Source organism: Photobacterium makurazakiensis, assembly GCF_050336715.1.
Classification (GTDB): domain Bacteria; phylum Pseudomonadota; class Gammaproteobacteria; order Enterobacterales; family Vibrionaceae; genus Photobacterium; species Photobacterium makurazakiensis.
Window position 1 is genome coordinate 1 of sequence record NZ_JAKJSJ010000058.1, and the last position, 40883, is coordinate 40883.

Consider the following 40883-nt stretch of genomic DNA (forward strand, 5'->3'; position numbering starts at 1 on the left):
AACAGTTTTCTGGCTTTTAAAGCCAAACAATTAGCAACACCCCGTGGAGGGGTTCCCGAGTGGCCAAAGGGATCAGACTGTAAATCTGACGGCTCCGCCTTCGATGGTTCGAATCCATCTCCCTCCACCATCATTTTGAAAATTGTTTTACTCGYAAGAGTGGCCAAACAGTTTTCTGGCTTTTAAAGCCAAACAATTAGCAACACCCCGTGGAGGGGTTCCCGAGTGGCCAAAGGGATCAGACTGTAAATCTGACGGCTCYGCCTTCGATGGTTCGAATCCATCTCCCTCCACCATCATTTTGRAAATTGTTTTACTCGTAAGAGTGGCCAAACAGTTTTCTGGCTTTTAAAGCCAAACAATTAGCAACACCCCGTGGAGGGGTTCCCGAGTGGCCAAAGGGATCAGACTGTAAATCTGACGGCTCTGCCTTCGATGGTTCGAATCCATCTCCCTCCACCATCATTCAAGCCAGTAGCGCAAGCTACTGGCTTTTTTTCGTCTATAATTTATTCACTTATCACTATTTCATCTCCCCTCTACCACCGAGGAAGAACAAATTAACATTAATATCAATAAGATCCGTAATTTGGGCGTTCATTGTGTAATAGGAAAGTGTTCTCTTCACTATTCATAGAATTGGATTTGTCTAGTTTCATTAATGCCAACTAGAATACAACTAGATGCATAACAAGTTGGAATAAGGACATGCCTACAAAACCGAATTTTTCTGCAAATGAAAGCTGTATAGAACTCCAACCAATTAAGGTACTGGTCGTTGATGATCAGCGTGCTGCTGCTGCATTGATCAAGGGAGTTCTACAACATATCGGTTTGAAAGACATCGACATTTCGCTTGATCACCACAATGCCATCGAAAGCTGTAAAAAAAACTGCTACGACATTCTTTTCGTTGACTATCACCTTGATGGGGCACTTAACGGCAGTGAATTAGTCAATCTGCTGCGCAGGCGAAAGTACATTACCTCACACTGCGGCCTGATCATGATTTCAGGCGACAACTCAGCAGAAGTGATCCTGACCAGTATGGCTGTCGAGCCTGATAGCTTCATGACAAAGCCGATAACCACCCAAACCATTAAGAAAAAGTTATTAACGACTCTTAATGACTGTGCTCGGCGCCAACCGATTTATGAGGCGATTGAATCTGATGGGCTAGACACTGCCATTGAGCTATGTTGCAAACAGCTGCAACAATATGGCTACAACCATAAGCTAGAAGGCTTATTGCTTGATATGATGGTCACTAACGGCCAGTGGGAGCAAGTCGAACGCTATACCCATATATTGCTCAAAAATAATCCGTCACCAAAACTTTCTCTGATTGAAGTCAAAGTACTCCACCATCAAGGTAAATTGCAGCAGGTGATAAAAAAACTGGAGCAATTAATTGCCCGCTCCCCTCTTAATATTGAGCTATATGATTACCTAGCTACATACCAAGCTGAAGGCAAACTTTATTACGAGGCGCTCGAAACCGCAGAAAAGGCATTAAAGCTAACCCCAACTATCAGCCACCGTGCCCTCAAGGTTGCTCAGCTCGCTGCGAGCTTAGAACGTATGGAGCAACTCACGAATTCAGGTAAAACACTTGCAAGCCATTTACCCATCATTGATGTTGAATGGATCATTTGTTTTGCCGAATACACCGCTATCTTTGAACAAGCTTACTATGGCCATTCATCAAAAAGTCTAAAACATGAGCTGAAGACTGCACTCAAAGGCATTATTCGACGAGCCCACTCACGCGTATTACCTATCCAGCAGCCTTTTTTAACCAGTTTCAGCCATATTATACAAGCGCGCTTGGCGCTTGCTAATGATCAGCCCCTTAAAGCCAAGCGGAGGATCCTAGTCGGACTTTCAACTTACTTTAACAAAATCACCAAGCTGCCATCAGTCATGATTGCCGATGCACTGCCAGTGTTACTTCATTTCGGTGAAACCCAGCTGATTGCCGAATTAAATAATGCCCTATCACTTCGTGATCGTTTTGATGGGCATAGCAAAATCAGACTGAATGAAATCAAACAGAACAAGCCGCTACTGGCGGAAATAAAGGTACTAGAAACCAAGCTTTCACAAGCTAACCAGCTACGTGAGGGCGACACAAGTACTGCTCTCAACCTCTATGAACAAATCCTCCATAATTACCCACTTTGTAGCGAAGCACATTTAGGCAGACTAGATTGCCTTAGCAGGCTGTGCACTGACGATACCGTAAAAATTAAAGCTAGCTTAAAGGCCATTACTTCGATGCCACTACCCGATGGGTTAGAGCAATGGCGCAAGCAACTATTCGAAGATATGCAGACATTAAAAGCCCCACCGCACCAAGCCAAAATAGTTCGGACTTACCAAGCCCGAACCCATCAGTTTCTATTAAATGCGAGCTAGTCACGCCCGTGGGGGGATAACAAATCTAATGTCGGACCACGCGGCACGATCCCTGTTGGGTTGATCATGTCATGGCTGAAGTAATAGTGTCTCTTTATGTGATAGAAATCGACAGTATCAGCCACATTGGCGTATTGATATAGCTCCTTCAGGTATCCCTGAAGGTTCGGATACTCAGCAATACGTTGTTTATTACATTTAAAATGCCCAACATATACGGCATCAAATCGAATCAACGTCGTAAATAGCCGCCAATCCGCTTCAGTGATTTGGTTTCCCGCTAAGTAACGCTGTGATCCTAAATGCTGATCAACTTTATCTAATGCCATGAACAAGTTGTCATAGGCTTCATCATACGCTTCTTGTGTAGTCGCGAAGCCACACCGGTATACACCATTGTTGATATTTGGATAAATAAAGTCATTCCAATGTTCAATATCCGCCCGTAATGCTTCTGGATAGAAATCTTGCTCGTCGCCCGTTAACTGATTAAAGGCGCTATTGAACATCCGAATAATTTCTGAGGACTCATTACTCACGATGGTGTGTGTTTGCTTATCCCAAAGCACAGGAACAGTTACCCTACCGGTATAGTCAGGCTTAGCTTTGCTATACAGCTGATGTACGCAGGTAAAGTCATACAGGGGTTCCGGTTGGTCAAACTCCCAACCTTTAGTGCGCATATCCGGGCTCACCACTGTAACACCAATATGTTCAGCCAAACCTTTTAGCTGGCGAAAGATCAATGTGCGATGTGCCCACGGGCAAGCAAGCGATACATACAAATGATAACGGCCTGACTCAGCTTTAAAACCTCGCTGACCATCCGGACCAGCCCCCCCATCCGTAGTAAGCCAGCCACGAAAGCCTGCATCTTCTCGCACAAAGTTACCATTACTATCTTTGGTGTCATACCAGACATCTTGCCAAACACCCTGTACCAACTTACCCATCGTCATCTTCCTTATCTCGGTCCGCGAGCATCCCCACGTTGATTGTGTACTGAGTATAGAAAGTGGCTTCTTAAAAGTCGTTAAGCCGCAACTGTTGAAGATAATCAATAAATTCTAACAAGATAGTCATGCCTTATAAGCAGGGAGGTACGACCTGCGAAAGCTATGGTTATATTTATTATGCAACTATGTACAATACAAATACCCGCAGGGTATTTATTATATAAATCAACTATATATAAACTAAAAAAAGGCAAGTAAAGTTATGACTCAAGTTACTTTTCAAGGAAATGCTGTAAACGTCGCCGGTACTTTCGCAGCTGTAGGTAGCCAAGCACCAGCTTTCACACTGTGTGGGGCTGATCTATCTGATGTTCAGCTTACCGATTTTGCAGGGAAGAAAGTGGTTTTAAATATCTTCCCAAGTATCGACACACCTGTATGTGCTACCAGCGTACGTGCGTTCAATGAAAAAGCAGCAAGCCAAGAAAATACCGTTGTACTATGCATTTCTGCTGACTTACCTTTTGCAACGGGTCGCTTCTGTGAAACTGAAGGTTTGAAAAACGTGCAAACCGCTTCTTTCTTCCGTGCACCTACTTTCACCCAGGATTATGGTGTTAACCTAGATGAAGGTGCACTACGTGGCCTAGCTGCACGTGCCGTTATTTGCCTAAATGAAGAAGGTCTAATTGTTCACAGCGAGCTAGTTAGCGAGATCACCGAAGAGCCAAACTACGAAGCCGCACTGGCAGCATTGTAAGTCATATTCCAATTCTTCTGATGCTTAAAAACAGCAGGAGCACCAATGCCATTAGCAGCAGCTGATGGCATTCCTTGAATACCATAACTTCATGACTCTCTACTTCGTTGCGTCAATCGTTCTATGTTAGTATCGAAAAATACCTCCTTCAAAATACGATAAAAACAATGAAAGTAATCTCATTTAACATCAATGGCCTTCGTGCCCGCCTTCACCAGCTGCAAGCCCTGATCGACAAACATCAACCTGATGTTATTGGCCTCCAAGAAATCAAAGTGCACGATGAAGCATTCCCATTAGAAGCCGTCGAAGCCATGGGTTATAAGGTTTACCACCATGGTCAGAAAGCACACTACGGCGTGGCAATGCTGTGTAAGCAAGAACCCGTTGAAGTACGTAAAGGCTTCCCGACGGACGATGACGATGCTCAGCGCCGAATGATCATGGCAACGTTTGAGCAAGATAATGGAAAAAAAGTCACCGTACTCAATGGTTATTTTCCACAAGGCGATAACGTTAACCATGAAACTAAGTTTCCAGCAAAAGAAAAGTTTTATGCTGACTTAATGAACTACCTGAACAACCACCATAACAACGATGAAGAAATCATCGTTATGGGTGATATTAATATTAGCTCGATTGACTTAGATATCGGTATAGGGCCAGCCAATGCTAAACGTTGGCTAAAAACTGGGAAATGCTCTTTCCAACCGATTGAACGTGAATGGCTGAAAACCCTACTTGATTGGGGCTTTATTGATACTTTCCGTCAGCTACACCCAGAAACTGACGACCAGTTCTCGTGGTTTGACTATCGCTCTAAAGGCTTTGTCGATAACCGTGGCCTGCGCATTGATGTTGTACTTGCAACCCCATCGTTAGCCGAGCGTTGTACAGAAGCGGGGATCGATTATGAGCTTCGTGGTATCGAAAAGCCTTCTGATCATGCTCCTATTTGGTCAACATTTAGCTAAAACGTTATTTAGGGCGTGCAGCTTTCCACTGGGTACGCGCCCTACTACTTGGGATATTACGACAAGGAATAAAAATGAAACTGTTTGTTTTTGATCATTGCCCTTTTTGTATCAAGGCAATGATGGTCGCAGGCTTGAAGGAAGCCGATATCGAGTTAATCTACCTGCAAAACCATGATATCGATGCTCGCATCGAAAAAGTGGGGGCAAACTTGGTACCTATCCTTCAAAAAGAAGATGCTAGCTACATGGCAGAAAGCTTAGATATTGCAGCTTATATTGATGCACTGGATGGTAAGCCTGTACTTACAGCAAGTCGCAATGAAGGCAATATTGCAGCCTGGTCTGAGGTTGCCCGTCCATTCAGCAGTCGCCTGCTATATCCACGCTGGATGAAAGTCGAACTTCCTGAGTTTGGCAGCCAAGCCGCAAAAGCATGGTTTACCAAAAATAAAACCGCCATGATCGAGCAAGACTTCGATGATGCGTTTGCAAAATCTGACGAATACCTTGCTGGGCTCAATGCATCCTTTGATGCACTTGATTGGCTGGTATTACCATCAGAGCGTGATAACCGACTGAGCTACGATGATGTGAACCTATTCCCGTCACTGCGTAATTTAACCGTGGTTAAAGGTATTAAATTCCCAGCGAAAGTACGTCAGTATATTGATGAAGTAGCAGCCCTGACGGCAACCATACTTTATGACGACATTGCCGTTTAAAACCAAGTCGCCCTAGCGTTTATGTCAAAAAAGCCCAGCAATTAGATTGCTGGGCTTTTTATTGATAAAACGAAGACTAAGACAGAGGACGGAGATGACGCATCCAGCGCCCTTCTAGACGACGGAAGCCCCATAGAATGATAAACGTGAGCAGCATATAGAATAAGCCAGCAAACAAATATGACTCAAAAGGCGCGTAATAGCGTGAATTAACAATCTTAGCTGCCCCGGTCAAATCGACAATCGTAACGATACCTGCCACAGCTGAGCCATGAAGCATAAAAATCACCTCATTACTGTAGGCGGGTAATGCTCGGCGCAGCGCGCTCGGTAAAATGATGCGACGGAACGCTTGCGCATCGCTCATTCCATACGCTTTAGCCGCTTCAATCTCACCTTTTGGCATGCTATTAATTGAGCCTCGAACTATCTCTGCAGTATACGCCGATGTATTAAGCACAAAGGCGACCAATGCGCAAAACCATGCTTCTTGCCACATCGTACCTTGCACTTCAATCAATTGACTTAAACCATAATAAATAAGGTACAGCTGGATCAATAACGGGGTGCCGCGGAAAAAATAGATAAATGCCCAAGCTGGGAGAAAAATAATGGGTGATTTACTATTACGGGCAACGCCAATTGGCACGGCCACGATTAAACCAACAATGAGCGCAACGGCTACCATCCATACCGTGGTATATAACCCCTGCCAATAGATAGGCCATGAGTCGGTTAAAATACTAAAATCCATAACTTACCTCGTATGAATACTGAATTTACGCTCGACCCATTTCAGGCCTGTCGTTGATAAAGTAGTAAACAACAAAAAGATAACCGCAATGCTCATATAGAAAGTGAAAGGCATTTGTGTTGTGCCTGCGGCTAACGCCCCTTTTCGTACCATGTCATCAAGTCCAATCACAGACACTAGCGCAGTGGTTTTCAAGAGAACGAGCCAGTTATTACCAAATCCAGGTAAGGCATGACGGATCATTTGAGGAAGTAGGATACGGCGGAAAGACAGAAAGCCACTCATCCCATAAGCTTTACCAGCCTCAAGTTCACCTTTATCGACAGAGAGAATAGCGCCACGAAATGTCTCAGCCATATATGCACCAAAAATAAAACCTATGGTCATAATACCCGCGACAAACGGGCTGATTTCAACATAATCAGGTAAATACGATGTCCATTCATGGTTAGGATCTGAAGCAAAATATGCATTTAATGCTTCATTCGCTCGGTAAAGGCTATCGTTTAACAACATTTGCCCACCAAAGAAGATCAGCATCATTAGCACTAAATCAGGAATACCACGGATCACCGTAGTATAAAACGTGGCTATTGCTCTCGCCCATCGGTAAGGAGATAGCTTCGCTAGCGCTCCAAACATACCCAGGATCATGGCGAGTAATAGTGATAATAGAGCCACCTGCAGGGTAATCCATGCCCCTTCAATCAGTGACCATTCGTAACCTTTCAAATCAATCAAAAGGAAGCTCCTTATTACGACTTAGGAGAGAGATGCCAACCTAAAAACAAGACAGGGCTATTTAGCCTTCGCTAACTAGCCCTTGTAAACGCTTAAATTTTCGTGTTACTTACCGTATACATCATAAGCAAAGTACTTCGCAGCAATATCTTGATAGATACCTTTTTCACGAAGTGATGTAATGGCTTCATCAAGTTGCTTAGTTAAATCTTTATCTTGCTTACGTACCGCAATACCAAAGCCGTCACCGAACCATTTTGGATCCGTCAACGATGGGCCAATAAATTCATAGCCATCACCGCCATCTCGATTAAGTAAACCTTCTTCCAATGCAGAAGCGTCACCTAATACAGTTGCGATTCGGCCAGCTTTCAAGTCAAGGTAGGCATCATCAAATGAACCATAACGCACAATTTCAACCGAGCCTGGGTAGTTATCCGTTAGATATTTGTCATGCGTTGTTGCACGCTGAACGCCAACTTTTACCCCTTTTAGGCCTTCTTTGGTAAAGTCGAGTTCTGTGCCTTTTTTGGCAACAAATTTATTAGGGATAAGGGCATATTTGCCAGTAAAGTCGACTCTTTTCTTACGTTCTTCAGTGATAGACATAGCAGCAATAATGGCGTCATATTTACGTGCTAATAATGACGGAATAATACCGTCCCAGTCTTGAGCGACAACCTTACATTTAACCTGCATTTCTTCACACAATGCATTCGCCATATCAACATCAAAACCTTTTAGCTCGCCACTTGGCTCGGTCCAGCTAAAAGGAGGATACGCACCTTCAATACCAAAGCGGACAGTTTTCCACTCTTTTGCCTGTAATGATGTTGCGCCTAAGGCTGAAACAACGGCAGCAGCCAAAATCCATTTTTTCATGTTCTACTCCTGATATAATTGCTGTCTGTGTAAACAATATGGTGAAGCATGCTCACGAAGAGAAGTCACATTCTCTATTGATGCTTGTCACAATAAAAATTAATAAATTGATGAAATAAATTGTTGTAAGCGTTCTGATTCTGGGTTGGTGAATAATTTAGCAGGGTCACCTTGCTCTTCTACTCGCCCCTGATGTAAAAACATGACTTGGTTAGATACATCGCGAGCAAATGCCATTTCATGCGTAACCACCAACATGGTACGTCCTTCCTGAGCCAGATCTTGCATAACCCCAAGTACCTCGCCGACCAATTCCGGATCAAGCGCTGAGGTCGGTTCATCAAACAGCATCACTTCAGGATCGACCGCTAACGCCCTAGCAATCGCCGCACGTTGCTGCTGGCCACCAGAAAGGTGTCCAGGGTAATAATTACGGCGGTCATATAAGCCGACTTTTTTCAAAATGGCTTCTGCGCGCTCAATAGCTTCTGCTTTTGGAATACCTAAGACATGCACGGGTGCTTCAATCACATTGCCAAGCACTGTCATGTGCGACCACAAGTTAAACCCTTGAAACACCATCGCAAGGCGTGAACGGATGCGTTGCACCTGCTTTTCATCAACTGGCAAAAATTCACCCTGCCGGTTGTTTTTCATTTTAATTAATTCACCCTTTACCCAAATTTCACCCTGCGTAGGGGTCTCGAGTAAATTAATACAACGTAAAAATGTACTCTTCCCTGAACCGGAAGAGCCAATAATTGAAATAACATCACCACGGTGGGCCGTTAATGAAATGCCTTTTAAGACTTCATTTTGGCCAAAAGACTTATGTAAATCCTTTACATCAAGCGCCACTTCACTTGCCATGTGCGCCTACTCCTGTATCGCCGCGAACTACCAATTTCAAGAAAATCTGCTATCTACCTATTTCCTAATTTATGCATGATTAGGCATTAGAGTGATTGACTGTTTTCCGATTACTTCATCGAAGGTATCACCACAAATCGCAATAAGCAACATTTTGTTAACCTTAAACCAATGAGAATCAATAGTTAAATAGTGTGCATAGTTACTCATTGTTGCTTAACTTTCGCCATTTGATCATCCCGTAAACATCCTGTAGGTTAACGCCATAAAATTGCCCTTAAGCTAGCGATATGGAGCGAATTCATGCTTAGCTGTTTTTTTAGCAGAATAATTAACCAAGGAACCTTATCATTACTCCTTGTTTCTGTTTTATTTTCTTCTTTCTGCTTCGCATTACCAGAAAACACTAAAACAACATCTGTTCTTACGGTTGTACCGGAATATAAAGATAAAGTGAGCGCAAACTTTAACCCTTTTTCCAAATCCAGTATGCCTACAACGCATGAGTTTATTTTTGAGCCACTCATCGTCTTCAACACATTACAAAACAACAAGCCTGAGTACCGCCTTGCAACGCATTATCGCCTCGACAGTAATTTAAAAGGGATCAGTTTTACGCTTCGTGAAGGTGTTCTCTGGTCTGATGGAAAACCATTCACTGCGGATGATGTGGTTTTTTCATTTTCTATTGCGCAAAAATACCCAGAACTTGACTCACATGGCATAAATCCATGGGTTGAATACATTGAAAAACGTTCCGATCACGAAGTGTACTTCAAACTCAAAAAACCAAATGCACTGGTCGCCTATACACTTGTCTTATTGCCTATCGTTCCTCAGCACCAGTGGCAAGACGTAAAAGATTATATGCAATTCGCCAATGCTGAGCCCGTCGGTACAGGCCCCTTCACCGAAATTTCATCTTTGAATGAAGATGGGTATTTACAGTGTGCTAACCCTAATTACTGGCAGGCTGAAGCTCGACATATTGACTGTTTACGTTATCCCAAAGTCACCAACAACGATGACTTTATCTCACGTATTTCAACCGGTGAATTTGATTGGACAGGTAGCTTTATTCCCGATATCGAACGTCATTACGCGTCTTACTCGCCTGATTACCAATATTGGTTACCCCCGACCAGTACGATTAGTTTGATGTTTAACTTTGAAGCCAAAGATCCTGAAGTACGCGACTTGTTTCAACATGTCGAATTTCGTCGCGCCGTCTCGATGTCAATTCAACGCCAACTGTTAATAAACATTGCTGCATTTGGACAAGGAGAGCCTTCGATCTTCGCATCAGGTATGAGTCAGCGCTTTAACAGCTGGGCTGATCCGATCGTAACCGAGCGGTATCTTCCTTACATGTCATATAATGCCAACCTCGCAAAAGATTGGTTAGATGTATTAGATGTTACCGATAAAAATGGGGATGGTTGGCGACAGTTACCATCAGGTAAGCCTTTGCAGCTAACTGTATTATCGCCGAATGGCTGGTCAGATTTTAATACGACGGCGTTACTTATTGCTGAAATGATGGAGCAAATTGGTATTAAGGTAACCCCTATTCAAAAAGATTTTACTCCTTTTGTTGAACGGCTAACGCTTGGGGATTATCAAATGGCATTAACAAATTACCCACAGGGCCCAACGCCATTTAAGTATTTTGACAGTGCCTTCAACAGCACCTACCAATCACCACAATACCCACGCTATGCAATGCATTTCTACAAGAACACACGTGTTGATGAACTACTTACACAGTTTCCTATCGCCTCAAGTGCCCTACAACGACTCGCGATCATTCAGGAGCTCAATCAAATCATTGCTAGCGAGCAAGTAACTGTACCGCTGTACAATACCGTTCAATTCTATCAGTACAATACTGAGCGCTTTGAAGGATGGTTTAATGAAAATAATCCGGTCGCAAGTCCATTGGTATGGCCACAGAGACCTGAACGGCTCATACACGTATTATCACTTAGACCCAAAAGCCGATAAACCTATATTCCATCTAGTATGAAAGAAAAAGCGAGCGCTTTACAGCCCTCGCTTTTTACCATCACTATTTCGCTAATGTCGCAGCGGTACAACATTCATCTTGTAAAAAGCCAATCACACCTTCTAAGACATCATATTGCGGAACACAATACAGCGTTCTTCCATCACGCTTCTGGGTAATAAGCCCAGCTGATACTAGCCCAGAGATATGATGAGACAATGTCGAACCTGGGATCCCAAGCTCTTCCTGAAGCTTTCCGACTGGTAATCCATCGTGGCCTGCTTTCACTAAATGTTTATATACACACAAACGAGTAGGATGACCCAACTCTTTTAATGCCTTGGCTACCGCATCCAGTTCCATGCTTGATCTCCAACATAATTCATATTTCGATAGTAGCAGAAATAAATAACAAAAGGCGAGTATGCAAACCATACTCGCCCTTTCTCCACACTCTATCGTTAAACGAAATGTTTTTGATTACATCAATGCGGCGCCTGCAAACAAGATCACAATTGTCACCACCAATACCATGACCACAAATGGCATTACCCACTTAAGGAATCGCTCATAAGGGATCTTAGCCAAGGCTAAACCTGCGACCAAGTGGCCTGCTGTTGGTGCGAAAATATTAATCCAGCCACTTGCAGACTGGTAAGCTGTGATAATTAAATCGCGGCCAATACCAGAGAAGTCAGCCAACGGTGCCATTAATGGCATCGACACTGTCGCCAAGCCCGATGTTGATGGAATAAAGAAGCTCAATACTATGTGTACGAAGTAAGTCACCACAACAAACACACCAGAAGATAAGCCGGTAACCATACCTTCTGCCCAGTTGAGAATAGTATCGATGATCACCCCGTTTTCCATCACCACGTAAATACCACGAGCAACAGCAACCACCAGCGCAACCCCGATTAAGTCTTTCGCCCCTTCTAAGAAAGTACGGATGAAATCGCCTTCCGACATCCGGTTAATAACCGCAATCAAGATGGCCGAAGCTAAAAACAGAGTCGATAATTCATCAAACCACCACCAAAGCGTCGGTATTGCCGTAATGCCCATGTCTTCCCATGGGATCACGCCGTAAATCATCACCAAGAAAGCGCCAAAAAAGATCCCCATGGTCCACTTTTGCTTGGGCGTAAACTCACCGTTATCATCTTTAACGTGAGAGAACTCATCGTTGAATTCAATATCTGCCAATACTGAGTTTGCTTTATCGGCTTTTACTTTTGAGGCATACCGCATTACATACCACGATGCCAATACAATCAGCACCGTAAGCTGGATAACTCGTAAGACAATACCGTCACCAATTGGCAGCCCAGCAAAACCAGAGGCAATACCGGTTGCGAACGGGTTTACCGTTGAAGCTAAAACCCCAACCCCAGAACCCAACAAGATAATACCTGCTGCAACCATACGGTCGTAGCCGGCAACGGCCATAACAGGCAAAATCACCGCCCAAAACGCCACGGTTTCTTCAGCCATACCATAGGTTGAGCCACCCAGAGCAAACAGCGTGATCAGCACAGGGATCATCATTTGTTCGCGCCCGCGGAATTTACGAACAATCGCCGCCACACCGGAATCCATCGCCCCAGTGCGCATAGTGACCGCAAGGAAACCACCAATCACCAACACGAACAATGCAACATCGACCGCTTTATGGAAGCCTTTGATCGGTGCCATCAAGACATCAATCACACCTTGAGGAGAAGACTCAATTTCTTGGTAAGATCCAGGCACCGGTAATAGCCGCTCTCCACCGTCATAGTCCAGCACTTCCGCCGCAGGAATAATCTGATCGGTACCGTTGATCATGTAATCATACTTTCCTGCTGGTAGGATCCAAGTCAGTAACGCTACCAGCGCAATGATGATAAATAGGATGGTATAAACCGTTGGCATCTTGAACGTTCGTTTCACTTTGCCAGCCTCAGTCGTGGTTGTCATAGCTCTACTCCCTGCAATTGATAAATCGCGTTGGCATACACATTCATCGCTTTGAGCATGTCATCAATAATTAGATATTCGTTCGGCATGTGTTCCACCTTGTCGCGGCCTGGGAAAATCGCCCCATAAGCCACACAATTAGGAATAGCTCGAGCATAAGTCGCCCCACCAGAGGTCATTGGCTCACTATCAATATCACCACTCACTTCTTGATAGGCTCTCATGAGTGTTTTTATCACTGGACTATCTGACGGCATATATAACGAAGGCAGCACATCAAACTCTTCATAGCACAGCCCATACTGCTCGGCGACGGCCAGCATATCGTTGTCAAAGCTCTCTTTACTGAACGTCACTGGCACCCGGATATCGAGTCCAAGCTTACTGTGCTCGGCATTCACCATTAGCTGAGCCACATTAAACGTTAATCGTCCGCTGACATCTTCAACTGGGCCAAAAATCTCTTTGGCATTCGCATCTTGACCTATCTGTTCAGCAACAAAACAAATCGCTGGGTGAGTAACGCCGATTTGGCGTAAAGCCATACACAAACGCGAGATAGCATTCACGCCTTTACTGTCAGCGGCAGCTGAGTGAGCAGCTTTACCAAACACCACGACTTCTGCGTCATCGGCAGTAAAGTCGAACCCAAGCTCATCCAGTTTTGCAGCTAACTCCTCCCACAGCGGCCCTTCATATTTAGCCAACTCCGGTACGGCGTTGAGTGCACCGCCACAATCAAGGGCGATCAAATCATCCCCCTTACCGTGTAACCATGATTGGATCAGCATTTTTTCCGCATGGATCAACGGAAACGCTGAATCTGGCGTGAAGCCGCATTGTGGCACTTCTTCTTTTTCTAAATAGCGGTCGATACAGCGCCAAAGGGTTTCTTCGTCTGTACCAAAGATAAATCTCACTCGCTTATTGAGCGTTACTCCACTGTCGAGCAATGCTTTTACCGCAAAGATAGCAGCCAAGGTTGGCCCTTTATCATCCTGCGTGCCTCGGCCATATAACCGTCCATCACGAATATCTGGGGTAAATGGATCAGAATGCCAGACTGACAGCTCACCGGTAGGAACCACATCCAAGTGGCCCAACACACCGATCATCTGTTCGCCATCACCGATCTCAGCATAGCCGTAGTAGCCTTTATGATCTTTGTATATTGCAAAACCAAGCTCATGGCAGAGCTTCAATGTCTCGTTCAGGCAGTCGTCTATTGGTTTGCCAAATGGCATACCGCTATCATCCTCCTGATAAACACTTGGTATTGCGATTATTCGCTTCACTGCGGCAATATAGTCATCGCGCAGTGCGTCAATGTTTGATGCTATTGTTGCGTTCATCGTATCCCTCTTTTTTCACCTACTTTAATCTACCTTTAAAATAATAGGCCGACAAAAATGGTGATTTATTGTATGTAGCTAGAATTATCATGCGGTCAATCCGCAGATGGCCAACCTATTCTGCTACAAGGGGTAGCAACGAACTGTGACTACTTTCACTCGTCCTCAAGACAAGATGAGATGAAGGTCAAAAAACCAACAATCTATTACTAACTGTTACTAAAGCACTATTTAGCAAATACATCTCACTTAGGTTAATCGCATATAATTGGATATAATTCGCGCCACTCAACACTCTCTATGAGAACCACAATGAAAACATTTACTCAGGGTAACGATGCCACGCTTGACGGATCTATTGCGCTTTTCCAAGCTAAGCTCAGGCAATTAGGCTTAAATATCGAAGAAGCCTCTTGGTTCAACCCAGTACCAAATGTTTGGTCTGTATGCGTTCGTGATGTTGATGCACCAATGAACATCGTCAATGGTAGCGACACAACAAAAGAAGCCGCGCTAGCTTCTGCACTGGGGGAGTACTTCAAGTGCTTGTCGATGAACGATTTCTACACCAATTACTACCTTGGCGAAGAGATCGCAAACAGTGAGTTCGTGCACTACCCCAATGAAAAATGGTTCCCGCTTGATTTAGAGGACAACCTACCACCGGAAGGCATTCTGGATGAGTACCTGATCCAGTTCTATGATCCGACACTTGAGTTACTGGGGACTGACTTGATTGACCTACAATCGAGTAATATGGAGCGTGGTGTGTGTACCTTGCCTTTTGAACGCCAGCGAGGCAAAGAAACAGTCTATATTCCCGTGAATATTATCGGTAACCTGTATGCCTCTAACGGTACCTCTGTCGGGAATACCAAAGCCGAAGCCCGTACGCACGGACTGTCAGGGATTATCGAACAAGCGATCAAAAAACGCATTCTGACAGAACGTATCAGCCTACCTGAGATTCCCGCCTCTGTTATTGAACGCTTCCCAACAATCAAAGAGTCGCTCAATGCACTAGAAGCCGAAGGATTTCCGGTTTCTTGCTATGACGCATCACTAGGGGGTAAGTACCCCGTTATTTGCATCACACTACTGAACCCTGAAAGCAGAACTCACTTTGCAGCCTTCGGGGCGCACCCACAATTTGAACAAGCACTTGAACGTGCTGTTGTAGCATTACTTCCTAAATCCACGGTTGATAATGAAGGTGTCAGCGAACAACCTGACTTAAAAACGCATTTCACTGATGCATCAGGTTTGATGACTTGGGAACAATTCCAAGCGGATGCCAATTACGACTTTGTCGATTGGAATTTTAACGGCAATGCTGAAGAGCGTTTCAACCACCTGATGAATATTTTCACTGCAGAAAGAGCAGACGTTTATATTGCAGACTACAGCCACCTCGGCGTAGCAAGCTGCCGTATTATCGTACCGGGTTGGTCAGAAGTTTACCCTATTGAAATGCTCATTGAAGCCAACAACAATGTCGCTATGGAGCTACGCGAAACCTTCTTGGCACTACCCAATGTAGACTGGGAAGCCGAACAATACGCTGAAATGTATTCCATCTTAGAAGAAGAAGGGTTTGATGACTCATGCCTACTGCATGAAATCATTGGTCTAGCGCCACAGGTTGGTAGTGCTTGGGAGACCTTACGCATCGGCGAACTCAAATGTTTGCTCGCACTAGCAGGTGGTGATCTTGAACTCGCGCTTGAGTTTGCAAGCCAATGTACCGATAGCAATACCGCAAACTACAGTCCTGAACGTACTCATTTCTTTCACTGCTTAGTTGCCAGCTTAAATTTGGCTCTTGATGAAGAGCGCGACCCTTTACTGTTGAAAGCCGAATTCGAGTCCAAATACGGTAATGACATTGTTACAGCAGCATGGGGATCGATAGAAGGCACTGTGCGTTTTCATGGTTTAAATGCTGGTGATTTGGGGATGAAGCAGTTTCCTACCCATCAAAAGCTGCTGGCTTCATATCATAAGTTACAGGCTGCTAAAAAAGCCCAAATAGTGTAACTTTTTTACTTTTCTTGCCCAAAAATGCCAGCTTTGTGCTGGCATTTCTTTCTTTTAAGCCATACTTTTCACCAATCCACTCAAAAAAAGTTGAAACATCTGGATAGGTTTTAATCATCAAGATGCTACTTTATTGGTATTACCACCAAAGTACGCATTAAATGTGCCACAATTACTTATTTCAATATCAAACAATCACTTAAGTACGAACAACCACAAAATAAGCATTGTATTGCTTTTATTTTTATTGTAAAAATTCTTTCACAATTGATAACAATTACACTTTGCGCTCAAATATTTTTGGTTATTTTCTTACAATTTTTTAGCCAAAGTGATCGAGATCAATTCAAATTCACTAGGCAGACGGTAAACTGCGACCAAATTGGTGAAAAATAATTACACTTAATATCAGATTGAATTTGAGAAAGAACAGTTCAAATCAACGATAATTAAAAACCAAAAAAATAATATCTTTTAAACGTAGAATGTAGAACGAGGCACTTATGTCATCACAAGAAAGAAGCTATCAGGAGCTACATCGCCCTGCATCAGACTTCGCTAGTCGTTCAGACTATCTTGATCATGAGCTAAAAATCATGAAGCCACGTCGTTGGAAACTAAACCTTCCAGGCCGTGACTTCCGTTTTGAGCTCGAAGATTTAGTTCCAGCACTCGCTGGTACTATTGCGATTATCGCGATGTACTCTTCTGTTGCAATGTCTTGGGCTGATGGCCTTACTGCAGCATGGGATCATGTCGAACTAGGTAAAAGCTTCGCTATTGAAGTTGCTCGAATTGAAATGCTTATTCCAGCACTTCTGTTCTGTATTCTTGCCTCTGGTTTTTTAAACCCGAGAGCGAACTTGGCAGGTAACCACGGCCCAATGATCCCGTTAATCGGTACCATTGCTCTGGCTGGCGCGCACCCTCTTGCTCTTGCTATTTTGCTTGGCGTTTTTGGCTTACTGTTAAGTTATTTCAAAGGTGGCTCCAAACTGGTTAATCTCACCAGTGAAGGGGTTGCTGGTGGTCTACTTATTTTCCTCGGCTTTACTGGGGCAATGAGTCAGATTGGTGATATTCAATCTTGGGCTGTTGGTCTTCAAAGTGCTGATGTTGCTCAAGGTAGCCTTGGTTATATCGGCTTAGCGGTACTGGCTGTAAACATCATCCTGTACGCTTTTCTTGCCAAAATTAACAAACGCTGGCTTGCGATCCCTGCTTGTGCTGCTGCTGGTTTGTTTGTGGCACTTGCACTTGGTGCTGGCTTTGACCTAGTATTCGAAACCGAAACAGGCTTGCCGAACCTTAACCCAGCTTACTGGTGGGGTAGCACAGAGCAAGGTTGGATGCTTGGTCTTCCAAACCTAGAGCACTTCATTGCATCACTACCGTTTGCCATTCTAGCGGTTGCTATGTGGTCACCTGATTTCCTTGGCCACCGTATTTTCCAAGAACTAAACTACCCTCGTGGCAGTGAAAAAGTTCTGATGGATGTTGATGATACAATGACAACCTGTTCTCTACGTCAAATCGTAGGTACAGCGGTAGGTGGTGGTAACATTACATCATCTTGGGGTACATACATTATCCCAGCAGGTATCGCGAAGCGTCCTATCCCAGCAGGTGCAATCTTGCTTGGTGTGATGTGTATTGTTGTTGCAATCCTTGGTTTCCCAATGGATGTTGCGGTATGGCCACCAGTAATGCGTATCGCGCTACTAGTTGGTGTATTCCTACCGTTGCTTGAAGCGGGTGTTCAAATGGTTAAAGACACCAAAGACTCACAAGCAGCAGGTATTTGTATCTTCGCAGCACTAGTGGCTAACCCAGTATTGGCTTGGGCACTAACAATGCTACTCGATAACAACGGCCTAATTGGTAACAAAGAGCGTGCAGCTAAGCTTTCAGTAGTTGATAAAATCATTATCCCTGCTGGTGCATTAATTATCTGTTTTGTTGCTATGTTGGCAGTCGGTATGTTTGAAGGCCAGTACGGCATTCCAGCATTACTATAGTAAAGTTGATGGGCAGTGTTCGCACTGCCCTCTATTAACGGTGTATTTAGCACTAATACGAATAGTTAAATTGGTACAGTTACTCATTCGACTATCCGTATTATTGTTAATGAAAGTGTGCTGTTCACCTTCGGGTGAGGCTGGCTCAACAGTCAACGCAGTACGTATTTTTTCTACGAAAAAGGTAGGTATGTCATGGCAGAGCAATTTGCTAAAGCTTGGGAAGGTTTCGCTGCTGGCGAATGGCAGAACGATGTAAACGTTCGCGACTTCATCCAAAAAAACTACACACCATATGAAGGTGATGAGTCTTTCCTAGTTTCTGAAGGTACTGAAGCGACTAACAAGCTTTGGGATCAGGTTATGGAAGGTATCAAACAGGAGAACAGCACTCACGCTCCTGTTGATTTCGATACTTCTGTTATCTCTACCATCACTTCTCATGATGCTGGTTACATCAACAAAGATCTTGAAACGATTGTTGGTCTTCAAACTGAAGCGCCACTAAAGCGTGCAATCATGCCAAACGGCGGCGTGCGCATGATCGAAGGTTCTTGTAAAGCATACGGCCGTACGCTTGATTCACAAGTATCTAAAATCTATTCTGAGTACCGTAAAACGCACAACCAAGGCGTTTTCGACGTTTACTCTCCAGACATCCTTAAATGTCGTAAGTCAGGCGTTCTAACTGGTCTTCCAGATGCATACGGCCGTGGTCGTATCATTGGTGACTACCGTCGTGTAGCGCTATACGGTGTAGATTTCCTAATCAAAGACAAAGTAGCTCAGTTCCACTCAACTCAAGGGCAACTAGAGTCTGGTGAAGATCTACAAATGACGATGCAGCTTCGTGAAGAGATTCAAGAGCAGCACCGTGCACTAGGTCAACTTAAAGAGATGGCTGCGTCTTACGGCTTTGATATCTCTGGTCCTGCAACATCTGCACAAGAAGCTATCCAGTGGACTTACTTCGGCTACCTAGCTGCTGTTAAATCACAGAACGGTGCTGCAATGTCTCTAGGTCGTACTTCTACGTTCCTAGATGTGTACATTGAACGTGATATCGCTGCTGGCGTAATCACTGAAGTACAAGCTCAAGAAATGATCGACCACTTCGTAATGAAGCTTCGTATGGTTCGTTTCCTACGTACGCCTGAGTACGATGAGTTGTTCTCTGGTGACCCAATCTGGGCTACAGAATCAATGGGTGGTATGGGTGTTGATGGTCGTACACTAGTTACGCGTTCTAACTTCCGTTTCCTAAACACGCTATACACTATGGGTCCTTCTCCAGAGCCGAACATCACTGTTCTATGGTCTGAGCAGCTACCTGACGGCTTCAAGCGTTTCTGTGCGAAAGTATCTATCGATACTTCTTCTATCCAGTACGAAAACGATGATCTAATGCGTCCAGATTTCGACAACGATGACTATGCTATCGCTTGTTGTGTATCGCCAATGGTTATCGGTAAGCACATGCAGTTCTTCGGCGCTCGTGCAAACCTTGCTAAAACACTACTTTACGTTATCAACGGTGGTGTGGATGAGAAACTTAAGATCCAAGTTGGTCCTAAGCAAGACGCAATGACTGACGAAGTTCTAGACTTCGACAAAGTATGGTCTGGCCTAGACAACCTAATGGATTGGCTAGCAACTCAGTACGTCACTGCACTGAACGCTATCCACTACTCTCACGACAAGTACAGCTACGAAGCTGCGCTGATGGCACTTCACGATCGTGACGTTCACCGTACAATGGCTTGTGGTATCGCAGGTCTATCTGTTGCGGCTGACTCACTGTCTGCTATCAAGCATGCTAAAGTTAAGCCAGTACGTGACGAAGACGGTATCGCAATCGACTTCGAAATCGAAGGTGATTACCCTAAATTCGGTAACAACGACTCACGCGTTGATGACATGGCAGTTGAACTTGTTTCATCTTTCATGGAGAAAATTCGTAAGCTTAAGACTTACCGTAATGCAGTTCCTACTCAGTCTATCCTTACTATCACGTCTAACGTGGTATACGGTAAGAAAACTGGTACAACTCCAGATGGTCGTCAAGCTGGTGCTCCGTTTGCTCCTGGCGCAAACCCAATGCACGGCCGTGATGAGAAAGGTGCTGTAGCATCGCTAACTTCAGTAGGTAAACTACCGTTTGCTGATGCTAAAGATGGTATCTCTTACACATTCTCTATCGTGCCTAACGCACTAGGTAAAGAGCAAGACACTCAACGTGCTAACCTTGCTGGTCTAATGGATGGTTACTTCCACCATGAAACTGGTATTGAAGGCGGTCAGCACCTGAACGTTAACGTTCTTAACCGTGAAACGCTAGAAGATGCTGTTAAGCACCCTGAGAACTACCCACAGCTAACTATCCGTGTATCGGGTTACGCTGTGCGTTTCAACTCTCTAACCGTTGAACAGCAGAAAGACGTTATCGCACGTACTTTCACTGAGTCTCTATAATTGAGCATTCAGTAATATCACATGCCATGCATCGTATGGCGTGTGGATAAATGAAAAAGCCGCTAACTTGGTTAGCGGCTTTTTTGTCTCTGGCAGTCAGCACATCCCACCTGAGTAATGACGCGTATTTCCACTCATCACCATAAAAAACATTCCATTTCCAAATATTCCCCACCTCAATAGAATATCACCAGAATAAGATACTACGCTGAGTCTCTTTTTTATCGTTATCACACACCTTATTCGGAATGTCGTTCTGTATATTGAAATGTATGTGATACTCCTCTAACATCTGTATAACGCTTACTCCAAGATAGAAACATTCCCCGAGAGAATGAACTAAGACAATACGTTTAAGTGAAGTCAGGGTTACCTCAAGGTCAAGGGAAGACCGAGTTTTGAAAGGCCAGCAGACTCAATGTACATGTTGAAAGAAAAGTCAGTACTCGTGGTAGACGATAGTCCTATCATCCAGCAAACCACAAAAGCCGTACTGCAAAAGTGTGGTTTTCAGAACACCAATTTATACAGCGTCAGCAACGCCGTCGACGCCCTTCAAGTCTGCCGCAGTATGGCGTTTGATATTCTGTTGCTTGACTTCAATTTAGGCAATGGCCGCTCGGGGCTGCAATTGCTTGAGCAGCTTCATCATCTAGATTTGCTCACTCATAACCCGCTCGTGTTAATCATCACAGCCGATGACTCTCTGCCTATCGTCATGGCATTCGCAGAATTTGAGCCGGACGATTATCTGGTAAAACCGTTAAGGCCTAATAACTTACAAAAAAGGTTAGTGGCAAACCTTAGCCAGCAGCAGCTTAATGAGTCTATCTGGCAGGCATTCAACCTTACTGGCGTTACTGGGGCTCGCAAGGCATTACAACAGGCGCAGAATGAGAAAAGCTTTAAGCTGGCGATTACCCAGCTTTGCAAGCGTTTAGCTAAACACCAGCAATTGCCCACAGCCATTGCCTTGCTGAAAAGTTTCATTACCCAGCATGACTACCTGCCTGCGAAACTGCTTCTTATTGAGTTACTGTTAAGGTGTAATAGCCTAGAACAAGCCACCAAAAATACCGCCGAAGTGCAAACTGCTTTTCCCCAGCATATAAAAGTGCTCGATTTATCTGCCCGTATTTATCTAAAGAATAACGATCTACAGCAAGGCTACCTGCTATGGCTTAAAGCCCACCAGCTTAGCCACTATAATCTTGAGCGCCTATTAGGATTGATACTGATTGAAAATACCTTGCTGTCTAAGAGGGGCTACTCAGAAAAGCTACTCAAGGATGCGAATCGCCTCCTTCAAGGTTCGATTTGGGATAGCCGAGATATGCGCTGCCTGCTTAGCTGGGGGCTACTGCAAAATACGCAGAAAAGTGTCTCAAGCATAGAACGGCTGTGGTGCTCTATCAGCAGAGAAGATCAGACGACGGCCGCTGAACGCCCTTATTTACAAATTCTCCAGGCATGGCAGAGCGCCCAACAAGATAGAAAGTTATTGGCTTTCAAGCAAGTGCAGCAAATTTCAGTGAATAACGAAACCAAAAATAGTTACGTCTTCCAGCTACTCTCATACCGACTATACCAATTACTTAATATGCGCTCTGCGATGCAAAAATGTATCTCGCAAATAGCCCTGCTGTGCACCTTAGATAAATGCGACAGCCATAAAGTGATCAAGTATCAGTGGTTAGCAAAAAACAAATCCATTCTGACACCTGACGAAAATTATTACCAAGCCCTTGAGCTGTATCAGCGCTCCCCTGCCTTAGCCGCAAAAGCTATTTTCGCCGCCTGGGAGAATAATCGCTTTGATGACGAGCTGGCCCAGAGTTTGATTCATGTGTATTGCAACGATCAGATTGAACATACACCAACTACACGTGAAAGTTTCATTCAGGCACGCTGGGTCTTTGAATCTCAATCGACCCCTCCTAAATGGTACTCCGCACTTCAGGCCTGTAATTCGATCTTGCAAACCCCCGTTGAAGTGATGACCCGTAAAGCTGCTGGAGCCATCGCGGCATGATAAGAACATTGTTATTGTTACTATTACTGCTGCCAGCCGCAGTATTAGCATCAGAGGATAAACCCACTCTGCGTATCGGTTACCCGGCTTTCGACTGGGCACCGTTTACTTTCGTCTCACAGAAAGGTCGCGTCTCAGGGCTACTGCCTTCTCTCGTGCACGAGCTTACCCATACCAGCGGGTATAACACCAAAACCACGCTTTACCCTACCTTTGCCGATGTACTTCACGCATTCAACAACAACGAGATTGATATTCTTGTGGGCGTATCATCAACCTATGAACGCCAGAAATATATGCATTTCAGTAAGCCTTTAGTTGTCATACCTATGGCTGCGATTAGCCAAACAGATAACATTCAAAGCATTAACCAGCTGAAAGACAAACTCATCGCGGTAGAGCAAGGCTTCGCCATCCGCGAGCAACTACAACAACTCTCGGCCAACCCACTTCAACTGGTATCATTTCCAACCAGTGAACAGGCTTTTATGGCCGTACAACAGGGAACAACCAAAGCTTATATTGGTAACGCCATCACATTAGATGTCATGCAAAACCACTATAGTACGGTTGATCAACTACCACTCAGCCAGCTTGAAGACGTACCTTATGAAAGGCTTTACCTTGCAGCCCATAAATCTAACCGCGAGATCATCGACAAGCTTAACAGCGGCTTGGATAAAATTAGTCAGCACCGCCTTAACAACATCTACGACACATGGCTAACAACATCCCAGCAGCAATATTTATCGCATAAGAACTACCTTAATCTCAATGAAGATGAAGCGCGTTGGCTTGATCAGCGCAGCACACTGAAAATTGCTTATCACCCCAACGATTTCCCCTACCAATTCACCGACAAGTCGGGGTTAATGGCGGGAATGGGGGCAGATGTATTAAGTTTATTAGCCAGGCAACTCAACACTAGCTTGGTACCGTTACCTGAAACTAGCTTTACCAAGATCACCGACATGCTCAACGAGGGGACGATCGATGCCGTAGCCGCTGTAACTTGTACCCCCGAGCGCTTGCAAACACTCAATTGCACCCAACCCTATAGCGAAGAGCGTTGGGTCATGGTGACTTCGGTGACGAACAAACGTGAATATATTGACCGCCAAACAACCATTGGGGTCGTCAAGAACCGTTTTGGTGAGGTGCTGAGTAAACAACTTTATGATGATAACCCGGTCATTCTCTACCAAGACAATAAACCTTTATTGCAAGCGGTACTGGCTGGCGAGATCAATACAGCGGTGATCTCCTTATCAAGTGCTTCCACTCTTTTGCAGAGCAACTACCTAGGCAGATTGAGAGTTTTAGCCTCAAAGCTAGACTCACAGGGGCGCCCTATCGGTATCGCCATGGCCAAAAACAACCCTATCCTGAGGGATATCATGAACAAGGCAATGGCGGCACTTCCCCCAAGTAAGTTCACCGATGTCAAAAACAAGTGGAATACCGTAACCTTAAAAAGTGGAGTGTCAGCCAATAAAATCGTGCTTTGGACACTCGTGATTTTAGCGGTCGTGGCGGTGGCTCTCTGCTCCTTCGCCTACTGGAACCGTAAGCTAAGCAATGAAATCCGCCAACGTAAAAATGCGGAAAATAAGCTCACTTACCTCACCAATAACTTTGATGGTGTGTTACTACAACACTTGCAGCGCAGTGACGATCCCAGCGACATTGAACTGCTGTTTATCAGCGAAAAGATACAAGATCTTATCGGGATCCCAAGCAGTGCATTTTATGCTCAGCCTCAACGGCTGATCGAACTGCTTCAGCAACGTAACGACAACGTCTATTTATTCAATGCAATAAGTGAAGCGGTATCACGCGGGTACTGGCAAACCGAACTTCAGCTGCAATCAGCTGGCGGCGCCAAACGCTGGGTAGAAATACGCAGTCAGGTCTTCCCTGTTGAGCAAGGTTGGCAATGGAACAGTATCTTGATTGATATCAGCCAAGCTAAACAGCAGCAGATTGATTTGGAGTGGGCACGACAACAAGCCGAAAGTGCGACCGAAGCTAAGTCTCGCTTCCTCGCAATGATGAGCCATGAAATTCGCACGCCGATTAGTGGAATATTAAGCTTATTAGAACTGATGGAGCCTTTCTCCAACCGACATAAAGAGACTAAGGGGCTACACAAAAGCCTGGATCAATCAGCACACAATCTATTGAATATAGTGAATGATGTACTCGACTTTTCAAAAATAGAAGCGGGAAAACTCAAGCTATCACCCGCCCCCTGCTATGTGTCAGAGTTACTGAATATGCTGGTTCAACCACACATAATGCATGCAAAACAAAAGGGATTAGGCTTCTCACTTTGGGTCGATCCAGCACTCGCAAACCAACTATTGATCGACGAACTACGGCTAAAGCAGGTTTTAAATAACCTTTTAAATAACGCGACTAAATTTACCGAACAAGGTCAGGTTTCCCTATATATTGATATCATTGATCAAACCATCCATGCACAAACCCTAAAAGTGTCCGTCAAAGATACCGGTATTGGGATCAGCCCCGACGATACCAGCAAATTATTTCAGCCCTTTGAACAAGCTGATGTCAGCACTGAACGCCGTTTCTGTGGTACTGGACTTGGTTTATCGATATGCCGCCAAATTGTCAATTTGATGGGGGGTAATATAGAAGTGGACAGCCAACTCGGTGAGGGAACGACCTTTAGCTTCACCTTTAAGTCTGAGGTATGTGAAAGCGTACCGACTTCCCCTCTTAACCTCCGTTGCGGTTTGATTGGTACAAGCTTGCATGATCACGTAACGCTGCCGCATTACCTAAACTTCTGGCAATGTGAAACCGTTCCTATCAAGCCAAGTGATCACGACCAATTAATGGCAATGGTTGACAAGTACCAGCTCAATACCCTGCTAATCGCGCAATCATGGGCAGTTGATAACCTCAGCACGGAGTGGGTAAATAAACTACCCCGCTCAGTGGCTATCCTGACCTTTTCTGATGTCGCAATGCTATCACCCGAGCCCGATGATCATGGCTGGTTAATATCCCATACTCCATTGCTGCCCGAACACCTTCGCCATGCACTGCTAAACCCAGTGACAACTTTCGACGCCTTAAATAATGACGGTTCAGGCTTTGATGCCCCCCCTATTACCAGAGAGCAAGCAATATTAGAAAACAAGCTACTACTTGTGGCTGAAGATCATCCGATAAACCAACAGATCATCGCTCAACAACTCAGCCATATCGGCTACTACGCTGACATCGCTGACAATGGTAAGCAGGCACTTGAAGCACTGAGTAAATACACGTACCCATTATTGCTGACAGACTGCCATATGCCCGAGTTAGATGGCTATGGCCTAGTAAAAGCCATCCGACAACAAAACATGGCACTACCCGTTGTGGCACTAACAGCAAACACCGCCAGCCATCATATTGAAGAGGCTGGCTTTAACGCCTTTTTGGCAAAACCTGTCTCTCTCACAGTATTGGCTGAAACCTTAGCACAATGGATAACGCCCTTACATCAGACCACAGCAGAGCAACTAACGCATGACGATGAATGGGATCTAGGTAGTTTCAAACAACAAAATAAACCTAAGGAGCCATGCCTAACAAAGGACAATAATCGCTCCCTCAAATCAACAACAGGGAATCAAGAAAGCCCGATCAGCCTAACGCAGCTAGAAAGTATTTTTGGCGAACGTTCGCTCTGTATCAACTTCATGCATCAATATCTCGAGGCCTGTATTACTGACTGTGCTGACTTAAAACACGCAATAACACAGCGCAATCACCAGAGCGCGAAACTCATCTGCCACAGAATGAAAGGGGCGGCGCGGATGATGGAGTTTGAACAAATGGCGGATCAATGCCAACAACTGGAACAACATGCCGCAACTGAAACCATTACCGAGGCGGCACTCGCACCTGTTCGCCACCTAATCCACAAACTAGAACAACAAGTGGAGCAGCTTAAATGAACATATTGCTTGTCGAGGATCACCCCTTTCAGCAGCAAGTTTTGCTGAATCAACTCAGGCAAGTATCTGAGCGTAACTGTAAATTCGCCACAGCCAGTACAGGACGAGAAGCGCTAAACGCCATGCTAACATTCAAACCGGATGTACTTGTTTGTGATCTCAACATGCCAGAAATGGATGGTATTACTTTTCTAGGCCACCTTGCAGAGCAAGGCTTCTCAGGCTGCATTATTATAACCAGTGCGGCCAGCAGTGACGTGATCCGCTCCGTCAGTAAAATGTGCCAGAATTACAAGCTTCACCTCATTGGTAGCCTAAACAAGCCAGCAACCAACTATTTGCTGCACCAATACCTCAGCCAAGCACAAGAATATATTGTGACTGCCCAGCCTCATTCTCAACCACAGTATTCAGTCCATTTAGCAGAGCAGGATATTCAATATGCTTTGGAAGCAGGCTGGCTACTTCCCTATTTTCAACCTATTGTCGATATTGCAACAGGCCAATGGGTAAGCTGTGAGGCACTCATACGTATGCGCCACCCCAAGTTTGGGGTGCTCTCTCCTGCCAGCTTCTTACCTCAGCTTTCTGCCATGCGCAAAGATGCTGATTTAGCGCTGAATAGCATCCACTTTATCCTCAAACATCACGACGAGCTGCAACAAAGAAAAGTCGCGGTAAATATCACCCCCCATACCCTGATTTCAAATGGGTTCGTCGATAAAGTAATTGCCATTAGCGAACACTACCCAATGCTCCCCAAAATCATCTATTTTGAAATCACCGAATCAGATGCCCTCGAAAATGCCGGGAGGAGCCTTGAAGCCGCTGCTCGTTTAGGCATGCATGGGTTTAAATTATCAATTGATGATTTTGGTACCGGTTATTCATCATTGAAGCAACTTGACCTGCTGCCCTTTACCTCGCTAAAAATCGACATGAGCTTTGTACAGGCCTTACCCACCAGCCGCACAGCAAACGCTATCATTGAAGCAAGCCTATTGCTTGCCGAACGGCTCGAGTTAGACACCATTGCCGAGGGCATAGAGGACGTTGCCTTATGGCAATCATTACGCAAAATGGGCTGTAAATTGGCTCAAGGCTATTATATCGCTCGGCCAATGCCGATTAACCATTTAGAGAGCTGGCACCAACAATGGTTGCATCGTTTTCCCGTAGAAGGTATTCAAGATGTACGCCCACTAGCAGCCTCCAACCCATAAAAACAACACGACCGATTACCCTTACACTTAAAGTGAGTTTATGACTACTTTAGCAACAGGTTTTGTAATAAAATAACAATAAAATACGCACTCATGCGGGGAAGTTAAGTAATGTCAGTAAAAGGTCGTATCCATTCTTTTGAATCTTGCGGAACTGTTGATGGTCCGGGTATTCGTTTCATTGTCTTTTTGCAAGGTTGCCTTATGCGCTGCCAGTATTGCCATAACCGCGATACTTGGGATCTTGACGATGGCAAGGAAATCACCGTCGATGAGCTGATTAAAGAAGCCACCTCTTATCGCCACTTTATGAACGCTTCTGGCGGTGGGGTTACCGCGTCTGGCGGTGAAGCCATGCTACAGCCTGAATTTGTGCGAGACTTTTTCCGTAAAGCGCAAGCGCAAGGTATCCACACCTGTCTCGATACCAATGGCTATGTTCGCAAACACACTGATGTCATTGATGAAGTACTTGATGCAACTGATCTTGTCATGCTTGATTTGAAGCAGCTTGATGACACTATCCACCAAAACCTTGTTGGCGTACCGAATAAGCGCGTAATTGATTTTGCCCGCTACCTACAACAGCGTGGGCAAAAAACGTGGATCCGCTACGTGATTGTTCCGGGCTATACCGACGACGAAAAGTCAGCCCACCTTTTGGGTGACTTTATTAAAGACATGGATAACATCGAGAAAGTTGAGCTGCTGCCCTATCACCAGCTTGGTGAACACAAATGGGAAGCAATGGGCTATAACTACCCATTAACAGGCGTAAGTCCACCGTCTAAAGAAACCATGGAAAACATTAAGTCGATTATTAGCAGCTACACCAAAGCTAACGTAATGTATTAGTATCATTTTTTCTGATGCAACAAAAAAGGAGAGCTATTGCTCTCCTTTTTTCTCATCTGTAACCACGATCTTTTTTTAATCTGTTGAGCAGCATGTGTATCAATGGGTAGACATCGCTAAGAAAATCTTCTAATCAAAAATATTGATACTGAGCTAGACCGCTAACACCACCTCTAACAATAAAGACTCACAGCTATTTCATATTTATTATTTTAGAGCTTTATGGGTTTTCATCATTCTGTGTCCTTCGCGCTTAATACACTCAAGCAGCGGATGATCGTCCATCTCCTTGCGCCAAATAAACGAAATTGAACGGTCCATGATAAGTTCAGGTACATTCAGTACCGTTAACTCGCCGCGTTCAATGTGCGGTGCTACATCCAAATAAGGCAGACAGGTTAGGTATTGACTATTAGCAACCATTTTGAGGATCACCGGCACGTGCGAGTATTCACGCCAGACATCTAAATCAGGGATCAACGGAACCATCGCACTTTCAAAAATAGCACGAGTACCTGCACCACCCTCACGCAGTACCCACTGGGCTTGCTCTAATTGCGAAAGGCTTACTCGGTGATGTTTTGCATACGGATGACGAGCAGAGCACACGACCACTAAATGGTCTCGGCACCACTCTTCCTGATGAGTACGGTTATCATCACAGCGACCTTCAATAATACCGAGATCATATTTATAGCTAAGTACACCTTCAATAATAGCTTGGCTACTTCTTACTTCGAGTCCAGTTCTAACTTCTGGGAAGTCAGTATCAATTTTACTGATAAGGTCTGGTATCAAATGTTCCGCAGGTGTTTGACTCGCGCCAATAGTGATACTACCGCTGAAAAGGTGCTGATCTTGGAAGCCGATTTCAATCTGCTCAGCATCTTGCAATAAACGTTTGGCTCTTGGTCTCAGCCAATTTCCCCAATGGCTAAGACGCATATCTTTACCTTGGCGAACGAAAAGATCTTTTCCCAACAATTTTTCTAATTGGCTTAAAGACATGCTCGCTGCGGACTGAGTAACCCCTAACTTTTCAGCAGCTTGGCTGACACTCCCTAGCTCAGCTACCGAATTAAATACTGCTAACTGTTTCAACGAATAACGCACTTTTACTCCTACATTTACACGAGGTGGGATCAACGCCGATAGTTATACTTCAGTTCACCAGTCGGTAAGCCTGACTTTGATATTAGCTTTGTTGATTATACCAAGTTTTATATGCTGGGTAACGTAACCATATTCGCATTGGCTTAGCATTAGCCTTGCTTTTTCCGTTGTTTCTAGAAGGCTATATCACACAACCCATTGATAAAGTTATATTTCATCAGGCTCACTATTAGCTATGTACTGACGATTTTAACTTTTCACCAGTTCCGCTCCTATCAAGCTTTGTGATGAACGTCTACCCCAATGTATGCATAGGTATTACGTAGTTAACTTACTACTTTATCAACTAAATTCACGAAATACCCCAGCCAATAGCCACTATCACTATCTTTGATGAAACTCTGCAAAAGCGCTTTCCTGAAATATTTCCACACAATATATAAGAGAAATTGAATCATAGACTAAGTAAAATCAATTTTACTAATACAACCGTGCTGAGTAATATTCTCATCAACAGCTCAACAGAGCCCGCTTTACCAATGAATTTGAATGAATAATTACCACATTGTTGGTTTAACCCAGGAGATTATTATGAGTGCGTTACTTACAGTTAAGGATATTGTTAACACAAAAAGCCCGACGTTGAGTGCTGAAGCAACTTTGCCATCCGCTATCGACGTGTTGTCTAATAATCACATTAACGGTGCGCCAGTCTGCGACACTAACGGCGGTCTAATCGGCTTCTTATCAACTCACGATATAATGGTAGAAATGTGGTGCCAAGACTACCTGCCAGACCATGATGTTCGAGTAAAAGACCTGATGAAAACAGATCTTGTTTCATTGGATATCAATGATCGCCTTACAGACGTTATCGATTTCTTAGCTTTAGACAAAGAGCAGCTTTATCCAACAAGTGCAATGGGCTACGCAACGCAGCTAAATACGTTGTCACTTGAAGAGCGTGCGAAGTCTATGAGAGTTAACAAACCACAAATATTACCTGTCATTCAAGATGGTAAATATGTCGGAGTAGTATCCCGCCAAGAGGTATTAAAAGCCCTTCGCACACTATTTAACGATGCTAAAGCGCCTGTGGCTGAAGATATTGCCCCAGCCGTTGTCACCTAATCAAATACAAATCATTCACTCATTGCGCACTCTAAACGGAACTTAGAAACTGCATGTACATTCAAATGTACTGGCGAATGCAGCGGTGAGTAGGTCGTAACACGTTTTTTGGAGTTAAAATGGAACAAGTTTCCCACCTTTATGCTTTTAATCATTTCGTTATAGCGATGGCTGCTTTAATAATAATGGTATTGGTTGCCCGCACTATCGTTGCAGGTACAAAATATTCATCACTATTAGTAATCGTCGTTTTTGGTCTAGCCCTAGGCTCACTACTTGTAAAGAGTGGTATGGCAACGCCTGGGCTTGCTGAGTTCCCCGTTGTGGCACTCATCGGCCAGACGACAGTAATAGCATTGATCGCCTCATTCTTTGTTGGCGGCCAAGAAATTAAGCGTTTGCTATCCAAGCAAGATATTGAAGAAAGCGGTGAATTTTTTACCCCTTCAATTCGAGAAGTTGTATTGGGAACAAGCTCTACACAATTAACATTTATTGTGCGCGCTTTTCTATTACTAATTGGTATTCAAACTGCCGACGTTTTGATTTCAGGCCGAGCTGTTAACTCTATTCTCGGTGACTCTTACCTGCTCCTGTCTTACATCTGCCTAGCGATAGCGTTTATTTTAATTGACCGCAGAGCTGTCATCGCAAATAAGGCGCAATATATTCGCAAAGGTCTACTTGAAGTTGTCGCGATTATTCTTGTATTGAACATATCGCTATGGCTAGCCAATGCAATATCGTCAATTATCGGCTTACCGCAAATCTTCTTTGCCATGATTTTGTCTTCAGGTTTGGGCGCAATGCTACCGAAATGGAAGCATGGTCCAACAATGAATGCATTGTTATTTGCCGGTATTCCACTCGTGTTAGCGGGTAGCTTCATCGTGGGTGGCTCTCACATGATTGAAGCCTTCGGGATCCCAGGTCTTCAGAGTGTTATCGTGTACGGTTTCTCTGGTCAGATTTTCTGGATGTTCGGCGGTCTTGCGCTGCTAATATTTGTCGGTAAGTCGAACCATTTACGTAACTTGGCACCAGGTTTAGCCGGTGGCTTATCTCACTCTGGTCTAACGGGTGCATGTACCGCTGGTGACTTTGGCCGCACGGCCGCTTCTCGTGCACCCATCATGATAAACATTCCATTTGCGGGGCATATCTTCGTATTCACGATTTTGGCAGCAAGTGCTGAACGCGGCTCGCTAATGGTTGGCTGGACATTACCGCTGATTTTGATTGGCGCAGCATTTGTTTTCCTTTCACTGAAAAGCCTGCGTTCGGCTCAGGGTTGTGAAAAAACAGAAGTAAAAGGCCTAATGTTATTCTCACTTGGCTGGCAGATCATGGCCGTTTTCGGTAGCTTCACGTTGCTAAGCGTAGCCGGTATGTCACTTGAACATGCTTCTATGTCTGCAGCTTCTGGCCTTTCTCACTTTGGTCTGTTTGCAGCAGTACAAGAAGGAATGTTTGGTGCTACTGCAGCAAGCCTTATCACTTTTACCTTTGCAATGACTTTCCTCGTGCACCCGTTTGTATTCGCGATGTTCGGTAAAGCAGCTGAAAATAACGGTAAAATGGCAGAAAAAGCCGTAATGGTACTGGCGAGCATTGGCTTGATCGGTGTTATTTCTTCGACCTTAATGATTTAATGACGACAGTTAAACCTTAAAATATAGGGGATGATGTAAATCATCCCCTATCTATTTTAGAACTAGACAGATAAACAATGATCACCCTATGGGTTGATTGTCATACGCTGCTTGTTTAGCTGCCTCTAATGATGAATGGGATGCATCACGACCAAATAGTTGCTGAAGTTGCTCTTCTGCATCCGACGTTAATACTAAGATTTCAATACGTCGATTAAGATGGCTCAATGGTGATGATTCATCTAATAGCATGGTGTCTGACATGGCTGAAACTTGCGCCGTTCGAGTACTCGGCATTCCACCATACTCCAGCACTTCTCTTGCCCGCTGCGCCCGCTGACCAGATAACACCCAGTTATTACCAGAAGAGCGGCTATTAAACGAGCTTGCGTCAGCATGACCTGAAATCATAATTGAGTTATCGATAACAGAAAAAGTGGGGGCAATCGCCAACAATAAATCTTCAAAGAAATGTGTTAACTCAGCACCGCCCAATTTAAACATCGGCTTGTCGTTGTCATCATTCACCAAGATCCGTAACCCTTGAGGTACAGCTTCAACGCTTAAGTGATTACTGGCCGATAGAAATTCACTAGTTTGCTTTAAATGGCGGCCTAAAACCACCATCTGCTCATGTGTTTCATAGCGACCCGGCTCTAATGAGGCACCCTCTTCACCTAAGCCACCAAAGTTATTACCGTCACCGTCAACAACATTGATCGTCAAGGAGTTACCTAAGTTTCGAGGGTTACTCGGTTGCTTACTTTGCAAGCCTGGCAGGGCTTTCCCACCCAGATCAACAGCGTACGGGCTGTTATCCGTGAAAAGATCATCATATGGCAACAATTGCTGCTGACCGCTTAATCGGCCAACGATACGCTGCTTCTCATCTTCCGTTGTCACCTGTAACACCCACATCACCATAAAAAAAGCCATCATCGCCAAGGTAAAATCGGCAAAGGCGACTTTCCAAGCACCACCGTGAGACTTTTCTTTCCCTCGGCGGCGGCGTTTTTTTATGATGATTTGATTAGGTTGTGATCGCATCATTGAAATACCTGCTTCGTCACCCAACCTTCCATCTCTGCAAATGTTGGCTTCACGTCAAGCAAAATCAATTTACGACCTGAATCTGCCGCAACCAGTGCAGGCTTACCTGCGGTATAGCTCACCATCATCGCTTTTACACACTCAAAGGCTGATAGCTCACGCTTTACTTGGTTTGCCATTGCAGCACTAAGTGGGTCAAAGACACAGTAACAAAAGAAAATACCTAAGAATGTACCCACTAAAGCATGCGCGACACTGATCCCTATTTGCGCCATATCACCATCGATATTAGTCATGGTGATCACAATACCCATTACCGCCGCCAAAATACCAAATCCAGGCATAGCCTCTGCGGTACTGTGCATAGCATGTGAAGGGTGCATCATGTCTTCTTGAATGGCTTCTAGCTCTTGCTCAAGCATGCTTTCAAGTTCATGCGCATTTATTTTACCCATCGCCATCAAGCGGAAGTTATCGGTAATAAATGTAACGAGCTTCGGGTACTCCAACACTTCTGGATAACTAAGAAATAAACTACTTTGATGAGGCTCTTCAATATGCTCATCAAGTACGCGCATCCCGTTTTGACGTACCTGCTCCAACAGGTGGTACATCAATGACAACAGTTCACGGTATAACTTCCGCTCGTCACGCTTAACGATAACGCCACGTGCTTGATGCCACATTTCCGCGATAACATAATTAGGGTTACCAATAGCTAAAGCGCCAGCGCCCGCTCCTAAAATAATCATCAATTCGGCAGGCTGCCACATGGTTCCTAGGTAACCACCTGCCATGACAAAACCACCAAATACACAGACAATGATGATCAACACACCAATAATTTTTTGCATAACCTTTTCTCCTACAGCTGACTCTTAATCATCATGTTCATTTGTTTAAGAGCCTGCTTATGCAGCTGGCAAATCCGAGCTTCACTGAGGCCAATAACAATCGCAATTTCTTTTAAACTCAGTTCTTTTTGATAATAAAAATCTAAAATCAACTGCTCTCGCTTTGGCAGTTGTGATAACACATTTTTTAGCAAATCATCATCAATTAAGCGCTGAATCGCAGAGTCATTTGATTCGATATCAAAGCTCGAATTCTCGTTTTCAAATAGCTGCTCTAAACTATAAAGCTCTTCAGCTTGAGCGGCATAAAGCAAGCGATTACAGGCTTCTTGGCTAATTTTTAATGTGGCAGCCAATTCATATTCTGTCGGCTGTCTTTTTAACTGCTTGGTTAATTGTTTCGAGACTTTATTGAGCTCATGCACTTGCTGACGCAATTGACGAGGCCGCCAATCACGTCGGCGAAGTTCATCAAGGATCGCACCACGGATACGACGAGATGCAAAAAAACGGAAATTATCATCCATCGCACCATAACGACGAACCGCTTCCAGTAACCCCACTAAACCGATTTGCTCCATATCATCAAGGCCAATACAACCTGAAGCATGGTGGTGTAATTGCCTAACGATTCGCTTCACCATACCAAGGTGTTGTCTCAAGATTTGATCTTCATTCTTTTGAGAAGGTTGAAGCTGCCATTGGGAGTATTCATCTTCCAACGGGGTTTGCATTGCCTCTAATGTCATTGCCATAGCCTTATTGAAGAACCAACTTAGTAAACAACACTTCTTCTATCTGATAAGAGTAACCGTTTAGCATCAGAACCTTACGAAGCTGTGCAAGCACATCTAATTGCAACCGTTCAATTTCATTCATCTGGCGCAGTTCTTCAAAAGTACTTTGGCTAAACATTTTAAGAAGAACGTTGCGTGCTAACGGTTTAAATTCAATCAGCTGATCGTGGGCTTTCGACGAGTTAGTTTTCAGCGCCAGCTCAAGCATTAAATAATGTGTGCGCTCTTCACCATCAATGGTGATAACGAACTTATCAAGGTTCATAAAGTGCGCTCGATTTTCAGATTCTTTATTATTAAAAATGCTGAACTCAGACGACTTATCATTCGCGATAAATGAGTAAGTTGCGATTGATGAAGTCGCAATAAGCACAGAAGCTGCCAATGCCGCCAAGATAAGCTTGGTGCTTACTACATTAATTCTTGCCATGTTATTTTTCCTTACACCATACGAGTCAGACGGTATTCATCCGTCTTTGAAAAAAGGTCTTGCGATGCATACCCATCAGGTTCACTCACGGTATCGTCTTGCTGCATCACTAACTGAGTGGCGGAGCCTGGTTGGGTGTGATCTTGTTGTGACTGGTCACTGACATCCACATCAACAGTGGCACCCGCCAATTGCTTGCTTTCGAGATCTGCCCGTAACCGTTCAGCGCCTTGCTGGACGGCTTCACGTAAAGCAGGATCAACCGCTGCAATATGGATTTGAACTTTGTTATTTTCGACTTTTACCGATAGCTCTAAAGCCCCTAAATGCGGAGGGTCAAGTCGTATACGAGCATGCTGGACATCTTGGTTTAATTGCATTTGCACTCGGTCTTTTAATACCGAGACCAATTGTTGTCCCCATTGCTGTTGGTTTTCCGCCATTTTCACGGGTGCCCACTCAGCTCGAGCTGCATTGCTCGTCGCTTGTGATGACAATGACGCTTCAGAAGCTTGTAAAGGCGAGGCGTCTTGCAAAGAGAGTGTGGTAAATGCATTCGCCTGATTAAGCTGCTGAATTAATACTGGATTAGTCATTTCTTGACGAACAGGAGTCATCGCATTTGAAATAACACGCTCTACAGCTTCTGGAAACGTGACGGTTTCAGCATGGGTATTTACCGCAGAATTAGCCATTGCATGGTGAGGCATTGCAGGCTGAAGTTGCCCCAGTTGCACCGATGTACTTCTTAAGCCATCAGCATGACGCATCATGCCTAACAGCTGATCACGCACATCGTCACCAAGTTGATTGGTAATATTAATAAGGCGAAATTGACCTTCCGGTGGCAACTGTTCAATAAAAGGCTGACCCGTACTAAAAACCCAATCTTCACCTTCGGCAAGCCCCTTTAGCTGATCGTAAAGATCGAACCAATAAGCATTGCTCGCCTCAGGCTGGCTGACATCAAGATGATTAGCAGGTGCCAAGCTAAGAAGCGCTGCAAAATTATCACCGCTAAGCTCTGGGTTGGATACTGGACTCACGGTTGAACTCGATGATGCACCAGCCGATGCCGATATCGCCATTGAAGTCATCGAAGGAAACCTCCGGCAAGATCAACTTGTTGATATTCAGACACCCCTTCTTTCTGGTTCTGAAACTGTGCCAGCATTTGCCCAAGGCGCTCTTTTTCGATTTCACACGCAGACATCGCAGCCAAATGCACTTGTTTCAGCTGCAGCACTTCCCGGCGTACTGATTCAGCTAGTTTCGGTTGCTGCTGCAAATTCGCCAGTATTTGGTAAATTTTCTTATCTAACTGACGAACCTGCTGCCACTCTTGACGCTTATAGGCTTGATTCAATTGAACCGACATCATCCTGATATTATTTGCACTAGCTTCCATGCGTCGCTCCAAAGTTCTGCCAACCTTCTTGAATATTCCCCATAACATTACGCACCTCAGCCAGTTTAGTTGCATCATTGTGAAGGCTGGCTTCAAACAAACGCATGCTGCAAAAGTCATACAGCTGATTCATTTGTTGGGCTAGCTCGCCACCTTGGCGCATATCAAGGGCACTGTTTAGGCCACCAATAATGTCAATGCACTTACCTATCGCTTCGCCTTTTTCTTTCAGACGTTCCGCTGCCATGTGGCCTTCAGCACGGGTTAACGAATCCATAAAACCATCGACTAACATAAGCACCAATTGATAAGGACTCGCAGCAGCAGCCTGTGCTTCGACATCAACTTGTTGGTACGCTTCAAAGCCTGACTCATCCATTAACATTGATCTGCTCCTCTAAAACATAAACATGGAACCGGTCGATTCCATTTGCATCATGGTCTGCTGCATTGCGGTGTATTGACGCAAGTAGCGGTTATAGGTTTTTTCCATACGGGTATCGAGTAACTCTTTCTTATCATCAACCCGATCGATATTGCCTTGCAGGGTATCTTGGCGGCCTTTCAATAAATTACTGCCTGAATTCGATGAACCGGTATAAGGGTCAATAGCCTTATCCAAGGCAGTCAGCACACCCTTGTCACCAAGGAAAATGGCATCTATTTTTTCAGGATTTTCGCTCAGTGCTTTTTCAAAACGGTCATTATCAATTTTTAATGTACCGTCTCGGTTCGCTTCAATGCCGATGCTATAAAGCGTGCCCTCGTCGAATTCTCCTCGGGTGATGTTATTTAGCATGCTCTTCAAACCGCGAGCGGTTGAGTCACTGGCTAGCGCACCGGCCTTGGTAATTTTGATGCTATCTTCGTCATCATCGTCATCATCATCATTTTCTAACTTATAGTCAGACATGGTATGTTTGAGGATGGTATTCACTAAGTCGTTATAGGCATCGACAAATTCGGTTACTGCTTCTTTCGATGCTGATTCATCACTCCCCACCACCAAAGTTAGTGGTTGCTCACCATCACTATGAGCCTTCGTTAATTCAAGCGTTACGCCATCAATCGCGTCATCGATGGTGTTAGTGCTATTGCGAATTTCAAGGCCGCCTTCACCACCCAGCATCACAATCGCATCTTGAGCTCGAGTTAATTCCTGAGGCGGTTTGAAGTAATCGCTTAAATCTCCCTGAACAGAAACACTAAATGCGTTTTCTTCACCCGTTTCAGTGCTACTCAGAATTAAGCTCACTTCATCACCAGAACGCACCACAGAAGCTGACACACCTTCATCAAAATCATCGATATAGTCAGCTAAGTCATTCACGGTTTTATCGCCATCGGCATTAAATGTCGCGAAGTCGATTTCAATCGGCTCGCCACCTTCGACCTCAATGGTGATCACCCCCTCAGTGGGTAAGTCTTCGCCTTTTAAGGTAAAGGCTTCTTGCTGCGCTTGTGCTAGTTGCTTAACAAACAAGTCATAACTGCCTGCACGAGCAGCGCTACTTGCAGACGCATTAAGAAAGCCCTCTTCACTTGGTGTAGCGCTGTTTTTAACAAAACTACTATCAGTGCCGTTCAAATTCTCAAGCGCAGAAGAGAAGCTGCTGAATGCCGAATCAAGGTCTTTCCAAGCATCAAGCTGTGCTTGATAATTTTTTTGTTGGTTGGCATATTGAATATCAAATGGCTGGCGTTGAATCATCACCATTTGCATTGCCATTGAAGCTGGATCCATCATCGACACGGTATTTCTCCTCAAATCAATCATTTAAATAGCAAAAAGCATTCCAACTTTTAAATAAGCATTATTTTGCTAAAACTTGTCGATATAACTATTAGGTTGCTGATATTTACAGCAAACTAGAGGTGCTTTTTTGTTATTACTTAAATTAATCGGAAGTATTACTTCCGCCTAGCGGAAATAATARTAAATTATCATTCCGCCTATTTTTAAATAACCATTCATACTTTATTTAAGCGACCCTTAATGAGGTTTTCTTAATATCACGCCTAAATATCACGCCTTAAATATTTCAAGAAAGTAGTCATGGCATAAATTTAGAACATAAAAAAACCGCAGCCTAAGCTGCGGTTTAACATAATCACTTGGAGTGGTTTGATTATGCTATTTAATCTGGGGGTAATTAGCCTACTAGGCTCATTACCATGCCAGACATGCCATTTGCTTGAGACAGCATCGACATACTCATTTGCGTTAGCATTTGGTTCTTCATCATGTTTGAAGATTCAACTGCGTAGTCAGTATCCATGATACGACCTTTTGCCATTTCTGTGTTTTCTTGCATGTTGCCCAGGTTAGCAATGGTGTGATCTAAGCGGTTGATGTTCGCACCCAGTTCAGAACGGATTGCACCCATACCGATAACGTCAACGTCAATATCTGTACCTGGGTTAGCAGGGTCATCCATCGTGATGGTGCCACCATTAAGAAGACGGTCAACAGCATCCATTGCTTGAGCTGCACCAGATGGTTCTTGCACTTCAGCTAGAGCTACGTCAAACGCCGCTTTGTTTGCAGCTTCAAACGGTGCACCACCTGCAGTTATTAAATCATCCCAATCATTAGCATCACCTTGGAAGCCACTCGCTGTAGCTTGCTCAAAAGTTGCTTCCCAGCCATCAGCGTGAGCATCGTCCGCATTCGTGTAACCATCTAGGTCACCCGTTGCTGGAGCACCAAGATCCAGTCCTTTCAGATCACCAATTGTCGTACGTACATCTTCAAGAGAGCTAGCAATATTAATTGTTAGTGTCTCATCAGTCGTTGCACCAATTTGGAAAGTGATGTCTTTATCTAGCAAGCCACCAGCAGCAAAAAGGTTGTTACCAGAGCCGTACTGAGTATTCTCAATAACGCTCTCTAGTTCATTAACTAGCTGACTCCACTCCGCCTGCATTGCATCATGCTCATTTTCAGAGTTAGTGCCGTTAGCTGCCTGCGTTGCTAGGTCTTTCATGCGGTGACCGATGTTAGTCATCTCGTCGAATGCACCTTCAGCTGTTTGTAGCATCGAGATAGCATCTTGTGAGTTACGAGAAGCAACACCTAGGCCATTTACTTGAGACTGTAGTCGAGTGGCGATTTGTAGGCCAGCGGCATCGTCTGAAGCATTGTTGATACGGAAACCAGTAGAGATGCGCTGCATCGCTTGGTCCATTGCACCAGACGTTTTGTTTAGGTTATTTTGTGTTAATAAAGACGTGTAGTTAGTGTGCATCGATAGCATGTTATTGCCCTCTATTGAAAATTCTGTATTTGAATGTACACAACAATAAAACGACAAATAAAAATGACACTTAAATAAAACTATTGCTTTTTTTTGCCAACGACAATAATTTGTTTTTATTAAATAAAAACAAAAAAAACACTCCAAATAAAAAAGGCACTCTAATAGTGCCCTTTACAAT

Annotated in this window: 33 protein-coding genes and 3 tRNA genes; 17 read left to right on the top strand and 19 right to left on the bottom strand. The window is 44.4% G+C overall.

All coding sequences use genetic code 11. The annotated features are described in order from the left end of the window. Window positions 1-45 precede the first annotated feature (45 nt). The 4 genes from L4D09_RS22360 (at window position 46) to L4D09_RS22375 (ending at window position 2418) form a co-directional block, all read left to right on the top strand. Window positions 46-130: transfer RNA gene (locus tag L4D09_RS22360), tRNA-Tyr, on the top strand. Between the two features lie 81 nt (window positions 131-211). Further along, window positions 212-296 (top strand) — tRNA-Tyr (locus tag L4D09_RS22365). An 81-nt stretch (window positions 297-377) separates the two neighbouring features. After that, window positions 378-462 (top strand) — tRNA-Tyr (locus L4D09_RS22370). Window positions 463-708: 246 nt separating this feature from the next. Then, window positions 709-2418 carry a response regulator gene (locus tag L4D09_RS22375; RefSeq protein WP_428459747.1) on the top strand — a complete coding sequence of 570 codons (1710 nt, stop codon included), beginning with the start codon at window positions 709-711 and terminating at the stop codon, window positions 2416-2418. Here the strand turns inward: L4D09_RS22375 and L4D09_RS22380 are convergent. Continuing rightward, the gene (locus L4D09_RS22380) at window positions 2415-3371 is read right to left on the bottom strand and encodes a glutathione S-transferase family protein (protein ID WP_428459748.1); all 957 of its coding nucleotides are present in this window, start codon (window positions 3369-3371) and stop codon (window positions 2415-2417) included. The genes L4D09_RS22375 and L4D09_RS22380 overlap by 4 nt on opposite strands. A 265-nt stretch (window positions 3372-3636) precedes the next feature. Here L4D09_RS22380 and tpx point away from each other — a divergent pair, with 265 nt between their 5' ends. The 3 genes from tpx to grxB all read left to right on the top strand — a co-directional run bounded on the left by tpx (window position 3637) and on the right by grxB (window position 5833). Continuing rightward, complete coding sequence (gene tpx / locus L4D09_RS22385) at window positions 3637-4134, top strand: thiol peroxidase (RefSeq protein ID WP_428459749.1); 498 nt, start codon at window positions 3637-3639, stop codon at window positions 4132-4134. 167 nt (window positions 4135-4301) lie between these two features. Then, the gene (xthA, locus tag L4D09_RS22390; protein WP_428459750.1) at window positions 4302-5108 is read left to right on the top strand and encodes an exodeoxyribonuclease III; all 807 of its coding nucleotides are present in this window, start codon (window positions 4302-4304) and stop codon (window positions 5106-5108) included. Between the two features lie 74 nt (window positions 5109-5182). Then, the gene (gene grxB, locus L4D09_RS22395) at window positions 5183-5833 is read left to right on the top strand and encodes a glutaredoxin 2 (protein ID WP_428459751.1); all 651 of its coding nucleotides are present in this window, start codon (window positions 5183-5185) and stop codon (window positions 5831-5833) included. A gap of 76 nt (window positions 5834-5909) precedes the next feature. Here the strand turns inward: grxB and L4D09_RS22400 are convergent, their stop codons facing one another. The 4 genes from L4D09_RS22400 to L4D09_RS22415 form a co-directional block, all read right to left on the bottom strand. Further along, entirely contained in the window at window positions 5910-6587 is a 678-nt protein-coding gene (locus tag L4D09_RS22400; RefSeq protein ID WP_428459752.1) for an ABC transporter permease, read from the bottom strand. 3 nt (window positions 6588-6590) lie between these two features. Beyond that, entirely contained in the window at window positions 6591-7328 is a 738-nt protein-coding gene (locus tag L4D09_RS22405; protein WP_428459753.1) for an ABC transporter permease, read from the bottom strand. A 105-nt stretch (window positions 7329-7433) separates the two neighbouring features. Next, complete coding sequence (locus L4D09_RS22410; protein ID WP_428459754.1) at window positions 7434-8210, bottom strand: ABC transporter substrate-binding protein; 777 nt, start codon at window positions 8208-8210, stop codon at window positions 7434-7436. Window positions 8211-8309: 99 nt separating this feature from the next. Further along, entirely contained in the window at window positions 8310-9080 is a 771-nt protein-coding gene (locus L4D09_RS22415; RefSeq protein ID WP_428459755.1) for an ABC transporter ATP-binding protein, read from the bottom strand. Between the two features lie 303 nt (window positions 9081-9383). Here L4D09_RS22415 and L4D09_RS22420 point away from each other — a divergent pair, with 303 nt between their 5' ends. Further along, a complete protein-coding gene (locus L4D09_RS22420) occupies window positions 9384-11084 on the top strand; it encodes an ABC transporter substrate-binding protein (RefSeq protein WP_428459756.1) in 1701 nt (566 codons plus the stop codon). A 64-nt stretch (window positions 11085-11148) separates the two neighbouring features. Here L4D09_RS22420 and L4D09_RS22425 read toward each other — a convergent pair whose 3' ends face one another. From L4D09_RS22425 to L4D09_RS22435, 3 genes are all read right to left on the bottom strand, one after another. Continuing rightward, window positions 11149-11448: an ArsR/SmtB family transcription factor gene (locus L4D09_RS22425; RefSeq protein WP_428459757.1), complete on the bottom strand. Its 300-nt coding sequence runs from the start codon at window positions 11446-11448 to the stop codon at window positions 11149-11151. A gap of 117 nt (window positions 11449-11565) precedes the next feature. Then, window positions 11566-13047 (bottom strand): YfcC family protein, encoded by a 1482-nt coding sequence (locus L4D09_RS22430; RefSeq protein ID WP_428459758.1) that lies wholly within the window; start codon window positions 13045-13047, stop codon window positions 11566-11568. Then, window positions 13044-14399, bottom strand: coding sequence for a M20 family metallopeptidase (locus L4D09_RS22435; RefSeq protein WP_428459759.1), 1356 nt, complete (start codon window positions 14397-14399; stop codon window positions 13044-13046). The genes L4D09_RS22430 and L4D09_RS22435 overlap by 4 nt, the downstream gene beginning before the upstream one ends. A gap of 312 nt (window positions 14400-14711) precedes the next feature. Here L4D09_RS22435 and ycaO point away from each other — a divergent pair, with 312 nt between their 5' ends. Beyond that, window positions 14712-16436, top strand: coding sequence for a 30S ribosomal protein S12 methylthiotransferase accessory factor YcaO (gene ycaO / locus L4D09_RS22440; RefSeq protein ID WP_428459760.1), 1725 nt, complete (start codon window positions 14712-14714; stop codon window positions 16434-16436). On the opposite strand, the gene L4D09_RS22445 is transcribed toward ycaO, so the two are convergent. Next, on the bottom strand, window positions 16414-16554 hold the full coding sequence (locus tag L4D09_RS22445; protein ID WP_428459761.1) for a hypothetical protein: 141 nt from the start codon (window positions 16552-16554) through the stop codon (window positions 16414-16416). The two genes, ycaO and L4D09_RS22445, sit on opposite strands and share 23 nt — an antisense overlap. Before the next feature lie 385 nt (window positions 16555-16939). Here L4D09_RS22445 and L4D09_RS22450 point away from each other — a divergent pair, with 385 nt between their 5' ends. The 6 genes from L4D09_RS22450 (at window position 16940) to pflA (ending at window position 29010) form a co-directional block, all read left to right on the top strand. Beyond that, on the top strand, window positions 16940-18454 hold the full coding sequence (locus L4D09_RS22450; protein WP_428459762.1) for a DUF3360 family protein: 1515 nt from the start codon (window positions 16940-16942) through the stop codon (window positions 18452-18454). A 195-nt stretch (window positions 18455-18649) separates the two neighbouring features. After that, window positions 18650-20926, top strand: coding sequence for a formate C-acetyltransferase (gene pflB / locus L4D09_RS22455; RefSeq protein ID WP_428459763.1), 2277 nt, complete (start codon window positions 18650-18652; stop codon window positions 20924-20926). A gap of 418 nt (window positions 20927-21344) precedes the next feature. Then, window positions 21345-22958, top strand: a complete 1614-nt coding sequence (locus L4D09_RS22460) for a response regulator (protein ID WP_428459764.1) — start codon at window positions 21345-21347, stop codon at window positions 22956-22958. Further along, window positions 22955-26932, top strand: coding sequence for a transporter substrate-binding domain-containing protein (locus L4D09_RS22465; RefSeq protein WP_428459765.1), 3978 nt, complete (start codon window positions 22955-22957; stop codon window positions 26930-26932). The genes L4D09_RS22460 and L4D09_RS22465 overlap by 4 nt, the downstream gene beginning before the upstream one ends. Next, window positions 26929-28155, top strand: a complete 1227-nt coding sequence (locus L4D09_RS22470; RefSeq protein ID WP_428459766.1) for an EAL domain-containing response regulator — start codon at window positions 26929-26931, stop codon at window positions 28153-28155. The genes L4D09_RS22465 and L4D09_RS22470 overlap by 4 nt, the downstream gene beginning before the upstream one ends. A 111-nt stretch (window positions 28156-28266) precedes the next feature. Next, window positions 28267-29010 carry a pyruvate formate lyase 1-activating protein gene (gene pflA / locus L4D09_RS22475; protein WP_428459767.1) on the top strand — a complete coding sequence of 248 codons (744 nt, stop codon included), beginning with the start codon at window positions 28267-28269 and terminating at the stop codon, window positions 29008-29010. A gap of 207 nt (window positions 29011-29217) precedes the next feature. Here the strand turns inward: pflA and L4D09_RS22480 are convergent, their stop codons facing one another. Further along, the gene (locus L4D09_RS22480; protein ID WP_428459768.1) at window positions 29218-30123 is read right to left on the bottom strand and encodes a LysR substrate-binding domain-containing protein; all 906 of its coding nucleotides are present in this window, start codon (window positions 30121-30123) and stop codon (window positions 29218-29220) included. Between the two features lie 591 nt (window positions 30124-30714). On the opposite strand from L4D09_RS22480, the gene L4D09_RS22485 reads away from it, so the two are divergent. Continuing rightward, complete coding sequence (locus tag L4D09_RS22485) at window positions 30715-31254, top strand: CBS domain-containing protein (protein WP_428459769.1); 540 nt, start codon at window positions 30715-30717, stop codon at window positions 31252-31254. 119 nt (window positions 31255-31373) lie between these two features. Beyond that, window positions 31374-32906, top strand: a complete 1533-nt coding sequence (locus L4D09_RS22490) for a hypothetical protein (protein WP_428459770.1) — start codon at window positions 31374-31376, stop codon at window positions 32904-32906. An 81-nt stretch (window positions 32907-32987) separates the two neighbouring features. Here the strand turns inward: L4D09_RS22490 and L4D09_RS22495 are convergent, their stop codons facing one another. From L4D09_RS22495 to L4D09_RS22535, 9 genes are all read right to left on the bottom strand, one after another. Then, window positions 32988-33956, bottom strand: coding sequence for a flagellar motor protein MotB (locus tag L4D09_RS22495; RefSeq protein ID WP_428459771.1), 969 nt, complete (start codon window positions 33954-33956; stop codon window positions 32988-32990). Beyond that, on the bottom strand, window positions 33953-34810 hold the full coding sequence (motA, locus tag L4D09_RS22500) for a flagellar motor stator protein MotA (protein ID WP_428459772.1): 858 nt from the start codon (window positions 34808-34810) through the stop codon (window positions 33953-33955). Before motA ends, L4D09_RS22495 begins: the two co-directional genes overlap by 4 nt. Before the next feature lie 11 nt (window positions 34811-34821). Continuing rightward, the gene (locus tag L4D09_RS22505) at window positions 34822-35559 is read right to left on the bottom strand and encodes a FliA/WhiG family RNA polymerase sigma factor (protein ID WP_428459773.1); all 738 of its coding nucleotides are present in this window, start codon (window positions 35557-35559) and stop codon (window positions 34822-34824) included. A 10-nt stretch (window positions 35560-35569) separates the two neighbouring features. Continuing rightward, window positions 35570-36037: a flagellar basal body-associated FliL family protein gene (locus L4D09_RS22510; protein WP_428459774.1), complete on the bottom strand. Its 468-nt coding sequence runs from the start codon at window positions 36035-36037 to the stop codon at window positions 35570-35572. An 11-nt stretch (window positions 36038-36048) separates the two neighbouring features. After that, on the bottom strand, window positions 36049-37134 hold the full coding sequence (locus L4D09_RS22515) for a flagellar hook-length control protein FliK (RefSeq protein ID WP_428459775.1): 1086 nt from the start codon (window positions 37132-37134) through the stop codon (window positions 36049-36051). Then, a complete protein-coding gene (locus L4D09_RS22520; RefSeq protein ID WP_428459776.1) occupies window positions 37131-37445 on the bottom strand; it encodes a hypothetical protein in 315 nt (104 codons plus the stop codon). The genes L4D09_RS22515 and L4D09_RS22520 overlap by 4 nt, the downstream gene beginning before the upstream one ends. Beyond that, window positions 37435-37830, bottom strand: a complete 396-nt coding sequence (gene fliS, locus L4D09_RS22525; protein ID WP_428459777.1) for a flagellar export chaperone FliS — start codon at window positions 37828-37830, stop codon at window positions 37435-37437. The genes L4D09_RS22520 and fliS overlap by 11 nt, the downstream gene beginning before the upstream one ends. 12 nt (window positions 37831-37842) lie before the next feature. Beyond that, window positions 37843-39192: a flagellar filament capping protein FliD gene (gene fliD / locus L4D09_RS22530; protein WP_428459779.1), complete on the bottom strand. Its 1350-nt coding sequence runs from the start codon at window positions 39190-39192 to the stop codon at window positions 37843-37845. A 406-nt stretch (window positions 39193-39598) separates the two neighbouring features. Continuing rightward, the gene (locus tag L4D09_RS22535; RefSeq protein WP_428459778.1) at window positions 39599-40702 is read right to left on the bottom strand and encodes a flagellin N-terminal helical domain-containing protein; all 1104 of its coding nucleotides are present in this window, start codon (window positions 40700-40702) and stop codon (window positions 39599-39601) included. Window positions 40703-40883 lie beyond the last annotated feature (181 nt).

Coding starts and splice junctions, on each gene's coding strand:
- L4D09_RS22420 (WP_428459756.1), top strand. CDS start 9,384: ATGCTTAGCTGTTTTTTTAGCAGAATAATTAACCAAGGAACCTTATCA.
- L4D09_RS22425 (WP_428459757.1), bottom strand. CDS start 11,448: ATGGAACTGGATGCGGTAGCCAAGGCATTAAAAGAGTTGGGTCATCCT.
- L4D09_RS22510 (WP_428459774.1), bottom strand. CDS start 36,037: ATGGCAAGAATTAATGTAGTAAGCACCAAGCTTATCTTGGCGGCATTG.
- L4D09_RS22400 (WP_428459752.1), bottom strand. CDS start 6,587: ATGGATTTTAGTATTTTAACCGACTCATGGCCTATCTATTGGCAGGGG.
- L4D09_RS22410 (WP_428459754.1), bottom strand. CDS start 8,210: ATGAAAAAATGGATTTTGGCTGCTGCCGTTGTTTCAGCCTTAGGCGCA.
- L4D09_RS22430 (WP_428459758.1), bottom strand. CDS start 13,047: ATGACAACCACGACTGAGGCTGGCAAAGTGAAACGAACGTTCAAGATG.
- ycaO (WP_428459760.1), top strand. CDS start 14,712: ATGAAAACATTTACTCAGGGTAACGATGCCACGCTTGACGGATCTATT.
- L4D09_RS22435 (WP_428459759.1), bottom strand. CDS start 14,399: ATGAACGCAACAATAGCATCAAACATTGACGCACTGCGCGATGACTAT.
- L4D09_RS22515 (WP_428459775.1), bottom strand. CDS start 37,134: ATGACTTCAATGGCGATATCGGCATCGGCTGGTGCATCATCGAGTTCA.
- L4D09_RS22375 (WP_428459747.1), top strand. CDS start 709: ATGCCTACAAAACCGAATTTTTCTGCAAATGAAAGCTGTATAGAACTC.
- L4D09_RS22485 (WP_428459769.1), top strand. CDS start 30,715: ATGAGTGCGTTACTTACAGTTAAGGATATTGTTAACACAAAAAGCCCG.
- L4D09_RS22465 (WP_428459765.1), top strand. CDS start 22,955: ATGATAAGAACATTGTTATTGTTACTATTACTGCTGCCAGCCGCAGTA.
- L4D09_RS22535 (WP_428459778.1), bottom strand. CDS start 40,702: ATGCTATCGATGCACACTAACTACACGTCTTTATTAACACAAAATAAC.
- xthA (WP_428459750.1), top strand. CDS start 4,302: ATGAAAGTAATCTCATTTAACATCAATGGCCTTCGTGCCCGCCTTCAC.
- L4D09_RS22470 (WP_428459766.1), top strand. CDS start 26,929: ATGAACATATTGCTTGTCGAGGATCACCCCTTTCAGCAGCAAGTTTTG.
- L4D09_RS22415 (WP_428459755.1), bottom strand. CDS start 9,080: ATGGCAAGTGAAGTGGCGCTTGATGTAAAGGATTTACATAAGTCTTTT.
- grxB (WP_428459751.1), top strand. CDS start 5,183: ATGAAACTGTTTGTTTTTGATCATTGCCCTTTTTGTATCAAGGCAATG.
- fliD (WP_428459779.1), bottom strand. CDS start 39,192: ATGATGGATCCAGCTTCAATGGCAATGCAAATGGTGATGATTCAACGC.
- L4D09_RS22495 (WP_428459771.1), bottom strand. CDS start 33,956: ATGATGCGATCACAACCTAATCAAATCATCATAAAAAAACGCCGCCGC.
- tpx (WP_428459749.1), top strand. CDS start 3,637: ATGACTCAAGTTACTTTTCAAGGAAATGCTGTAAACGTCGCCGGTACT.
- L4D09_RS22490 (WP_428459770.1), top strand. CDS start 31,374: ATGGAACAAGTTTCCCACCTTTATGCTTTTAATCATTTCGTTATAGCG.
- fliS (WP_428459777.1), bottom strand. CDS start 37,830: ATGTTAATGGATGAGTCAGGCTTTGAAGCGTACCAACAAGTTGATGTC.
- pflA (WP_428459767.1), top strand. CDS start 28,267: ATGTCAGTAAAAGGTCGTATCCATTCTTTTGAATCTTGCGGAACTGTT.
- L4D09_RS22505 (WP_428459773.1), bottom strand. CDS start 35,559: ATGACATTAGAGGCAATGCAAACCCCGTTGGAAGATGAATACTCCCAA.
- pflB (WP_428459763.1), top strand. CDS start 18,650: ATGGCAGAGCAATTTGCTAAAGCTTGGGAAGGTTTCGCTGCTGGCGAA.
- L4D09_RS22450 (WP_428459762.1), top strand. CDS start 16,940: ATGTCATCACAAGAAAGAAGCTATCAGGAGCTACATCGCCCTGCATCA.
- L4D09_RS22380 (WP_428459748.1), bottom strand. CDS start 3,371: ATGGGTAAGTTGGTACAGGGTGTTTGGCAAGATGTCTGGTATGACACC.
- L4D09_RS22460 (WP_428459764.1), top strand. CDS start 21,345: ATGTACATGTTGAAAGAAAAGTCAGTACTCGTGGTAGACGATAGTCCT.
- L4D09_RS22520 (WP_428459776.1), bottom strand. CDS start 37,445: ATGGAAGCTAGTGCAAATAATATCAGGATGATGTCGGTTCAATTGAAT.
- motA (WP_428459772.1), bottom strand. CDS start 34,810: ATGCAAAAAATTATTGGTGTGTTGATCATCATTGTCTGTGTATTTGGT.
- L4D09_RS22445 (WP_428459761.1), bottom strand. CDS start 16,554: ATGATTAAAACCTATCCAGATGTTTCAACTTTTTTTGAGTGGATTGGT.